This window comes from Cupriavidus sp. OTU4054, assembly GCF_038440175.1.
Classification (GTDB): domain Bacteria; phylum Pseudomonadota; class Gammaproteobacteria; order Burkholderiales; family Burkholderiaceae; genus Cupriavidus; species Cupriavidus pauculus_D.
In genome coordinates, this window is record NZ_JASATF010000004.1 from 171,770 (window position 1) to 228,762 (window position 56,993).

49 protein-coding genes and 1 riboswitch (2 of these 50 running past the window's edge) are annotated in these 56,993 nt (G+C 67.3%); of the genes, 19 read left to right on the top strand and 30 right to left on the bottom strand.

What is annotated here, in order from left to right; all coding sequences use genetic code 11:
* The 3 genes in view from AAHB16_RS07250 to AAHB16_RS07260 are tightly spaced (at most 51 nt apart) and all read right to left on the bottom strand, a layout consistent with a single transcriptional unit that may run on beyond the window.
* Positions 1-303 carry the 5' portion of a 6-pyruvoyl trahydropterin synthase family protein gene (locus tag AAHB16_RS07250; RefSeq protein WP_342050488.1) on the bottom strand. The gene continues 174 nt to the left of window position 1, outside the view, so the window shows 303 of its 477 coding nt (coding positions 1-303); its start codon is at positions 301-303; the stop codon falls past the left edge of the window.
* A 3-nt stretch (positions 304-306) separates the two neighbouring features.
* Positions 307-951: a 7-carboxy-7-deazaguanine synthase gene (gene queE / locus AAHB16_RS07255; protein ID WP_342050489.1), complete on the bottom strand. Its 645-nt coding sequence runs from the start codon at positions 949-951 to the stop codon at positions 307-309.
* Between the two features lie 51 nt (positions 952-1,002).
* Positions 1,003-1,926, bottom strand: coding sequence for a LysR substrate-binding domain-containing protein (locus AAHB16_RS07260; RefSeq protein WP_150371629.1), 924 nt, complete (start codon positions 1,924-1,926; stop codon positions 1,003-1,005).
* A gap of 138 nt (positions 1,927-2,064) precedes the next feature.
* Here AAHB16_RS07260 and dkgB point away from each other — a divergent pair, with 138 nt between their 5' ends.
* Positions 2,065-2,868: a 2,5-didehydrogluconate reductase DkgB gene (gene dkgB / locus AAHB16_RS07265; RefSeq protein WP_342050490.1), complete on the top strand. Its 804-nt coding sequence runs from the start codon at positions 2,065-2,067 to the stop codon at positions 2,866-2,868.
* A gap of 12 nt (positions 2,869-2,880) precedes the next feature.
* Here the strand turns inward: dkgB and AAHB16_RS07270 are convergent, their stop codons facing one another.
* Positions 2,881-3,402 (bottom strand): DUF3016 domain-containing protein, encoded by a 522-nt coding sequence (locus AAHB16_RS07270; protein ID WP_342050491.1) that lies wholly within the window; start codon positions 3,400-3,402, stop codon positions 2,881-2,883.
* 51 nt (positions 3,403-3,453) lie between these two features.
* The gene (locus tag AAHB16_RS07275; protein WP_342050492.1) at positions 3,454-3,897 is read right to left on the bottom strand and encodes a MarR family winged helix-turn-helix transcriptional regulator; all 444 of its coding nucleotides are present in this window, start codon (positions 3,895-3,897) and stop codon (positions 3,454-3,456) included.
* A gap of 129 nt (positions 3,898-4,026) precedes the next feature.
* Here AAHB16_RS07275 and AAHB16_RS07280 point away from each other — a divergent pair, with 129 nt between their 5' ends.
* Entirely contained in the window at positions 4,027-4,266 is a 240-nt protein-coding gene (locus AAHB16_RS07280; RefSeq protein ID WP_150371625.1) for an FmdB family zinc ribbon protein, read from the top strand.
* 8 nt (positions 4,267-4,274) lie between these two features.
* On the opposite strand, the gene AAHB16_RS07285 is transcribed toward AAHB16_RS07280, so the two are convergent.
* Together AAHB16_RS07285 and AAHB16_RS07290 are read right to left on the bottom strand one after the other, a co-directional pair.
* On the bottom strand, positions 4,275-5,135 hold the full coding sequence (locus AAHB16_RS07285; protein WP_342050493.1) for a response regulator transcription factor: 861 nt from the start codon (positions 5,133-5,135) through the stop codon (positions 4,275-4,277).
* Entirely contained in the window at positions 5,119-8,622 is a 3,504-nt protein-coding gene (locus tag AAHB16_RS07290; protein WP_150371624.1) for a hybrid sensor histidine kinase/response regulator, read from the bottom strand. The genes AAHB16_RS07285 and AAHB16_RS07290 overlap by 17 nt, the downstream gene beginning before the upstream one ends.
* Positions 8,623-8,833: 211 nt before the next feature.
* Between AAHB16_RS07290 and urtA the strand changes: the two genes are divergently transcribed.
* From urtA to AAHB16_RS07325, 7 genes are read left to right on the top strand one after another with little or no spacing between them, the layout of a single operon-like run.
* Entirely contained in the window at positions 8,834-10,123 is a 1,290-nt protein-coding gene (urtA, locus tag AAHB16_RS07295; RefSeq protein WP_150371623.1) for an urea ABC transporter substrate-binding protein, read from the top strand.
* Between the two features lie 29 nt (positions 10,124-10,152).
* Positions 10,153-11,067: an urea ABC transporter permease subunit UrtB gene (gene urtB, locus AAHB16_RS07300; protein ID WP_342050494.1), complete on the top strand. Its 915-nt coding sequence runs from the start codon at positions 10,153-10,155 to the stop codon at positions 11,065-11,067.
* Between the two features lie 34 nt (positions 11,068-11,101).
* Positions 11,102-12,235 carry an urea ABC transporter permease subunit UrtC gene (gene urtC, locus AAHB16_RS07305; RefSeq protein WP_150371621.1) on the top strand — a complete coding sequence of 378 codons (1,134 nt, stop codon included), beginning with the start codon at positions 11,102-11,104 and terminating at the stop codon, positions 12,233-12,235.
* Positions 12,236-12,260: 25 nt separating this feature from the next.
* The gene (urtD, locus tag AAHB16_RS07310; protein WP_150371620.1) at positions 12,261-13,004 is read left to right on the top strand and encodes an urea ABC transporter ATP-binding protein UrtD; all 744 of its coding nucleotides are present in this window, start codon (positions 12,261-12,263) and stop codon (positions 13,002-13,004) included.
* Between the two features lie 19 nt (positions 13,005-13,023).
* The gene (gene urtE, locus AAHB16_RS07315; RefSeq protein WP_109580987.1) at positions 13,024-13,713 is read left to right on the top strand and encodes an urea ABC transporter ATP-binding subunit UrtE; all 690 of its coding nucleotides are present in this window, start codon (positions 13,024-13,026) and stop codon (positions 13,711-13,713) included.
* Between the two features lie 34 nt (positions 13,714-13,747).
* Positions 13,748-14,977 carry a formamidase gene (gene fmdA, locus AAHB16_RS07320; protein ID WP_150371619.1) on the top strand — a complete coding sequence of 410 codons (1,230 nt, stop codon included), beginning with the start codon at positions 13,748-13,750 and terminating at the stop codon, positions 14,975-14,977.
* Positions 14,978-14,994: 17 nt separating this feature from the next.
* The gene (locus AAHB16_RS07325) at positions 14,995-15,324 is read left to right on the top strand and encodes an FmdB family zinc ribbon protein (protein WP_150371618.1); all 330 of its coding nucleotides are present in this window, start codon (positions 14,995-14,997) and stop codon (positions 15,322-15,324) included.
* Between the two features lie 135 nt (positions 15,325-15,459).
* Here AAHB16_RS07325 and AAHB16_RS07330 read toward each other — a convergent pair whose 3' ends face one another.
* The 6 genes from AAHB16_RS07330 to AAHB16_RS07355 all read right to left on the bottom strand — a co-directional run bounded on the left by AAHB16_RS07330 (position 15,460) and on the right by AAHB16_RS07355 (position 22,276).
* Positions 15,460-16,260 carry an IclR family transcriptional regulator gene (locus AAHB16_RS07330; protein WP_342050495.1) on the bottom strand — a complete coding sequence of 267 codons (801 nt, stop codon included), beginning with the start codon at positions 16,258-16,260 and terminating at the stop codon, positions 15,460-15,462.
* 12 nt (positions 16,261-16,272) lie between these two features.
* Positions 16,273-17,199: an alpha/beta fold hydrolase gene (locus tag AAHB16_RS07335; protein WP_223851425.1), complete on the bottom strand. Its 927-nt coding sequence runs from the start codon at positions 17,197-17,199 to the stop codon at positions 16,273-16,275.
* 12 nt (positions 17,200-17,211) lie between these two features.
* The gene (locus AAHB16_RS07340) at positions 17,212-19,314 is read right to left on the bottom strand and encodes an acetate--CoA ligase family protein (protein WP_342050496.1); all 2,103 of its coding nucleotides are present in this window, start codon (positions 19,312-19,314) and stop codon (positions 17,212-17,214) included.
* Between the two features lie 4 nt (positions 19,315-19,318).
* Positions 19,319-20,128 carry an enoyl-CoA hydratase/isomerase family protein gene (locus AAHB16_RS07345; RefSeq protein WP_342050497.1) on the bottom strand — a complete coding sequence of 270 codons (810 nt, stop codon included), beginning with the start codon at positions 20,126-20,128 and terminating at the stop codon, positions 19,319-19,321.
* 19 nt (positions 20,129-20,147) lie between these two features.
* Positions 20,148-21,086: a tripartite tricarboxylate transporter substrate binding protein gene (locus AAHB16_RS07350; RefSeq protein ID WP_223851481.1), complete on the bottom strand. Its 939-nt coding sequence runs from the start codon at positions 21,084-21,086 to the stop codon at positions 20,148-20,150.
* 212 nt (positions 21,087-21,298) lie between these two features.
* Positions 21,299-22,276: a D-2-hydroxyacid dehydrogenase family protein gene (locus AAHB16_RS07355; protein WP_150371613.1), complete on the bottom strand. Its 978-nt coding sequence runs from the start codon at positions 22,274-22,276 to the stop codon at positions 21,299-21,301.
* 200 nt (positions 22,277-22,476) lie between these two features.
* On the opposite strand from AAHB16_RS07355, the gene AAHB16_RS07360 reads away from it, so the two are divergent.
* The 3 genes from AAHB16_RS07360 to AAHB16_RS07370 all read left to right on the top strand — a co-directional run bounded on the left by AAHB16_RS07360 (position 22,477) and on the right by AAHB16_RS07370 (position 26,740).
* A complete protein-coding gene (locus AAHB16_RS07360) occupies positions 22,477-22,944 on the top strand; it encodes a (2Fe-2S)-binding protein (protein WP_342050498.1) in 468 nt (155 codons plus the stop codon).
* A 1-nt stretch (position 22,945) separates the two neighbouring features.
* Entirely contained in the window at positions 22,946-25,192 is a 2,247-nt protein-coding gene (locus tag AAHB16_RS07365; protein ID WP_342050499.1) for a xanthine dehydrogenase family protein molybdopterin-binding subunit, read from the top strand.
* A 189-nt stretch (positions 25,193-25,381) separates the two neighbouring features.
* Positions 25,382-26,740 (top strand): Nramp family divalent metal transporter, encoded by a 1,359-nt coding sequence (locus tag AAHB16_RS07370; protein ID WP_446718072.1) that lies wholly within the window; start codon positions 25,382-25,384, stop codon positions 26,738-26,740.
* Between the two features lie 23 nt (positions 26,741-26,763).
* On the opposite strand, the gene AAHB16_RS07375 is transcribed toward AAHB16_RS07370, so the two are convergent.
* From AAHB16_RS07375 to AAHB16_RS07390, 4 genes are all read right to left on the bottom strand, one after another.
* On the bottom strand, positions 26,764-28,380 hold the full coding sequence (locus tag AAHB16_RS07375; protein WP_342050500.1) for an EAL domain-containing protein: 1,617 nt from the start codon (positions 28,378-28,380) through the stop codon (positions 26,764-26,766).
* 121 nt (positions 28,381-28,501) lie between these two features.
* Positions 28,502-29,374, bottom strand: a complete 873-nt coding sequence (locus AAHB16_RS07380; protein WP_342050501.1) for a tetratricopeptide repeat protein — start codon at positions 29,372-29,374, stop codon at positions 28,502-28,504.
* 78 nt (positions 29,375-29,452) lie between these two features.
* Entirely contained in the window at positions 29,453-30,385 is a 933-nt protein-coding gene (gene ku / locus AAHB16_RS07385) for a non-homologous end joining protein Ku (RefSeq protein ID WP_342050502.1), read from the bottom strand.
* A 125-nt stretch (positions 30,386-30,510) separates the two neighbouring features.
* Positions 30,511-31,485: an AraC family transcriptional regulator gene (locus AAHB16_RS07390; protein ID WP_342050503.1), complete on the bottom strand. Its 975-nt coding sequence runs from the start codon at positions 31,483-31,485 to the stop codon at positions 30,511-30,513.
* A gap of 143 nt (positions 31,486-31,628) precedes the next feature.
* Between AAHB16_RS07390 and AAHB16_RS07395 the strand changes: the two genes are divergently transcribed.
* From AAHB16_RS07395 to AAHB16_RS07410, 4 genes are all read left to right on the top strand, one after another.
* Entirely contained in the window at positions 31,629-32,171 is a 543-nt protein-coding gene (locus AAHB16_RS07395; protein ID WP_191002196.1) for a carboxymuconolactone decarboxylase family protein, read from the top strand.
* 397 nt (positions 32,172-32,568) lie between these two features.
* The gene (locus tag AAHB16_RS07400; protein ID WP_342050504.1) at positions 32,569-33,012 is read left to right on the top strand and encodes a MarR family winged helix-turn-helix transcriptional regulator; all 444 of its coding nucleotides are present in this window, start codon (positions 32,569-32,571) and stop codon (positions 33,010-33,012) included.
* Positions 33,013-33,131: 119 nt separating this feature from the next.
* A riboswitch (cobalamin riboswitch) is annotated at positions 33,132-33,399 on the top strand.
* Positions 33,400-33,485: 86 nt separating this feature from the next.
* Positions 33,486-35,654, top strand: a complete 2,169-nt coding sequence (locus tag AAHB16_RS07405; protein WP_342050505.1) for a TonB-dependent receptor — start codon at positions 33,486-33,488, stop codon at positions 35,652-35,654.
* 3 nt (positions 35,655-35,657) lie between these two features.
* Entirely contained in the window at positions 35,658-37,130 is a 1,473-nt protein-coding gene (locus tag AAHB16_RS07410; RefSeq protein ID WP_342050506.1) for a PepSY-associated TM helix domain-containing protein, read from the top strand.
* Positions 37,131-37,146: 16 nt separating this feature from the next.
* Here AAHB16_RS07410 and AAHB16_RS07415 read toward each other — a convergent pair whose 3' ends face one another.
* The 4 genes from AAHB16_RS07415 to AAHB16_RS07430 all read right to left on the bottom strand — a co-directional run bounded on the left by AAHB16_RS07415 (position 37,147) and on the right by AAHB16_RS07430 (position 47,247).
* On the bottom strand, positions 37,147-39,015 hold the full coding sequence (locus AAHB16_RS07415) for an NAD(P)-binding protein (protein WP_342050507.1): 1,869 nt from the start codon (positions 39,013-39,015) through the stop codon (positions 37,147-37,149).
* Positions 39,016-39,059: 44 nt separating this feature from the next.
* Entirely contained in the window at positions 39,060-40,382 is a 1,323-nt protein-coding gene (locus AAHB16_RS07420; RefSeq protein WP_150371600.1) for a cytochrome c, read from the bottom strand.
* 132 nt (positions 40,383-40,514) lie between these two features.
* Complete coding sequence (locus AAHB16_RS07425) at positions 40,515-42,005, bottom strand: glycine betaine ABC transporter substrate-binding protein (protein WP_446718074.1); 1,491 nt, start codon at positions 42,003-42,005, stop codon at positions 40,515-40,517.
* Positions 42,006-42,045: 40 nt separating this feature from the next.
* Positions 42,046-47,247 (bottom strand): DNA translocase FtsK, encoded by a 5,202-nt coding sequence (locus AAHB16_RS07430; RefSeq protein ID WP_342050508.1) that lies wholly within the window; start codon positions 47,245-47,247, stop codon positions 42,046-42,048.
* 180 nt (positions 47,248-47,427) lie between these two features.
* Between AAHB16_RS07430 and AAHB16_RS07435 the strand changes: the two genes are divergently transcribed.
* Positions 47,428-48,675 carry an EAL domain-containing response regulator gene (locus tag AAHB16_RS07435; protein ID WP_342050509.1) on the top strand — a complete coding sequence of 416 codons (1,248 nt, stop codon included), beginning with the start codon at positions 47,428-47,430 and terminating at the stop codon, positions 48,673-48,675.
* A gap of 6 nt (positions 48,676-48,681) precedes the next feature.
* Here the strand turns inward: AAHB16_RS07435 and AAHB16_RS07440 are convergent, their stop codons facing one another.
* The 3 genes from AAHB16_RS07440 to AAHB16_RS07450 form a co-directional block, all read right to left on the bottom strand.
* Entirely contained in the window at positions 48,682-49,251 is a 570-nt protein-coding gene (locus AAHB16_RS07440; RefSeq protein WP_342050510.1) for a DUF4136 domain-containing protein, read from the bottom strand.
* A gap of 37 nt (positions 49,252-49,288) precedes the next feature.
* On the bottom strand, positions 49,289-49,702 hold the full coding sequence (locus AAHB16_RS07445) for a DoxX family protein (RefSeq protein WP_150371595.1): 414 nt from the start codon (positions 49,700-49,702) through the stop codon (positions 49,289-49,291).
* 132 nt (positions 49,703-49,834) lie between these two features.
* Positions 49,835-50,821, bottom strand: coding sequence for a LysR substrate-binding domain-containing protein (locus AAHB16_RS07450; RefSeq protein ID WP_342050511.1), 987 nt, complete (start codon positions 50,819-50,821; stop codon positions 49,835-49,837).
* Positions 50,822-50,954: 133 nt separating this feature from the next.
* Between AAHB16_RS07450 and AAHB16_RS07455 the strand changes: the two genes are divergently transcribed.
* Both AAHB16_RS07455 and egtB read left to right on the top strand, forming a co-directional pair.
* Complete coding sequence (locus tag AAHB16_RS07455) at positions 50,955-51,575, top strand: FMN-dependent NADH-azoreductase (protein WP_150373754.1); 621 nt, start codon at positions 50,955-50,957, stop codon at positions 51,573-51,575.
* 155 nt (positions 51,576-51,730) lie between these two features.
* Positions 51,731-53,044, top strand: a complete 1,314-nt coding sequence (egtB, locus tag AAHB16_RS07460; RefSeq protein WP_342050512.1) for an ergothioneine biosynthesis protein EgtB — start codon at positions 51,731-51,733, stop codon at positions 53,042-53,044.
* A gap of 9 nt (positions 53,045-53,053) precedes the next feature.
* On the opposite strand, the gene AAHB16_RS07465 is transcribed toward egtB, so the two are convergent.
* The 6 genes from AAHB16_RS07465 to tmk all read right to left on the bottom strand — a co-directional run.
* Positions 53,054-53,764, bottom strand: a complete 711-nt coding sequence (locus AAHB16_RS07465; protein WP_150371592.1) for an ankyrin repeat domain-containing protein — start codon at positions 53,762-53,764, stop codon at positions 53,054-53,056.
* Positions 53,757-54,551: a TatD family hydrolase gene (locus AAHB16_RS07470; RefSeq protein ID WP_342050513.1), complete on the bottom strand. Its 795-nt coding sequence runs from the start codon at positions 54,549-54,551 to the stop codon at positions 53,757-53,759. Before AAHB16_RS07470 ends, AAHB16_RS07465 begins: the two co-directional genes overlap by 8 nt.
* A gap of 10 nt (positions 54,552-54,561) precedes the next feature.
* Positions 54,562-55,080, bottom strand: a complete 519-nt coding sequence (locus tag AAHB16_RS07475) for a GNAT family N-acetyltransferase (RefSeq protein ID WP_150371590.1) — start codon at positions 55,078-55,080, stop codon at positions 54,562-54,564.
* A 49-nt stretch (positions 55,081-55,129) separates the two neighbouring features.
* The gene (locus AAHB16_RS07480) at positions 55,130-55,561 is read right to left on the bottom strand and encodes a PilZ domain-containing protein (RefSeq protein ID WP_150371589.1); all 432 of its coding nucleotides are present in this window, start codon (positions 55,559-55,561) and stop codon (positions 55,130-55,132) included.
* 52 nt (positions 55,562-55,613) lie between these two features.
* Positions 55,614-56,633 carry a DNA polymerase III subunit delta' gene (locus AAHB16_RS07485; protein WP_150371588.1) on the bottom strand — a complete coding sequence of 340 codons (1,020 nt, stop codon included), beginning with the start codon at positions 56,631-56,633 and terminating at the stop codon, positions 55,614-55,616.
* A gap of 86 nt (positions 56,634-56,719) precedes the next feature.
* Positions 56,720-56,993, bottom strand: partial view of a dTMP kinase gene (gene tmk / locus AAHB16_RS07490; protein WP_342050514.1) — the 3' portion only. The gene runs 368 nt beyond the window's last position; only the last 274 of its 642 coding nucleotides appear in the window; its start codon lies off the right edge, out of view; its stop codon occupies positions 56,720-56,722.

Genomic DNA, 56,993 nt, shown 5'->3' on the forward strand with positions numbered 1-56,993 from the left:
CACGACGGTCTTGTGGTTGTCCATCGTCTGCAGGAAATTCAGCAGCGCGGTGTCGCCGCGATAGATCAGGAACGCGTGGTCCCACTTGTTGACCAGATGCTCGTTCGCCAGCGCCTTGATGTCGCCGAAGTCGAGGATCATGCCGTCGTCCGGCGCGCCCTCCAGATGCAGCACCTCGCCGGACAGCGTCAGGTCCAGGCGATAGCGATGGCCATGGATATTGCGGCACTGGCCGCCATGGCTCGGAATGCGGTGGCCGGCATCGAACTCGAGACGGCGGGTAATGGAGACTTGTTTCGTCATGGATCAGCGAATGCCCAGCAGCTTGTGGGTCTGCAGCGACAGGCGCCAGCGCGGATGGCGCTGGCAGAAATCGACCGCGGCAGCCGTATTCTGCCGTGCCAGCGGGCCATCCATGGCCTGCACCATGAAATAGCGGAAATCGAGCTGCTCGTATGCCGCGAAGTCCTGGCCGTCCTGCGGAATGACCACCTTGAGCTCGTCGCCCTTCGTGACGACGAGTTCCGCCCCCATCTTCGGGCTGACGCAGATCCAGTCGATGCCGTCGGGGACCGCGATGGTGCCGTTGGTCTCGATCGCGATCTCGAAGCCGCGCGCATGGAGCGCGGCAATCAGCGGCGCATCGAGTTGCAGCAGCGGTTCGCCGCCGGTGCACACCACGAGCGGCTTGCCACCGGCGGCCTCGGCGCCCTGCGGCCATTCGGAGGCGACCACGTCGGCCAGTTCGTCGGCCGTGCGGTATTTGCCGCCGCGCGTGCCGTCGGTGCCGACGAAGTCGGTATCGCAGAACTGGCACACGGCCCGCGCACGGTCTTCCTCGCGGCCGGTCCAGAGGTTGCAGCCCGCAAAGCGGCAGAACACCGCCGCGCGGCCCGCATTCGCGCCCTCGCCCTGCAACGTGTAGAAGATTTCCTTTACGGCGTAAGTCATGAAGTGTGCGTCGGTCCCGGGGGGTCTGAAATATCGCGGAAAAACCGAAAATTATACCAGTCGCTCAGGGTTTACGCTTGGGACGTAGTCGCTCCCGAGGTGTCGCGACAGGAAGTCGAGGAATACGGAGATCCGGGCCGACAACTGCGTATTGAGATAGTAGACCGCGTGGATGGACTGCCGCACCTCGACGGTCTCGCGCATCAGCACCTGCACGAGGTTGCCCGCGCGGCGGTCGGTCTCGGTCATAAAGTCGGACAGGCAGGCCATGCCCTGGCCGGCCAGCGCGAGGTGGCGCACGGTTTCGCCGCTGGATGCCGAAATATGTGGCGTGATCTGCACCCCATCGCCATCTTCGCTGCGTAGCGGCCATCGGTTCAGATGATCGGGCTGGTTGAACCCGAGCAGCGTATGGCTCGCCAGATCCGCCACGGATTTGGGCCGGCCGTGCTGCTTGAGGTAGGCCGGACTCGCGAGCACGCGGATCTGGCTCGTGCCCAGTGCGCGCGCATGCAGCGTGGAATCGCGCAGCACGCCGATGCGGATGGCCACGTCGGTGCGGTGCTCGAGCAGATCGATGATCTGGTCGTTGGTATTGAGTTCGAGCTCGATATCGGGATAGCACGCGCGGAATGCGCCGACCAGCGGCACGATCACATGGATCATGAACGGCGATGCCGCGTTCACGCGCAACCGGCCGGCCGGCTTCTGGCGCCGCAGGGCCATCTGCTCTTCGGCCAGCTCGGTCGCGGCGAGGATCTCGCGCGCGTGGGCGAGCATCGCCTGCCCTTCCTCCGTCAGTTCCAGCCGGCGCGTGGTCCGGCGCAGCAGCGTGGTTTCCAGTTTTTCCTCGAGCCGCGACAGTGCGCGGCTGATGCCGGATACCGTCTGGTCGAGCGAGTCGGCGGCGGCCGTGATCGACCCGCGATCGACGACGGTCACGAATGCGGCGAGTTCTTCGAGCGTGAGTTTCATGCGGAGGGCGGCGTTATTCTTGAATAATAGTCAAATATCTTATTCGAATCACATGCTTTTTCCGCGAAACGATTGCGAGGACAGTGACGGCAACGCTGTGATTTCCGCCGCTATCCCCTTTCCTTCCCGGAGCCTCTCATGCAAATGCCCCAGTTCGGTCTTGGCACTTTCCGCCTCAAGGACCAGCAAGTCATCGATTCGGTCCTGACCGGCCTCGAGGTCGGCTATCGCCATATCGATACCGCGCAGATCTACGGCAACGAAGCCGAAGTCGGCAAGGCGATTGCCGAGAGCGCCGTGCCGCGCGAAGACATTTACGTGACCACCAAGATCTGGACCGAGAACCTCGGCCGCGATGCGCTGCGCGCGAGCCTCGAGACCAGCCTCGAAAAGCTGCGCACCGACAAGGTCGATCTGACCCTGATCCACTGGCCGTCGCCGAAGCAGGCCGTGCCGCTGCCCGAATATATGGAAGCGCTGTTGGCCGCCCGCGAAGCGGGCCTGACGCGCGAGATCGGCGTGTCCAACTTCCCGACCCGGCTGCTGAAACAGGCGATCGACGTGGTCGGCAAGGATGCCATCGCCACCAATCAGGTGGAGGTGCATCCGTTCCTGCAGAACCGTACGCTGGCCGCGTTCATGCGCGAGCAGGGTATCCATCTGACCGCCTATATGCCGCTGGCCTATGGCAAGGTCATGGACGACATCGTGCTCAAGCGCATTGCCGCCGATCATCAGGCGTCGCCGGCGCAGGTGGCGCTCGCCTGGCTGATGCAGCAGGGCTATGCGGTCATTCCGTCGTCCACCAAACGCGCGAACCTCGAAGCGAACCTCGCGGCGGCGCGGCTGAAGCTGTCGGATGCGGAGATGGATGCGATCGCCACGCTCGATCGCGGCGAGCGGCTGGCCAACCCGGAAAGCCTGAATCCGGGCTGGGACTGATCGACGCAACGGTCAACGCACCAGCACCGCGCGCGCGAACCATTCGTCGAGCATGGCCTTTTCGTACCGGAGCGGATCGTTGTAGCCGTAGATGTTCACGCCCCACGCGAAGTTCATGCTGTTGATGCGCTGGGCGTTCGCGCTGGCCACCACGTCGTCGCCATGCCGCAGCACGTAGCTGAGCGTCATGCGTGGCCACGTGGCGTCGCGGATCACGCGGATATTGCCGCTGGCGTAGCGCCAGTCGATATAGCCCGCGAGATCCACGTCGAGCACGTCGATCGCGAGCGTGTATCCGGGCGGCAGCTGCCGGGCCGCGAGCTTTTCCAGATGCCGGCGGATATCGTCGAGCACGTGCGGATCGCTGCCGTAGTTCTCGGTGCGCGACGCATCCGTATAGGCTTCCGGATGGACGAACGTGACGGTCAGCGCACCGGGGTTGCTGCTCTCGGTCGCCGCCGTGGCGGAGGTTGCCGCCGCGAACGTCAGTGTTGCGATGGTCGCGATGGCGGTCAGGGACAGGATCTTGGGCATGGCATGCCTTTGATGCAGACGAGGCGTCTTGCATCTTAGCCCAGCCACCTTTCAACTCTCCACGATCCCGACGAGATTGCCGCGTACGCGTTGCAGCATCGCAATCAGCTGGTCCGACTCCTGAGGGGTGAAGCCGCGCAGCGCTTCGGCCGCGATCACGTCGCCGACGCGGCGGGCCTGGTCGAGCGCCTGCGCGGCCTTGTCCGTCATGCGCACCATGCGTTCGCGCCGATCGGCGGGGTTGGGCCGCCGGGCGATCCAGTCGCCCTCTTCCATGCGGTCCAGCAGGCGGCCGGCCGAGATCGGCGCCACTTCCATCAGTTCGGCCAGCCTGACCTGATTGACCTCCCCGTAATGCGAGAGGTAGGCCAGCGCGCGGCATTGCGCGCGGGTGAGGTCCAGCGATGAGCGCGCGAGGTCGTCGAACCGCTTGCCGGTCAACCGCCCGACATCGGCCACGAGGAAGCCAAAGCGCTTTTCGAGGTTCGTCTCCATGGCGGCGATTATAGGAGGCTGCCGCGCATGGCCGGTTTCATCGTGTCTTTCCGAAATTGCCATGGCGAAATCGACAAGACGGGGGCGGACTGCTTTAAGCTAGTGGCCTGTTCCCCCGACGGACGCGCAATGCCCACTTACGACTACCGCTGCGCCGAATGCGGCGACTTCGCGCGCATGCGGCGCATTTCGGAACGCGATGAACCGTGCGACTGCCCGGTCTGCGGCGCGGCGTCGCCCCGCGCGCTGGTCGCGGCGCCGTCGCTGGCGGGCACCACGGCGGGATCGCTCGATGGCGGGGGCGCGCATATGCATAGCGCGACCTGCGGATGCGGGTCGGGGGGCGTGAAACTGGCCGGGCGGTCGTAGGCGCTGCGTCAGCTCACCGGCAGGCACCGCTGCGCGGCCGCCACCGCCGCGGTGCGCGTCTCCACGCCAAGCTTTTCGTACACATGCTCCAGATGCTTGTTCACGGTCCGTGGGCTCATGCCGAGGATTTCGGCCACGTCCCGGTTGGTTTTGCCGCGGGCAACCCATAGCATGACTTCCGCCTCGCGCGGCGTCAGGGACGATGCCTCGGTCACGCGCGTGGGCAGGTCCGCGCGGGCCAGTTCCACCACCACCACGTCGGCCGTCTCGGCCGTCAGCGGCCGTAGCCGCAAGCCATGCCATGGCGCCCCCGGCTCCGCGAGCGCGGAGGCCAGCCCCGCGGGCAGCGGGTCGTTGGCCTTGCATGGCGGCCAGCCCACCGCTTCCAGCAATGCCACCGCGCTCGCGTTGACCCACGCGATGCGCCCGCCGGCCGCCGCGAGCATCGGCACCGTGCTGCCGAATACCGCCTCCCGCGCGCTGCGGGCCAGTCTTGCCTTGCTCGCATGCGAGCGGACCCTTGCCACGACCTCGGCGATTTCCACGGGCTTGGTCACGTAGTCGCACGCGCCCACCTCGAAGCCCCGCACGATATGGCCCGTGTCGCCGAGCCCCGTCATGAAGATCACGGCGAGGTCGCCATGCCGGTCCATGATCGCCTCGCAGGTGGCAAAGCCGTCCATGCCGGGCATATCGACATCGAGCAGCACCGCGTCGGGCGCGAAATGCGCGAGCGCGTCGAGCGCGGCATTGCCGCTCGCGGCGGTATGCACGAGCATTGCCTCGCTGCCGAGCGCGCGCGTGAGGAAGCCGCGCGCGTCGGCGTTGTCGTCCACAACCAGGACACGGGTTTCAGGATCGGGTCGCATGGAGAGCCTCGCCTAGGGAAACGTTGAGGGCATGGCCGTCGGTCCGCGCGAGCGCGAGCATACGGGATGCCCACGCCGCGAGGGCGCCGCCACTCTCGGCCAGTTCGGTCAATTGGGCTTCGAGCGCGCGCAGGCGGCCGGTGGCGCCCATCTGCAGCAACTCGCGGACGAGCTCGGCGTCCGGCGTGCCGTCGGGCATTGCCGCCAGCGCGGCATCGAGACTGCCCGTCCGCGCGACGCCCGGCTTACCCGGCTCGTCAGCGCGCCCGCTCGCTGGCCCGCGCACCGCCGCGCCGCCGGGCATCGCGGCGGGAGCGCCCGCTCGCGCGGACGGGCGATGGGGGCTCGCGCCCTGCGTGGCGACGGTGATCGCCGTGGTCAACGCCCGCCGCACGGTATCGAGCAACTCCGCCTCCCGCACAGGCTTGCTGACAAAGCCAAAATACCCATGCGTGGCACGCGCCTCCTCGGTATTCTCGTGCGCATTCGCCGAAACGATCACCACGCGCGGCGCGTCGGGCAGCGCGCGCAGATGCCGGCACAAGTCCCACCCCGACGCATCGGGCAAATTCAGATCGAGCAACACCAGATGCGGCCGCACGCGCCGTACCGCGGGCAGGACCTCGGCCCCGACGCCGACCTCGTGCACCGTCAGCCCCAGCGGCCCGAGAAAGCCCCGCAATACCGCCCGATGCGCGGCGCGGTCATCGACCACGAGCACGCGCGCATCGTCGGGCAACGGCACCCGCTGTACCGCGGACGGCTTGGGCGCGGTGGCCGACACCACCGGCAGATACAGCCGCACCGAAAACTCGCTGCCCTCTCCCGGCGCGCTGCGTACCCGGATCTCGCCCCCCATCAGATCCGCGAGCAACCGCACGATGGCCAGCCCAAGCCCGATGCCTTCCCGATCGTCGTGCGGCGTCCCGCGCTCGAACGGATCGAAGATGCGCGCCTGATCCTCGGCCGAGATCCCCGGCCCCGTGTCCTCCACGGAAATCGTCGCAAGCTCGCGCTGGTGCCGCACGCTCAGCGTGACCGCGCCCTGCTCCGTGAACTTGATGGCATTGCTGACCAGGTTGATCACGATCTGCCGCAGCCGCTTGGAATCGCCATGCACGTGCGCGGGCAATGTGCCACTGACCCGATAGTGAAAGGCCAACCCGCGCGCGGCGGCCAGTGGCCGAAACATCCGTACGAGATCGTCGAACAGGCCTTCGAGCCCCACCGCCTCCTGCTCGAGCCGTAGCTTTCCTGCTTCGATCCGCGACAACTCGAGCAACCCATCGACGAGGCTCGACAGATGCTCGCCCGCGCGCCCGATCGTGCGAACGTCCTCGCGGCACACGGGCGGCAGCGTCGGCGCCCGAAGCAACAACTGCGAGTAGCCGAGAATCGAGTTCAATCCCGCCCGCATCTCGTGGCTCATGCCCGTGATAAAGCGGCTCTTGGCCTGATTGGCCTTTTCCGCGACCTCCTTGGCGCTCTGCAGCAGCGCATCGGTCTGCCTGTGCGCGTCGATTTCCTTCTGCAGCAGCATGTTCTGCCGCTCCGATTCTTCCTGCGCGACCGAACGGCTCTCGTTGGCCAGCACGAGCCACCACGCCGCCACGGCCGAGAACAGCATGAGCCCCGCGCCGATCTTGATGAACAGCCCGCCGCGCGGCAACGCGGCGACGAGCGGGCTCGACAGCTGCTCCTGCGTATAGAGCAGCCATAGCAGCGTGCCGAACGCGAACACCATGCCGAGCAGCACCAGACAGAACTGCCCGAGCCGCCGCGCCATGACGGGCGGCGTGCCGGCCGGCAGTACGCGCGTCAGCGCGGTGGCAATCTGCTCGGGCGCGCTGGCGCCGGGCTTGCAGCGGTCCCCACAGCGCGCGTCGAGCGTGCAGCACAGCGAGCAGATCGGGCCGCGATAGGCGGGGCACGCGGCCACATCCTCGCGCTCGAACGGATTGCGGCAGATCGCACAGCGGATGACCGCATGGCGCGCGCCGAAGTCCACGGGCGTGCGCGCGATGAAGTAGCGGCTCTGCGTGGCCCACGCGATCAGCGGCGGCAGCACGATGGCCAGCACGAGTCCCACCGCGACCGATGCGGGCCGCAGCGTATCGCCGAACGCGCCCAGATGCACGAGCATCGACAGCGCGGACGCGATCATCATCGCGCCGAAGCCGGACGGGTTGATATCGAACAGATAGGCGCGGCGGAACTCGATATCGCGCGGCGACAGACCGAGCGGCTTGCTCAGGACGAGGTCGCCGCAGATCGCGCCGACCCATGCCACGGCCAGGTGCGCATAGAGCGCTAGCACCTGCTCCAATGCCTCGAACACGCCCATCGCCATCAGCATCACGGCAATCAGCACGTTGAACGCGAGCCAGACCACACGCCCCGGATGGCTATGCGTGAGGCGCGCGAACACGTTCGACCACGCGAGCGAACCCGCGTAGGCGTTGGTGATATTGATCTTGGTCTGCGAGACCAGCACGAACACGCCGGTCAGCACCACGGCAAGCCAGACCGGCGAGCCCGCACCCAATGCCCGGGCAAAGCCCACCAGATACATCTGCGTGGGCTCCAGCGCGTGGGCCAGCGGCAGTTCGGCCTGCAGCACGACGAACGCGAGGAACGCGCCGCCGGCCATCTTGGCCGCGCCGAGGATGATCCAGCCCGGACCCGCCATGATCAGCGCGCTCCACCAGCGTACGCGGTTGCGCCTGGTCAGCGGCGGCATGAAGCGCAGGAAGTCCACCTGCTCCCCGATCTGCGCGATCAGCGCGGCCGCCACCGTGGCCGCCGCGCCGAACGCGTGCCACGAGAAGCCGTCGCCGTCGGCCAGCCGGCCGTTCAGCGACAGGAACTCTCCATAGAGATGCGGCTCGCGCCAGAGAATCAGCGCGTACGGCAACACCAGCAACACGAGCCACACCGGTTGCGTCCAGACCTGGATGCGCGACAGCAGCGTCACGCCGTGCATGACCAGCGGAATGACCACGATGGCGGACAGCAGGTAGCCGATCGGCCTTGGCATGCCGAACAGGAGCTCGAACGCCTGCGCCATGATCGCCGCTTCCAGCGCGAAGAAGATGAACGTGAAGCTGGCGTAGATCAGCGAGGTGATGGTCGAGCCGAGGTACCCGAAGCCCGCGCCGCGCGCGAGCAGGTCCATGTCGAGGCCGTGGCGGGCCGCGTAGTACGAGATGGGCAGGCCGGTCAGGAAGATGACCAGGCTGACGACGCCGATGGCCCACATCGCGTTCGTGAAACCGTAGCTCAGCGTGATGGCGGCGCCGATCGCCTCCAGCGCCAGGAATGCGACTGCACCAAAAGCGGTATTCGAGACCCGGAACGCGCTCCATTTGCGGAACGACCTTGGTGCAAACCGCAGCGCGTAGTCCTCGAGCGTTTCGTCGGCAACCCAGCGGTTGTAGTCGCGCCGGATCTTGCTGATGCGCTGTACGGGCTGGGTGGCGCTCGACATGTGGGCTCTGGGCAGAGAGTGGACGGGGGCGTGATGCAAGTTGTGTGCCTTGGACAGCGGCCCCCGCTCCATGCACGGTCGCACCGTACGCATCCGTACGTTGAATGACGTATAGGCGTGCGCATATGCCGCACCGCATCATCCGCCCCATCACAACCGCAGTACCTGACACCGTTCCATCCAACACCTCGCTTCCAAGGAGCGTTCGATCATGCGTGACAAAGAACATACCGGGTCCCCTTCCCTCGCCGATGGCGATGCGGTTTCGCTGCAGCGGCGGCGGCTGATGCAGGGCATGGCGTCCCTGCCCATCGCCGGGATGGCTGGCATGGCCGGGATGGCTCACGGTGCCAACATCCCGACCGCCACCGCCAACACGACCAAGCTCGCCGTGACCGATACCGAGGTGACGGTGGGTCAGCTGCACTCGGCCACGGGCACGATGGCGATCTCGGAGACCGGCTCGATCCAGGCCGAGCAGCTCGCGATCGACCAGATCAATGCCGCCGGCGGCGTGCTGGGCCGCAAGATCAAGGTGATCAAGGAAGACGGCGCCTCCGACTGGCCGACCTTCGCGGAAAAGTCGAAGAAGCTGCTGGTCAACGACCGCGTGGCCGCCGTGTTCGGCTGCTGGACCTCGGCCTCGCGCAAGGCCGTGCTGCCGGTGTTCGAGAAAGAGAACGGCCTGCTCTACTACCCGACGTTCTATGAAGGCCTCGAGCAGTCGAAGAACGTCATCTACACGGGCCAGGAAGCCACGCAGCAGATCATCTGGGGCCTGGACTGGGCCGCCAAGCAGAAGAACGCCAAGAGCTTCTTCCTGATCGGCTCCGACTACATCTGGCCGCGCACGTCGAACAAGATCGCGCGCAAGCACATCGAGAACTTCCAGAAGAACAAGGTGGTGGGCGAGGAGTACTACCCGCTGGGCCACACCAACTTCAACTCGCTGATCAACAAGATCAAGGTGGCCAAGCCCGACTGCATCTACGCGATCGTCGTCGGCGGCTCCAACGTGGCGTTCTACAAGCAGCTGAAGGCGGCCGGCATTACCGCCGACAAGCAGTTCCTGCTGACGATCTCGGTGACCGAGGACGAAGTGCTCGGCATCGGCGGCGAAAACATCGCGGGCTTCTACGCGGCCATGAAGTACTTCCAGTCGCTCGATAACGCCAACAACAAGAAGTTCGTCGAGGCGTTCAAGGCCAAGTACGGCGCCAAGTCCGTGATCGGCGACGTCACGCAGGCCGGCTACCTGGGCCCGTGGCTGTGGAAGGCCGCGGTCGAGAAGGCCGGCAGCTTCGACGTGGACAAGGTCGTGGCCGCCTCGCCGGGCCTCGAGCTCAAGACCGCGCCGGAAGGCTACGTCAAGGTCGATCCGAACCATCACCTGTGGAGCAAGACGCGCGTGGGCCTGGCCCAGCTCGACGGGCAGTTCAAGGTGGTGGCCGAGTCGCCGGAACTGATTCCGCCGAACCCGTTCCCGAAGGGTTACCAGTAATTTCCCCCCCCACGCGCAGAGGTAACGTCATGAACTTGTCGGATATGCTCAATATCGGGCTCATGCAGGGCTTTGCCGGCCTGAGCCTGTTCTCGGTCCTGCTGCTGATGGCCCTCGGCCTGGCGATCATCTTCGGCCAGATGGGCGTCATCAACATGGCCCACGGCGAGTTCATGACGATCGGCGCCTATACGATCTTCCTCGCATCCACGCTCACGGAGCGGCTCGCGCCGTCGTGGATGCCCTACTACTTTCCGCTCGCGATCGCCGTCGCGTTCGTGCTCGCCTTCCTTGCCGGATGGCTCGCCGAATGGGCGCTGATCCGGCATCTCTACAAGCGTCCGCTGGACACGCTGCTGGCCACGTGGGGCCTCTCCCTCGGCATGCAGCAGGTGTTCCGCTCGACGTTCGGCCCGAAGGAAGTCAGCCCCACCCTGCCTGACTGGCTCATGGGTTCGTGGGCACCGGCCGAAGGGCTCGACATTCCGATCAACGGCCTCTTCGTGATGGCGCTCACGCTCGGCGTGGCGGGGCTGGTCTGGCTCGCGCTCTACCGCTCGCGCTGGGGGCTGCGCGTCCGCGCCACCACGCTCAACCGCGCCATGGCCAATGCCGCGGGCATCAATACCAGGCGCACGGACCGCGTGACGTTCGCCATCGGCTGCGGCATCGCCGGCGTGGCGGGCGCCGCGTTCACGACGATCGGCTCCACGGGCCCCACCAGCGGCGCGTTGTACATCGTCGATTCGTTCCTCGTGGTCACGTTCGGCGGCGCGGCCAGCCTTGCGGGGACCGTGGCATCGGCCTTCGGCATCGCGCAAACGCAGTCCATTACCGAGTTCTTCATGACCGGGTCGATGGCGCGGGTCACGACGCTGCTGCTGATCGTGACGATCCTGATGATTCGTCCGCAAGGGTTGTTCGCGCCCGCCGTCCGTCGCTGAAACTCACGCCGATTTGCCTTTACCGGAGCCATTCATGTCCACCTCGTCCACCCTGCCCGGCCGCGTGAGAACGATCATTTCATCGTCGTGGAGCGGCTACGCGCTGCTGGCGCTCGTGCTGCTGGTCGTCATGCCGCTTTCGCTGGACATCTTCCGGCTCAACCTCGTCGGCAAGTACCTGAGCTATGCGTTCGTGGCCGTCGGCCTCGTCATGCTCTGGGGCTATGGCGGTGTGCTGAGCCTCGGCCAGGGCGTGTTCTTCGGCCTGGGCGGCTACGCCATGGCGATGTTCCTCAAGCTCGAGGCCTCCGATGCCAAGAGCACGGCCATCCAATCGACGCCGGGCATTCCCGACTTCATGGACTGGAACCAGCTCACCGCGCTGCCCTGGTGGTGGGAGCCGTTCCGCCATCTGCCGGTGGCGCTCATCGGCGTGATCCTCGTGCCGGTCGCCCTCGCCTTTGTCGTCTCGTTCGCGATGTTCCGGCGCCGCGTGGGCGGCGTGTACTTCGCGATCATCACGCAGGCCATCGCGCTGATTCTCTCGGTGCTGATCATCGGCCAGCAGGGCTACACGGGCGGCGTCAACGGGATTACCGACCTCAAGACCATGCTCGGCTGGGATATCCGCACCGACAGCGCGCGCATGATCCTCTACTTCGCCAACGTCGTCCTGCTGTTCGCGGCCATCGCGCTGTGCCGGTGGATCCAGCGCACGAAACTCGGCGTGCTGCTGCTGGCCATGCGCGACAAGGAAGACCGCGTGCGCTTCTCCGGCTACGACGTGGCGATGTTCAAGGTGTTCGTGTTCTGCCTGGCCGCCGCGCTGGCGGGCATCGGCGGCGCGATGTTCGCGTTGCAGGTCGGCTTCATGTCGCCGTCGTTCGTCGGCATCGTGCCCTCCATCGAGATGGTGATCTTCGCCGCGGTGGGTGGCCGCATGAGCCTGGTCGGCGCGATCTGGGGCACGCTGCTCGTCAACGCGGGCAAGACCTATTTCTCCGAGAGCTTTCCGGATCTGTGGCTGTTCCTGATGGCGGCGCTGTTTATCGGCGTGGTGGTTGCCTTCCCCGATGGGCTGGCGGGTCTCTATAGCAAGTACGTGCGACGCAAGCCGGCCGAGGATGCGGCAACGCCGGCCGAGGGCGTGCCCGGCAAGACCGCCTGATACGCGCTAACGGACAGGAGCGACCATGAGCAACACCGACTTCATGCTGGCCGTGGAAGACCTCACGGTCTCCTTCGACGGCTTCAAGGCCATCGACAACCTCACGCTGTATGTCGATCGCGACGAGCTGCGCGTGATCATCGGCCCCAACGGCGCCGGCAAGACCACGCTGCTCGACCTGGTCTGCGGCAAGACGCGCGCCACCGGCGGCAGCATCAAGTTCGTCAATCGCGAGATGACGGGCCTGCCCGAATACCAGATCGTGCGCGCCGGCATCGGCCGCAAGTTCCAGACGCCCTCGATCTACGAGAACCTCAGCGTGTTCCAGAACCTGGCGGTGTCGTTTCCGCGCGGCCGCGGCGTGTTTGGCGCGCTGGCGTTCAAGACCGACGCGGAGGTCCGACAGCGCGTCGCCGACGTGGCCGCCGAGATCGGCCTGTCCGATGCGCTCGACCGCGAGGCCGCGCAACTCTCGCACGGCCAGAAGCAGTGGCTCGAGATCGGCATGCTGCTGATGCAGGAGCCGCAACTGCTGATGCTCGACGAACCGATCGCGGGCATGAGCGTGCGCGAGCGCGAACAGACCGCGGAACTGCTCAAGCGCATCAGCCGCGGCCGCGCCGTCATCGTCATCGAGCACGACATGGATTTCGTGCGCGAGATCGCCGACAAGGTCACCGTCATGCATCAGGGAAAGATCCTCGCCGAGGGGTCGATGGACCAGGTGCAGAACGACCCGCGCGTGATCGATGTGTATTTGGGCCACTGAGCCGAGCCGAGGAGAAATCATGCTGAGCGTCGACAACGTTGTCGTCAACTACGGACAGAGCGAGGCGCTGCACGGCATCTCGTTCGCCGCCGCGCAGGGCGAGACGGTCGCCATCATGGGCCGCAACGGCATGGGCAAGACCACGCTGTTCAAGGCGATGATCGGCATGCTGCCCGTGCGCTCGGGCCAGGTCTGCGTCGATGGCCGCGACGTCGCGCACGACGAGAGCTATCGCCGCGTGCGCGCGGGCCTCGGCTACGTGCCGCAGGGTCGCATGATCTTTTCGCACCTGACCGTCGAGGAGAACATCCTCACCGGCATGGAACAAGGCACGAGCCGCCGCATTCCCGACGAGATCTTCGCCATGTTCCCGGTGCTGTTCGAGATGCGCCGCCGCAAGGGCGGCAACCTGTCCGGCGGCCAGCAGCAGCAGCTGGCCATCGCCCGCGCGCTGGTCTCGAACCCCAAGGTGCTGCTGCTCGACGAGCCCACCGAAGGCATCCAGCCGTCGATCATCAAGGACATCGCGCGCGCGCTCAACGAGATTCGCCGCACGCGCGACATCACGATCGTGTTCTCCGAGCAGGTGCTCAGCTTCGCGCTCGACGTGGCGGACCGCCTGTTCGTCATCGAGGGCGGCCGCTTCGTGCACGAGACGCAGCGCAACGGCACCGACCACGACCACATCCGGCAGCTGCTGTCGGTCTGAACTACTTTTCCTTATCTTTCACAGGAGGCATGTCATGACGGATACCCTGATCAAGGTCGATCTGGCCGAGTCGCCGTACGAGAACCCCAACGTCCACAACCGCTGGCACCCCGATATCCCGATGGCCACCTGGGTCAAGCCGGGCGACGACTTCATCCTCGAGACCTACGACTGGACCGGCGGCTACATCAAGAACAACGACTCGGCCGACGACGTGCGCGACGTCGACCTCAGCACCGTGCACTTTCTCTCGGGCCCCGTGGGCGTGGAAGGCGCGGAGCCCGGCGATCTGCTCGTCGTGGACCTGCTCGACATCGGCGCCAAGCCCGACAGCCTCTGGGGCTTCAACGGGTTCTTCTCCAAGAAGAACGGCGGCGGCTTCCTGACCGACCACTTTCCGCAGGCCCAGAAGTCGATCTGGGACTTCCATGGCATGTTTACCTCGTCGCGCCATATCCCCGGCGTGAACTTCGCGGGCCTGATCCACCCGGGCCTGATCGGCTGCCTGCCGGACAAGGCCATGCTCGAGACGTGGAACAAGCGCGAGATGGACTTTATCGCGACCGAGCCGGACCGCGTGCCGCCGCTGGCCAATCCGCCGTTCGCGGCCACCGCGCACATGGGCAAGCTGCAGGGCGAGGCCCGCGACGCGGCCGCGGCCACGGGCGCGCGCACGGTGCCGCCGCGCGAGCATGGCGGCAACTGCGATATCAAGGACCTGTCGCGCGGCGCCAAGGTCTACTTCCCGGTGTACGTCGATGGTGCGGGCCTGTCCGTCGGCGACCTGCACTTCTCGCAGGGCGATGGCGAAATCACGTTCTGCGGCGCGATCGAGATGGCGGGCTGGGTCCATATGCGCGTGTCGCTGATCAAGGGCGGCATGGCCAAGTACGGCATCAAGAACCCGATCTTCAAGCCGAGCCCGATCACGCCGCAGTACAACGACTACCTGATCTTCGAGGGCATCTCGGTCGATGAGGCCGGCAAGCAGCATTACCTCGACGTGCACGTCGCATATCGCCAGGCCTGCCTGAACGCCATCGAGTACATGACCAAGTTCGGCTACTCGAAGGCACAGGCGTACTCGATTCTCGGCACGGCGCCGGTGCAGGGGCATATCAGCGGCGTGGTCGATATCCCGAACGCGTGCGCCACGCTGTGGCTGCCCACGCAGATCTTCGACTTCGATATCCGGCCGAGCGCGTCGGGGCCGACGAAGATGATCACGGGCGGTATCGACCTGCCGCTGTCGCCCGATCTGTAACCCGCCGCGGAGCCGCCATGCCTACCTACGACTATCGCTGCGCCGAGTGCGGAGATTTTTCGGTGCTGCGTTCCATCTCGCGCCGCGACGATCCCTGCACGTGTCCGTCGTGCGGAGCCGCCGCGCCCCGCGCGCTGGTCGCCGCCCCGGCGTTCGCGAGCATGCCCGCCGCGTCCCGCGCCGCGCATGCCACCAACGAACGCAGCGCGCACGCGCCGCGCGAGTCGCGCAACCACGGCGCGGGCTGCGGGTGCTGTTCGTCGCCGGTCAAGCTGGCGGGCAATGCGGCGCGCGCGGATGCAGTCAAGGGCAACGCGGCCGGGCGGCCGTGGATGATCAGCCACTGACGCCGGCAACGCGCCAGATACAACGAGGAGGATAAGGAGGAGGGGTCAGTCGTATGTGGTACCCCGGCCCTGCCCCGCGGTTCGCCTTCCCAGGAGGTGCGCCGCGGGGACAGGCCCCCGGGCTTGCACAACGGGCTACGCTTGCTGACTCGCGAACGCGGCGTCGATATCGCTGGCCAGCCGCATGAGATGCGGCGCCAGTTCCTTCGCCGCATCGTCCATCGACGCCTTCGTCGACAGGCTCACATTGAGCACATGCACGGGATAGTGGCCCAGGCGCATCGGCGTCGATATCGCCATGACTTCCGGCTGCCAGCTCGCGATACACCAGCCATGCGCGCGCACCTGCGCGATCGACGCATCGATCTCCGACGCCAGCGCGTTCCAGTGCGTGGCAAACCGCCGCGCGAACTGCCGCATCAGCCCCTCGCGCTCGTCGTCGGGTGCCGCCGCCAGCCACGCGCGGCCGAGCGAGGTCAATGCCATGGGCACCCGCTGCCCCGCCGCGACATTGCGCAGCGAGGTGCGCCGGCCGTAGCGAATCGACTCCAGATAGACCATCTCGTCGCGATCGGCCAGCGCGAGACCGACGTTCAGGTGCTCGGCCTGCGCGAGGTCGCGCATCAGCGGCGCCGCAACCTGCAGGAGCGTGGAGCCCGTGCGCATCGCATGGGCAAGGCTGAGCACGGGCGCGCCCAGCCGGTAGGCGCGCAGCGTGGTGTCGTACTGCAGGAAACCGGTGTCAACGAGGCTTTGCGTCAGCCGGCTGACCGTCGAACGCGCGAGGCCCGTGCGTTCCGAGAGCTCGCCATTGCCGAGGATCTCGGATCCGGGACGGAATGCGCGAAGAATCTCGATGCCGCGTTCGAGCGACCGATTGGCCTGCGTGCTCGCGGGGCGCCCCCGGGCACGGATGCGCGCTTCCTGCGAATCCACGTGCAACCTCCATCAATGCTCGAACCAGTCCAGCAGTATGGCATTGATTGACGCATAGGATTCGTACATGACCCAATGGCCGGCTTCCGGCACGATCACGCCCTCGCGGCGCGGACGGCCGTCGGTCAGCTTCGCCAGCGCGATATCGGGATCCGCCGTCACGTCGTTCTCGCCCCAGGCCAGCAGCGTGGGGCCGCGGAACCGGTCCAGCGCCTCGGCGAGGCCGCCCGCGCGCGAGATATGCTTGCTGCGGAAGCGTGCATGGCGGCACGAGTCCGTATAGGCGAGCAACGCCAGCGCATCGATCGCTTCGGGGTTCGAGATCATGAACGCCTCGACGTTATGGCGCATCGCGGCGGCCAGCGCCTCCGCATCGGGTGCCGCGCGCCAGTCGAGCAGCGCGCGCTGCTGCCGGCGCGGGCCCGCGTGACCGCCGGGGCCGAGCAGCGCGAGCCGGCGCACGCGCGGCAGCACGGTGGCCAGGTGCGCGGCGGTCAGCCCGCCGAACGAGAAGCCGACCACGTCGATATCGCCGGGATCGGGCAATTGCGCGTAACCGGCTGCAATCGCTTCGACCAGTTGCGATAACTCCGCACCGGGCGGATCGCCCGATTCGCCGTAGCCCGGCATATCGGGCACCCATACCGTGTGGTGCGCGGCCAGTGCCTCGATATTGCGCACCCAGTGCAGCCAGCTGCCATGGCCGCCGTGCACGAGCAGCACCGACGGGCCTTCGCCAAAGCGGCGCCAGACCATCTGCGTACCGTCGGCGTCGGTCAGGAAATACCTGGCCTGCGAGGCGAGCCGATCCACCACGGCCGCCGCTTCGGCACCGCCGGAGATCGCGCGCCCCTCTTCCGCGATATTCGCGCGGACCGTCGAACTCCTGTCCGCCTGCGCTTCCGCCCGCTTTGCTGCCTCGTCCGAGGACACTCCCATGCTTCCGCTCCGCTATTCACCCATCACCACGACACCGTCCGCCGCGCGCACGCCCTGACCCGCGGGCAGCACGAACACCGGATTGATCTCCGCTTCGACGAGGCGCGCGCCCAGCGACGCCGCCATGTTCGAGAACGCGACAATAGCATCCGCCAGCGCATCGATGTCGGCTTTTGGCCGGCCGCGATAGCCATCGAGCAGCGGCCACGTCTTCAGTTCGCGGATCATCGACGCCGCCGTATCGTGTGACAAGCCCCCCGCGTCGGGCAACAGCCGCATCGTGGTGTCCTGAAAGAGTTCCGCCGTCACACCGCCCATGCCGAGCAAAATGGCCGTGCCCAGTGCATCGCGATGCGTGCCGAGAATCAGCTCGACGCCGCCCTGCACCATCTCCTGCACCAGATAGCGCTCGGGCGCGCTGCCCGTATGCGCGCGCACCTCGTCGGCCATGCGGGCCATGCGTGCGGGCAGCGCATCGGGCGCGATGCCGACCGCCACGCCGCCGACATCGCTCTTGTGCGTGATCGTCGAGGACAGCATCTTGAGCACCACGCGGTCCCCGAACGGCCGTGCCGCGACCACTGCCTCGTCCGCGCCGGCCACCACGGCCTCGCGCACGACGGGCACGCCGAAGCGCGCGAACAGCTGCTTGGCCGCGACCTCGTCGAGCGAGCCCGACGGGATATCGTGCGTATCGACGTTGGGCAACGCTCCCGCGGGCGTATCGCGCACGGTACTCAGCCGGCTCGCGGCAAGCATGGCCTCGAATGCCACCGCGCAACTCTCGGGCGCGCTGAAGGCCGGCACGCCGCGCTGATTCAAGACTGCGGCCACATGCGGCGCATGGGGGCTCACGTAGGCCAGCACGGGCTTGTCGCTTTCGGGCAGGCAATCGTGGATCGCATCGGCCATCAGTTCCGGCATGGCCAGCGCCGACGAGCCGACGATGATCGTCACGGCGTCGTAGCTCGGGCTTGCGAGCAGCGCGCGGATGGCGCCCCGCAGAAGATCGGGCTGCAGTCCGGCCAACGTGACGTCGATCGGATTGCGGTCGAGCGCCGCATGGTCGCCCTTCTGCAGCGCGCGCAGGCGCGCCGCGGTTTCCGCATCGGGCGCGGGGGTCTCGAAGCCCGAGACGCCGAGCGCATCGGACACCAGCGTGCCCGCGCCGCCCGTCGAGGTCAGCACGGCCACGCGATTGCCGCGCAGCGTGCGCGCCGTGGCCAGCGCGGCCGGAATGTCGATCAGATCCGCAAACGTCTGCGCGCGAATCACGCCCACCTGCCGGAACAGCGCGTCGTACATGCGGTCGGCACCGGCCATGGCGCCGGTATGCGACACGGCCGCGCGCGCCCCGGCTTCCGAGCGCCCGATCTTGAACGCCACCACGGGCTTGCCGGCCGCCGCGGCCTTGAGCGCCGCGGCGCGGAATTTCTCGGGATGCCGCACGCTCTCGACATACAGCGCGATGACCTGCGTCGCGGGGTCGTCGGCCAGGTAGTCAACGAAGTCCGCAAGATCGAGGTCCACCTCGTTACTCGTCGACACGAGCTTGGACAGGCCGATACCGCGCGCGGCCGCGCGCGACAGCAGCGCACCGAGAATGCCGCCGCTCTGCGACACCACGCCGATATTGCCGGCCGGGAAATTCTCCATCTCCAGCGCGCCACTGGCCGACAGCGGAATGCGGTCCGTCACGTTGACGAGCCCGATGGTGTTCGGCCCAAGCAGCCGCATGCTGCCCGCGGCCTCGAGCAGTTCCGCCTGACGACGCGCGCCCACCTCGCCCGTTTCCGTATAACCGCTGGCCAGCACGATCGCGGCACCGGTGCCGCGTTGCGCGAGCTCGCGCACGGCGATATGCGCGCGTTCGGCGCCCAGCAGCACGATGCCCACGTCGGGCACCTCGGGCAGCGAACCGATATCGGCATAGCAGCGCAGTCCGCCGATGGTCTCGACCTTCGGATTGACCGGGTAGATCGCGCCAGCGAAGCCATGGCGCGTGAGATACGAGACTGGACGGCCCGCGGTCTTGGCGGGGTCCGCCGAGGCGCCGATCACGGCAACGCTGCGCGGCCGGACGAGACGGGCAATCTGATGGGAATTCGCCGACATCGTCTTACCCCTTTGCCGCCGCCGCGGCAGCCGCCTTGGCGAGGAATGCTTCCACCGACGCGCGGTGCTCCGCGCTCGTATAGCAGATGCCCTGCGCCTGACTGCCCTGCGCAAAGACCTGATCGGCCGTCAGCTCGAACGTCTGGTTCAGGATCGTCTTGCCGAGCGCGAGCGCCGTGGCGGAACCCTGCGAGAGCTCGGCGGCCCACGCCACCGCTTCCGCGACGAGCGTCTCCGCCGAGGTGCTGAGGCGGTCGGCGATACCCAGTTGCAGCGCCTCGGCGGCATCGACCTTGCGGCCGCTGAAGATCAGGCCCTTGGCCGTCGAGAGCCCCGTTCGGCGCGGCAGGAAGTACATGCCGCCGCCATCGGGAATCAGGCCGCGATGGATATAGGACCAGGTAAAGCTGGCCGCGTCGGACGCGATGACGAAGTCGCACGCCATCGCCATATCGGCGCCGAGGCCATTGGCGCCGCCGTTGACGGCCGCGATCACGGGCTTCGGCATGTTGTGCAGCAACCCGACCGAATGATGCACGCGCTGCTGGCGCGTCCAGCCATTGAAGCCCACCTCTCCCGGCGGTGCATCCATGCGCTTCTGCATGCCGGCCACATCGCCGCCCGCGCAGAAACCCTTGCCGCTGCCCGTCAGCACCAGCGCGCGGATCTTGCGGTCGGCCGTCACGCGCTCGAGCGCGTGGATCAGCTCGGTGCGCATGCCGTCGCTGATCGCATTGCGCTTGTCGGGGCGGTTGAGGGTGAGGACGGCGATGCCGTCGCGTACGTCGAGTTGAATCAGGGTGTAGTCGCTCATGACAGTTCGTTTGGTGTGTTCAATTCAAAGAGATATGCGCGTCCTTCACGACCTTGCTCCAGCGTCCCTCTTCCGCGCGCACGTAACGCGCGAAGTCTTCGGGCGTGCCCGTCGCGATGGTCAGGCCCTCGGCCTCGGCGCGCTTGCGAAACGCTTCGGAATTGGCCGCCTTCGTCGCGGCCGCGTTGAGCCGCGCGATAACGGGCGCGGGCGTACCGGCGGGCACGAACAGCCCGTACCAGCTCTCGGCCACGTAACCGGGCACGCCGCTCTCCGCGATGGTCGGCACGCGCGCGAGGTCCGCGCTCGTCGAACGCTGCGCGGTGGTCACGCCGAGCGCGCGCAGCTTGCCGCCTTCGAGCAGATTGCCGACCGCCGACGCGGTGGCGAACATCAGGTCCACCTGCCCGCCGAGCAGGTCCGTGATCGCCGGGCCCGCGCCCTTGTACGGGATATGCGTGAGGTCGACCCTGGCCAGGCTCTTGAACAGTTCGCCGGCCAGATGCGCGGACGTGCCCGGCCCCTGCGACGCGAACGAGATCTTGCCGGGCTGCTTCTTCGCGGCCTGAATCACGTCCTGCACGGTCTTGTACGGGCTGTCCGCGCGCACGACCAGCACGTTCGGCGAGCGGCCCAGCAGCACCACCGGCGCGAACGCCTTGTCGGTGTCGTACGGCAGCTTGGGCTGGAGGCTCGGATTGACCGCATGCGCGAACGTCGCGATCACGAGCGTATAGCCGTCCGGCGCGCTCTTGGCCACGTTGTCCGTGCCGATGATGGTGCCGCCGCCGGGCCGGTTGTCGACGACCACGGGCTGGCCGAGCTCCTGCGCCATGCCGATGCCCACGGCGCGCGCCACGAGGTCCGTGCCGCCGCCGGGCGAGAACGGTACGACGAGGCGCAGCGGTTTGTCGGGGAACGTGCCGTTGGCCGCCTGTGAAAGCGGCGCTAGGCACATCAGGAATACCGCTGCCAGCGCGGCGCGGAAGGAAATCTGTTGCATCGGGATGTCTCCTGTCGTTATGCGATCAGGGTAAGCAAACCGACCTTTTCCCACACCCCTTCAATTCCAACCCATGGAATCAGGAAACGAACGCGAACCAAAAAAATAGGGACGTCCGCGCGGTTCGCGCACGGACGTCCCAAGGAGTGTTCGGACGAAAAAAAGGCTTAGCGCCGCAGTCGCGACAGCACCTCCGGATTCGCAAGATTGGCGGGCATCCCCGCGAAGAAGCTGTTGATGTTCTCGAACGCGCCGCCGTAATACGCCTCGTAGTTGTCGCGCTCGACAAAGCCGATATGCGGCGTGCACAGGGCGTTGTCGAGCTTCAGCAGCGGATCGTCCGCGCCGAGAATGGGCTCGCGCTCGAACGCGTCCACCGCGGCAAAGCCGGGCCGGCCCGCGCGCAACGCGGCAACCAGCGCGCCCGGCGCAACGAGCTCGGCGCGGCTCGTGTTCACGAGCAGCGCGGTGGGTTTCATGCGCGCGAGATCGGTCGCATCGACGATGCCCTCGGTCTCGCGGTTGAGCCGGATATGCAGGCTGACGATATCGCTCTCGGCAAAGAACGCCTCGCGCGAGGGCGCCGCTTCGAATCCGTCCTTGCGCGCATCGGCGATCGAGCCTTCCCGGCCCCAGACCCACACCTTCATGCCAAAGGCCTTGCCGAAGCCCGCCACCTGCTTGCCGATACGGCCATAGCTCCAGACGCCGAGCCGCTGGCCACGCAATTGCTGGCCCAGATATCCCTGCCACTGGCCGCCGCGCAGGCGATTGACCTCGCTGACCAGATGGCGCCGGCTTGCGAGCATGAGCGCCCAGGTCAGTTCGGCCGTCGCCGCGCCGGAGCCGCTGCCTTCCGCCACGGCGATCCCGCGTTCCGTACACGCGCGCAGATCGACGTGCCCGGCCACCTTGCCCGTCTGGCTGATCAGCCGCAGGCGCGGCAGCCGGTCCAGCAGCGCCGCCGTGACGACCGTGCGCTCGCGCGTCAGCACGATCGCGTCGGCATCGGCAAACCGGGCCGCCAGCGCGTCGATCTCCTTGACGTTGTCATGGAAGACGGTGACGTCGTGGTCGGCCAGACGCGCATAGCAGTCGAGGCCGCGGACGCAGTCCTGATAATCGTCGGGAATCGCAATACGCATGAAGAAAGACCAGCCCGCTGTTGTCGAGTGCGCACAGTGTAGGAAGAAAATCCCGTGCGAATGCGGCTGTATTTCCGATAAACGGAATTGAAACCGCTTGTACCCCTTCATTTCGCTGTTCGACGCGCGCGCGCTGCCCTAGATTCGACACTGCGCCCTCCCGCGCGCCATAACAACGACAACAACAACAGGAGCACCCCATGCCTACCTACCAGCTACAGGTCAACGGCAAGTTGCAGACCGTCGACGCCGATAGCGATACGCCCCTGCTTTATGCACTCCGCGACAACCTCGGCCTCCACGGTCCCAAGTTCGGCTGCGGGCTCGGCCAGTGCGGTGCCTGCACCGTGCTGTTCAACGGCACGGCCACGCGCTCGTGCGTACTGCCGGTGTCCTCGGTCGGCGACGCGCGCATCACGACGCTCGAAGGCCTCGGCACGCCGGAGCAGCCGCACCCCGTGCAAAAGGCGTTTATCGACGAACAGGCCGTGCAGTGCGGCTACTGTATCAACGGCATGGTCATGACGTCCGTGGGCCTGCTTGCGCAGAACCCCAAGCCGTCCGAGACGCAGATTCGCGACGCGCTGGCCGGCAATCTGTGCCGCTGTGGCACGCATGCGCGCATCGTCCGCGCGGTCAAGCGTGCCGCCGGCACGAAGGAGGCCTGACATGGACCGTCGTGCCTTCCTCAAGCAGTCCGGCGGCCTGCTGGTCTCGTTCTCGCTGCCCGCGACGCTCGTTGCCACCGCCACGCCGGCGCTCGCGCAATCCGTGAGTGCCGTCGATGCGGCCGGCCAGACCGTCACACGTCCTTCCGCCGCCAAGGGCGACGTCGATGCGTGGCTCGCCATCGCCCCCAACGGCCGCGTCACGGTGTTCAGCGGCAAGGTCGACCTCGGCACCGGCGCCCGCACGGCGCTCGCGCAGATGGTCGCGGAAGAACTCGATGTCGCGTTCACGCAGGTCGATCTCGTCATGGGCGATACGCTGCTGACGCTCGACCAGGGCCAGACCGCGGGCAGCCTGACGATCCAGGACGGCGGCGGCACGCTGCGCCGCGCGGCCGCCAGCGCGCGCCGCGCACTGGTCTCGCGCGCCGCCGCGCAGTGGGAAGTGGAACCCGCCACCCTGACGGTCCGCGACGGCGTGATTGCCACGCCCGACAATGCGCATCGCATCGGCTACGGCGAACTGCTCGCGGGCAAGCCCATCGAAGTCGCGCTCGACCCCAAGGTCCCGCTCAAGGATCCCGCAAAGCATGCGCTCGTCGGCAAGAGCGTCGCGCGTGTCGATATTCCCGGCAAGGTCACGGGCCAGTTCACCTATATGCAGGACTTTCGCGTGCCGGGCATGCTCCATGCGCGCGTGATCCGTCCCGCCGGTCCGGGCGCGAAGCTCGTGAGCGTGGACGAGTCGTCGGTCGCCGGCATGACGGGCGTGCGCGTGGTCCGCAAGCAGGACTTCCTCGCGGTACTGAGCCCCACCGAATGGGGCGCCATCAAGGCCGCCCGGACGCTCAAGGTGCAATGGGACGACCCGCCCCACTTTCCGGAGCAGGCCGATCTGTATCGCTACTGGCGCGCGTTGCCCGTGGCCAGCGTCGAAACGCCGGCCAACAAGGGCGATGCCGCGGGCGCACTGGCGACCGCGAGCAAGCGCGTGGAAGCCACCTACGAGTTTCCGCCGAACACGCACGGTTCGATCGGCCCGGCCTGCGCGGTCGCCGACTTCCGCGACGGCCAGTGCACGATCTGGTCGGCCGCGCAGTCGACGCACTCGCTTCAGGGCGAGATCGCGCTGACGCTCGGCGTGGACAAGGCAAAGGTCCGCCTGATCTACCTCGACGGCGCGGGCTGCTATGGCCGTAACGGCCACGAGGATTGCTCGGCCGACGCCGCGCTGGTATCGCAGCTCGCGGGCGCGCCGGTGCGCGTGCAGTGGATGCGCGCGGACGAGCATGGCTGGGATCCCAAGAGCCCCCCCACCGTCATCGACCTCAAGGGCGGCCTCGATGCGCAGAAGCGCCCCGTGGCGTGGCAGTCCGAGTTCTATGCGGCCGCGCAGAAAGGCTCGATCGCCGAGTTTCCGCTGCTGGCCACGGTCACGTCCGGCATCAAGCGCCCCGCCTACGTCACCGGCAATATCTCGAAGAACGCGGACATCCTCTATACGCTGCCGAACGTCAGCACGAAGGTCAATCGCATGACCGACAGCGCGTTTCGCACCGCGCATCTGCGCTCGCCCGGCCGGCTGCAGAACGCGTTCGCGAACGAGGCCTTCTTCGACGAGCTGGCCATGGCGGCCGGCGCCGATCCGCTGCAATGGCGGCTCGACTACCTGCCCGACCCGCGCGCCCGCGCGGTGCTCGAGGACGTGGCGCGCCTGTCGAACTGGAATGTCCGTACCAGCAAGGCCATCCGTCGCAAGGGGGACCCCCGTGACGTCGTGCGTGGACGCGGGTTGGCGTTCGTGCGCTACGACAACGATCGCACGTATGTGGCCACGGTGCTTGAGCTGGCGGTTAATCGCAAAACCGGCCAGATCCGCGTCACCGACATCTGGTGCAGCCACGACTGCGGCCAGATCATCAATCCGGACGGCACGCGCAACCAGATCGAGGGCGGCATCATCCAGACCGTCAGCCGCGTGCTGATGGAAGAGCTGAAGTTCGACAGGCAGAAGATCACCTCGGTCGATTGGAACACCTATCCGATCCTCCGCTTCCCCGATGTGCCCAACATCCACATCAGCCTGATCGACCGCCCCGAAGCCCCGCCCTGGGGCGCTGGCGAGATGGCGCCCGCCACGATTCCCGCCGCCATTTCCAACGCCGTGTTCGCCGCCACGGGCGCACGGCTCCGGTCGGTACCGTTCCTTCCCGAAAAAACGCTCGCCGCAATGAAGCGGCAGGCGTAGTCTGAGGCATACGCTCCCAGTGCCGCCTTCTCCCCCCGGGGAGAAGGCGGCAAAACATGCCTGATGAGGCGCTTCCGATAGTCAAATAATAATGATTATCAATTGCATCATTAGGGATAACCAATTGGCCTTTCGGCCAGCGGGTGTACAGAATGTCATCAACCGCACACCCGCGAACCGGATCCGCACATGCCGCCGCCCCTCGACACCGCCACCATGCCGCCACGCCAGCCCGCGCAGCTTCGTATCGGGCAACCGCGTTCGCGGCTTGCCTTTCTGGGCGCGGGCGCACTGGTGGCCGTCGGCTACATGGATCCGGGCAACTGGGCCACGGCCATTGCCGGCGGCGCCAGCTACGGCTACCAGCTTCTCTTCGTCATTGCCACCTCGAGCATCGTGGCGATGCTGCTGCAATGGATCGCCGCGCGCATCGGCGTGGTCACCGGCCGCGACCTCGCGCAACTGAGCCGCGAGCGCTTCTCGCGCCGGACCAGCATCGTGCTGTGGATCGCGAGCGAGATCGCGATCATCGCCTGTGACGTCGCCGAGATCGTCGGCAGTGCCGTGGCCCTGCAACTGCTGCTTGGCGTCAATCTCTGGGTCGGCGTGCTCATGGCCGCCGTGGCTACCGTGGCGATCATGGCCGTGCAGCGCGAAGGCCGGCGCACGCTCGAAGGCCTCGTGGCCGCGCTGATCCTGATCGTCGCGCTCTGCTTCGTCGCGCAGCTTGCCCTTGCCCAGCCCGAATGGCGCGATGTCATCGGCGGGCTCAAGCCCTCGACCGAACTCGTGCGCAATGCCGGCATGCTCTGGCTTGCCGCCGGCATCGTCGGCGCGACCGTGATGCCGCACAACCTCTATCTGCACTCCGCGCTCGTGCGCCGCTTTGCGCCAGCCGCCGAACCCGGCGATGCGTCGCCGGGGCTCACGACCGAGATGCGCGCCGAGTACAGCGCCATCCGGAAGACGGAAATGCTCGAAGTGCTGCGCGGCGTGAACCTCGACACGTTCGGCTCGCTCGGCTTCGCGTTCCTGATCAATGCGGCGCTGCTGATCGTCGCCGCCGCGGTGTTCCATGCCAACGGCATGACCCAGGTCAGCGATCTGGCCGACGCGCACCGCCTGCTCGATCCGCTGCTCCACTCGGACCTCGCGAGCCTGCTGTTCGCCGTGGCCCTGCTGGCCTGCGGGTTGAATTCGACGGTGACGGGCACGCTGGCCGGCCAGGCCGTGATGGAAGGCTTTCTGAACCTGCGCATGTCGCGCCTGCGCCGTGCCCTGCTCACGCGCGCCGTGGCCATCGTGCCGGCACTCGCGGCGGTGGGGGTGTTCGGCGAGCATGGCTCGGCGGAACTGCTCGTGGCGAGCCAGGTCGTGTTGAGCCTCTCGCTGCCGCTTGCGGTGATTCCGCTCGTGACGTTCGGTGCCAGCCGCGAACTGATGGGCGAGTGGCGCGTGCGGGGTGTCGCATTGGCCGCCGCGTGGTCTGCCGCCGGGGCCATCGTGCTGCTCAACGTCGTGTTGCTCGCGCAAAGCGCCATGGCCTGAACCTCGGGACGTCGAGCCCCGGATCAGCGAATTTCGGCCATCTCCTCGGGCGCCGAAGCCTCCTCGCCGTCCGCGCCGAGCACAACCTCGGCGCTGGCCGGACGCTGATACAGGTAACCCTGCGCGCAATCGACGCCGATCTCGGCAAGCAGCGCATGCTGGGCCTCGGTCTCGATGCCCTCCGCCACCACCACGAGCCGGAAATGATGGGCCATCGCCACGATGCTCGCGAGCAGCGCCTTGGCATCCGCGTCCACCGACTGCGTGAACTGGCTGTCGATCTTCAGGTAATCGAACGGAAAGCTGCGAATGAGGTCGAGGTTGCTGTTGCGCGTGCCGAAGTCGTCGACCGATAGCCGGATCCCCGCGCGCCGCAGGCGCTCGAATGCCTCCATGGCCTGGCCGCGATCGGCCAGCAGGTGCCGCTCGGTAATCTCGAGCACGAGCGCGGCGCCGTCGGGCATGCGCGCCTGCAGCGCGACGGCTTCGGCCTCGAAACCGCGGCGCCGCAAATTGAGCGGCGGCACGTTGACCGCGATATGCATCGGCATGGCGGGCCGGTAGCGCTCCACATCCTCGACCACGCGCCGCATGACGAAGCGCGTGATGTCGGCGATCAGCGGCGTCGATTCCACGGTCTCGATATACGACCCCGGCGGGATCATGCCCCAGCGCGGATGCCGCCAGCGCAGCAGCGCCTCCACGCCCACGCGCTCGCGCGTGCGCACCGCGACGATGGGCTGGTAGACCACGAAGAACTGGTCGCGCCGCAGCCCCTGCCTCACGGCCTGCAACAGCAGCCGGCGCGGCGCGGCCACCATCAGGAACATCGTCACGAGGAGCAATCCGGCCAGCAGGCCGATCGCGCCGAACATCAGCGCGTACTTGCGCGAAGTGGTGGCCACGAACTCGGGCGCCGCCACTACGGCGACTGTCAGCGGATACTGCGGCGACGTCACGCGCGTGATGGAACCGAGCGGACCGGGCGCGTCGCGAAACGTGCCATCCTGATAGATCGACGCGCCGCCCACGGTGACCGCAACGACGCCGGCGCCGAAGCCCTGCCCATGCGCGAGCGCGTCCACCACGTAGACGCCATCGACCAGATACAGCATGCCGCGGCGCGCGTCCTGCGCGGCCGAGGGCTCGAACAGCACGAGCGTCGGCGCGGACTCGCGAAACGGCGTGTGACCCACGAGCGCGATGCGGCGCCCGCCTGCCGCGCTGCCGCCCTTCTCGAAGTTCTTGCCGAAGTACCAGCTCAACGGCACGCGAATGCTGCCCCGAGTGGAAGAACAGTAGGCCACGCCATCGGTAACGGTCGCGGCCGAGCGCACATAGGGGATATAGCTCTGGCGCTCGTTCAGGGCATCGCTGATGGCCGGGCATGACCGGCCGATCAGCGTATCGAGCCGGGATCTTCCGTGCGTTTCCACCGACGCCATCATCCGTGCGATGGCCCCCACCACATCGGACGCGATCGCGCGTTCACGGCTGGCGATCACGTCGTCCGTGTAGCGCGCGCCAATCCACAGCGCCACCGACGTCGAGACCGCGCAAACCGCGAGCCACAGCAGCAGCGTGGCGGGCGAAGGCGTCCACCCGCCGCCGATGAAGTCCCTCCATGTCCTGAACAACAATCGCCCCCTCCCTCCAGGTCTGCTCGCCCCCGAGTCGATTGTGGGCATGCGGGCGCGCCTCCGATGTCCGCTGGCGTCCTACAACGCAACAAATTGGCAAATATGCGCGAAACGCGTCATATCACGCGGTAGGTTCGAGCTTGCGGTACTGGTTGTAGTGGCGAATCGCGCGGTGGGGATCGCCTAGGGCCTCATGCAGGCGAGCCGCGTTGTAATGGGCATCGGCAAAGTCCGGCGCGAGGTCGATGCAGGCGTGATAGCTCGCAAGTGCCTCGCGCTGCGCGCCGGCGTCCTCGAGGGCCACGCCGAGGTTGAAGTGCAGCACGGGATGATCGGGCAGCCGATGCAGCGCGGCGCGATAGAGCAGGATTGCTTCTTCGAAGCAGCCGCCGTCGCAGAGCAGGCAACCGAGGTTGAGGTAGGCGTCGAGGAACGCCGGATCCGCGGCGATCGCGCGGGCATACGCCACGCGCGCCGCATCGGGCGCGTGGGCCTCGAGATCGACGCCACGTGCGAATTCGGTCGCGGCGTCGAGCCCGTCCGCGCCCTCGAGATCCACTGCGTCCGTCGGTGCGCAGGCGCCCGGCCCGGCCGAGCGCTGCATCACCAGCACCTTGCCCTCGCCCGCCGCCGCCCGCTCCTGCCGCGCATCGAAGTCGAGCACAAACTGCCCGGTGTCCACCTGCCACTGGCCCTGCCGGTCGCGCACGGTCACGTCCCGCCCCGCGGCCGCCACGCGCAGGCCCGTTGGCGGACGCCCCTGCTGCCCGAGTTCCTGCAGGCGGCGCAGCGAACGCGTGATATGGCGCGTGGGCACATGCGACGCGCGCAGCGACTGCGCGGTGCGCAACAGCACCACGTCCTGGAACGTAAAGCGATACTCGCGCCGCGGCCCGCGCCGCGGGGCCACCACGCCAGCCGCGATCAACGCCGTGACGACCGTGCGCGAAATGCCGAGCAGCGCCTGGACGTCGCGCATCGTGTAGGCATCCATTGCCGGGTCAGTTCTCCCTCATCGTTGGCGTTTGCGCGTTGGTGCGTGGGCGCGTTGGCGTGGGCATTCGACGTTCGCCTACTTGCGCGCGGCGCGCTTCGGCGCGGCCGCCGGTGCCGGCGCCACCGCGCGCTTCGCGGTCTTGCGCGGCGCCGCGGTCTTCTCCACGGCATCGCCCTTCTCCGCCTTGCCGCCCGCCGCCTTGCCGCCCAGACTCGCCGCGGGCTGCCGCTTGTTGGCGCCGATACTCTTGCGCAGCGCCTCCATCAGGTCGATCACCTCGCCACCGGCCGCGGGAGGCGCCTCGGCCGCCACGGTAATCTTCTTGCCCGCGATCTTCTTGTCGATCTGTTCCAGGATGCGCTGCTTCTCCTCGTCGACATAGGCCGACGCATCGTAGCCCTCGACCGAGTTCTGTTCGATCAGCTGCTGCGCGAGCGCGAGCTCGGCGGGTTGCACATCGGTGCGCTCGACATGCAGGTCCGCCATGGACCGCACCTCGTCCGCATAGAGCAGCTGCTGCAGGATCAGGCCGTCCTCGCCCACGCGAATCTGCACCATGTACTGCTTGCCCTTCCACGACCACTTGGCCAGTGCGCAGGTGCCGCTCTCGCGCATGGCCTCCGCCAGCAGGTTGTACGGTTTGGCGCCGCGCTTGTCGGGGCCGAGGTAGTAGGCCTTGTCGAAGTAGATCGGGTCGATCGCATCGATCGGCATGAATGCGACGATGTCGATGGTCTGCTGGGCCGCCTCTTCGAGCGCGTCGAGCTCCTCGGGCGTAAACGTGACATAGCGGTCTTTCTCGAACTCGTACCCCTTGACCATGTCCGCGCGGTCGACGACCACGCCTTCCTTCAGGCAGATGTACTGCTGCCGCAGCCGCGAGCCGCAGCCCTTGTGCAGCAGATTGAAGCCGATGGCCGACTTGCTTTCCGTGGCCGAATAGACCTTCACCGGAATCGACACGAGACCGAAGCTGATGGACAGCGATGCAATGGAACGGGCCGCCATGGGTATCTCCTCCAATGACGCAAGACCACGAAACGACATGTTCCTGAAGGTTAGTCCGCGCCACGCGAGCCCGCCAGCGGACGTACGCTGACAAGGCAAGTGCCTCCGGCACCGCCTGCCTACGTTCAGCCCCCCGCTGCCGCCACCGCGCGGCGATCGCGTTCGGCACGCCGGAACGCGCCCGGCGCCACCCCGAAGTGCTGCGCGAACAGCCTGCCGAACGCGGCCTGCGAGGCATAGCCGCACTGCTCCGCGACCGCGGCCGCCGACAGGTTGCCCTCGCGCAACAGCCGCGCCGCGCGGTCCATGCGCAGCGTCGTCACGAGTTCGAGCGGGGTCACGCCCCCCACCTGCGTGAAATGGCGCGCGAGCGTGGCACGCGACATATTGCAGACGGCGGCGATACCCTCGAGCGTCCACGCCTGTTCCGGCGCGCGCACGATCGCCTCGATGGCGGGCGCGAGCCGCGCATCGGCCAGCAGCGCAAACAGCGTGTGGGCCACGCTACCGCGCGACATGATCGTGCGCATGAGTACCGTGAACAGCGCCGTCGAGAGATCGGCCACGATCGCGGCGCTGCCGGGGCGCGGCATGCTGGCTTCGGCATGCATCATGCCGATCAGCCCGCGGAGCCAGCCACTATCCCCCGCATTGGCACCCGCATTGGCACCCCCATTGCCTCCATTGGCCGACGCGGTCGGCACATGCAGGTACTCGGGCAACGTGCGCAGCAGCAGCGTGGACGACGGACTGAGGATAAACGTGCCGCACAGGATGTTGAGCGGTTCCGCGGCGCCCTCTACCAGAACCTCCGTCACCACTCCATTGAAGCTCAGCGTCGGCGCCTGCCGCGCGCCACGGTGCATCGCGCGCAACGTATGCGCGGCGCCGTGCGGAAACAGCAATACGTCGCCGGCCACGAGCCGCACGACCTCCCGGCCCACCGCGAGTTCGGCATTGCCATCGAGAATCACGTGATAAGGCACGTGCCCCGGCGCCGCCTGCTCGTTGTGCGCGGACCAGGCACCGGCCACGCGGCACTGCAGATCGACCGTGCCGGATGGGGACAACAAACGAACGAAGTCGCTGAGCGAATCCATGAGACAAGGCGTCGGTGAGACGATCGAGCAAAAAGTTGCGCCGATTCTAACTCATTCGCTTCGACTGGGGGCCTACTATTGAGTCCAAGGAAGCGCCGCACACCAACCAAGCGCGCAACCCAACGCAACCAGGAGAATTCATCATGTCCCGTCTTCAAACGATCGCCGTTACCGAAGCCACCGGCCAGACCGCCGAACTGTTCACCGCCATCAAGAAGGCCGTCGGCAAGGTGCCGAACGCCTATGCCACCATCGGCACCAATGCTCCCGCCGTACTGGCCAATGCGCTGGGCACCGGCCAGGTGCTCAAGCAAGGCACGCTGTCCGCCCGTGAACTCGAGGCCATCAACCTGTCCGTCAGCGAAGTCAGCGAATGTGATTATTGCCTGGCCGCCCATACGCTGACCGGCAAGATGTCCGGCTATACGGTCGAGCAGACCCAGCAACTGCGCCGGGGCAGCTTCCCGGACGACGCCAGGATCGACGCATTGGTGCATTTCGCGGTGGAAATCGTCAGCACGCGTGGCACGGTGCCGGCGGCAACGGTCGAGCGCGTCAAGGCGGCCGGTTACGATGACCGCCAGATTGTGGAAGCGATTCAGGCCATCAGCGCGATCCTGTTCACGAATATGATCAATCGCGTCAACGACACCACGCTGGACTTCCCGGCCGCGCCGGCGATTTGATCCAGGTGTGAGCGACCCGCGCCCCGCATATTTCGTACCCCGGAATGGCGGGCGCGGGTTTTCCCGAATCATCTGGCAAACGGCACAGATAAGATATTCTCATTATGTCCAAACATTAAATTTCGATTATTCACCCATTCGGGGGGAATGCACTTAAGTCAACAAAATCGCCAGTTAAATTGTATCTAATACGTATCACAATAAAATTTAATTCACTTTTCTTAAAGTCACGATCAAAATAGTCGTGACGATGCTGTCGCGGATGCCATCGTCAAGCGTGACAACGTCTGGCGGTCCGCCGTCCAAACCGTTTGGTCACAATCTGATATAGCGGCCCGGTTCATCAATTCGAGGTCGATCAGAAGAAAATCCGCCTTTGACCTCAGGGGATGACGCCGTGAAACACTACAACAGGGATAACTTTCTGCTCACACAGAGCATTGGCTTTCACTTAAACAAGGCCCGAAATTGCCTGCTGATGGAAATGGACTGCGCATTGCGTCCGCTCGACATCAATGGCCAGCAAATGGGCATTCTCATGACGCTGATGCGGGGGGCCGCCTCCACCCCGTTCGAAATCAGCAAGATGCTCGGCATCGACAGCGGCCTGATGACGCGGATGCTGGACAAGCTCGAAGAGAAAGGTCTCCTCGCCCGCAGCCGCAGTATCGACGATCGCCGTGTGGTCAATCTGGAACTGACCGACAAGGGAAGAGCCGTGGCCGAGCAGATTCCCGAGATTGCGCCGGAAGTGCTCAATGAACGGTTAAAGGCGTTCTCCGATACCGAATTCGCGGAATTCGGGCGCCTGCTGCAGAAATTCGCGACGCGGCATCAATGACCTCGTAGGACCCGGCGCCCGCCTGCTCTTTTGCCCCCACGGCGCGGCGCCTCAATAATTCCCACGCAAAACGTCTGCATCCCAGTACAATGCGCGCCAATCGCGCGCTAATGCACCGCACGCGATCAGCGATTGCAGGTGCCCATGCCGTTTTTGCATGGGTTAAACGGGAAACAGGTGAACCGTCTTTGCCCTCAGGCCAAACGGTAATGCCTGTGCTGCCCCCGCAACGGTAAGCAGGATCAGGATATCGCCACGCTGGCCGCGTCGATCGCGGACGGCAGTCACTGTACGGCAAATCACCGCGCGGGAAGGCGGCGATTATCCCGGGACCCACATGGGACCCAGCCTGCAAGCCCGGATACCGGCCTGTGGTCATCATCGTTCCAGACCGCACGGGCGGGGTCGCCCGGCATTCGATGAAACGCCACGCCATTCACGCCGTTCAGGCAATAGGCCGCCCGCGCGCGGCCATGCCCACCTGCCGGGATCCCCGCAGGTACCCATTCGCCGCGCAGCCACGCGGGCTCGCCGTCTCCACGCTGTCGCTGGGCGTCATTGCCGCGCTGCAGCTTCCGCAGAACGCCGCGGCGCAGGATGCGGCATTGCCCGCGGTCGTGGTCAGCGAGTCCGCCTATCCCGGCCTCGCGCTGACGACGCCGGAAACCACCGGCAGCCGCCTGGGCCTCACACCGATGGAAACGCCCGCCAGCGTCGAAGTACTGACCGGCGAAACCATTCGCGAGCGCGGCGACCAGACCGTGCGCGAGGCCGTGACGCGCGCCACCGGCATTACGGCCAACCCGGCGCCGGGCAACGGCGGCACCGCCCTCGCCGCGCGCGGCTTTGCCGGCCAGGGCTCGGTCATGCAGCTCTACGACGGCACACGGCTCTATGTGGGCGCGGGCACGGTCACGTTCCCGTTCGACACCTGGTCGGCCGACCGTATCGAGATCCTGCGCGGCCCGGCCTCCGTGATGTACGGCGAAGGCGCGATCGGGGGCGTGATCAACGTCGTACCCAAGAAGCCGTTCTCGGGTCCCATCCAGAACGAGCTCCAGATTACCGGCGGCTCGCAGAAGACCGCGCGCGTGGCCTTCGACAGCGGCGGCACGGTCAACGAGAACCTGTCCTACCGCTTTGCCACCGCGTATAACCGCTCGGCCGGCTGGGTCGATCGCGGCGACTCGCGCAACCTCATGGTCTCCGCGGCTGTCCGCCTGGACGTCTCGCGCGATTTCAACCTGACGCTCTCGTACGACGATGGCAGCCAGCATCCGATGGAGTACCTCGGTACGCCGCTCGTCAATGGCAGCCTCGATCGCTCGCTGCGCAAGAAGAACTACAACGTCGCCGATGCCGATATCACGTACCGCGACCGCTGGACGCGGCTGGCCGCCGAATGGACGCCCAACGAGCGTGTCACGGTGCGCAACCAGTTCTACTACCTGACGAGCCAGCGTCACTGGCGCGACAGCGAGACCTACACCTATCTGCCCGCGACGGGACAGGTGCGCCGCACCGACTACCTCGAGATCCTGCACGACCAGGAACAGGTGGGCGACCGCGCGGACCTGACCATTAAGAGCCGGCTGTTCGGTCTCGACAATACGACGACGGTCGGCTTCGACGTCAACCGCATCAACTTCACGCACACGAACAACTCGCCGTATGGCGGGTCGTCGGTCGTCGATGCGTACAACTTCAACCCCGGCATATTCTTCAGCCCGCCGGGCGTGTTCACCACGCCGCGTTACCGCACGCACACCACGCAGTACGCGCTGTTCGGCGAGCATCGCATTGCGCTGACGAAGCAATGGTCGATCATCGGCGGCGTGCGCTTCGACCATGCCGACTTCACGCGTAACGATCTGATCGCCGGCACGGGCTGGGACAAGACCTTCGCCAACACCACATGGCGCGCGGGCACGGTGTACCAGTTCACGCCGGACCTTGCCGTGTACGCGCAGTACGCGACGGCAACCGATCCGCTCGGCGCGCTGGTCACCACGTCCGATGCGCAGCGCAATTTCGATCTCGCCACGGGCAGGCAGGCCGAGGTGGGCGTCAAGCAGTCGTTCTGGAACAAGCGCGGCGAATGGACGTTCGCGGCGTACGAGATCCGCAAGAACGACCTGCTCTCGCGCGATCCGCTGAACCCCACGATCGTGCAGCAGGTCGGCGAGCAGTCGTCGCGCGGGCTGGAAGCGTCGGCAAGCATCGAGGTGGTGCGTGGACTGCGGCTCGACGTCAACGGCACGGTGCTGCGCGCGCGGTACGAGGACTTCAACGAATCGGTCGGCGGCCGACTGGTCTCGCGCGCGGGCAACGTCCCGACGAGCGCCCCCCAGCAGGCGGCCAATGCATGGCTGACGTGGGCGTTCCTGCCGCGGTGGCAATTCGGCGCGGGCCTGCGCTATGTCGGCGGCCGCTACGCCGACAATGCGAACACGGTGCGCGTGCCGAGCTATACCGTCGTGGATTCGGTGCTGTCGTGGCGCGTGACGAAGCAGGCCGCGCTCTCGCTGCGCGTGTACAACCTGTTCAATCGCGACTATGCCGAGGCGGTGGCCAACGGGGGCCAGCAATGGCTGCTTGGCCGGCCGCGCTCGGCGGAGCTGTCGGCCAACTTCTACTTCTGACGCATGTGGCATACCTTGCGCCGCTGGCTCTATCTGATCCATCGGTGGATGGGCATTGCCGGCTGCGTGCTGATCGCGATGTGGTTCGTGTCGGGCGTCGTCATGATGTACGTCGCGTTTCCGTCGCTGACGGACGGTGAACGCATGGCCGGGTTGCCGCCGCTTGGCATGGCCGCGCCGCCCTCCGTTACGCCAAACGCCGCATTGCTGACGGCCGGCATCGGCACGTTTCCCCGCAGCCTGCGCCTCGAGATGGCTGGCGACCGCGCGGTCTATCGCATCGTGGACCGCCAGGGGCGGCCGCATACGGTCGACGCGACGGATGGCACGCGGATCGAGCGCGTCGATGCGGAAACCGCGCGCGCGATCGCGGCGCGATTTGCCGATGTGCCCGATGCTTCGTCGCGGTGGATAGAGACCGCCGAGCGCGACCAGTGGACCGTGCCGAACGGCCTCAACGCATGGCGGCCGCTGCATCGCATCGCCATCGACGATGGCCTCGGTACCGAACTCTATGTTTCCGCGCGGACCGGCGAGGTCATGCGCGATACGCATCGCGCCGAGCGCTTCTGGAACTGGCTCGGGTCCGTGCCGCATTGGCTGTACTTCACGCCCATCCGCAAGGATCCGCCGCTGTGGCGGCAGGTCGTGCTGTGGACCTCGGGGCCGTGCGTGGTGGTAGCGCTGACGGGAATCTGGATCGGCATTCTGCGGCTGCGCGTGCGGCGCCGCTTTGCGCATGGGAACGTGGGCGGCGTGTCGCCCTATCACGGATGGATGGCGTGGCACCACGTGGCCGGACTGGCCGGTGCGCTGTTCCTCGTGTTCTGGCTCGTGAGCGGCTGGCTGTCGGTCAATCCGAACCAGTGGTTCAACGCGCGGGCGTTCGACGAGGCCGCGCAGCAGCGCTATGCGGGCCATGGCGCGGCGAGCTTTCCGGAACCCGCATGGCGCGAGATCGCGGCCCGCGTGCCCGATGCGCGCGAGCTCCGCATGATATGGGTCGCCGGACGTGCGCAGGTGCTGGCTGGCGACAGCCTTGGCCGCACGCATACGCTGGACGCGACCACGGGCGCGCCCGTGACGTGGCCGCTGGGCGAACTGGTACGCGCGGCGGCAATGCTGGTGCCCGACGCTCACGTCGTGGACGGCACGCTCCAGCACGAGGACGATCTGTACTGGTACCGCCATCACGCGCCGCGCGCGCTGCCGGTACTGCGCGTACGGTTCGACGATGCGGCGCGCACATGGGCCTATATCGACCCGTCCACGGGCCTCGTGGCCGGCCGCTCGGACAACAACCGGCGGCTCTACCGATGGCTGTTTCATGCGGCGCACAGCTGGGATTTCAATGCGCTATTGCGCTACCGGCCCGCGTGGGACGTGGTGATGTGGATCTTGTCGCTGATCGGCGCGGCGATGTCGGTCAGCGGCATCGTAGTGGGCTACCGACGGTTGAAACGGAAGGTCAGCTAGTCAGGTAGGCGATCGGTCAGCCGACCGCGACCAATCCGTCTACCGCGCGCCACCCCTGTTCCACGGCCGCGGTCAGCGATGGGCTCCCCGCGCTGTCGCTATTGGCAATCCGCACGTTGCCGATGCCCTTGCCCGCCTGCGCCAACGCGGTCTGCAGCGCGGCATCGTCGGGCGACAGCGTGCCCGGCATATAGCTGTAGCCATGTGCCCACCGATTGACCGTGATCCCCCGCACCACATCGCGCGACGCAAAGCCGCCCGCGCCGAGCATGCGGTCGAGTTGCGCGCGGATGCCGCGCTCGAGTTCGTCGTACGGCGTGCCGAGCAGCAACGCGCGGCCCGCGCGGAACCGCTCGCGCACGCTCATGCCGCTGTCGGGCACGGTCGGCACATAGAGCATATGCAGCACCGCCGGATCGTCGGGCGTCGCGACCGCCGACGCGCTGGCAGCCACCGGCGGTTCCAGCCACAGGTCCGTGTACGCCATCGCCGGCGCATGAATCCGCCACGCCTTGAGCGCGGCAAACGCACGCCAGTGGTCGAGCGCCACCTTCGTATAGATCAACGGCGCCTTGACCTCCGCGCGCAACGCATCCTTCTGCGCCGCCGGCAGTGTCGGCAGGATGAATGGAATCATCATGTTGTAGCCCGCGAGCACCACATGCTGCGCTTCCACGCGATGCAGATTGCCGCGCCAGCCATAGGTGACCCGTGTGATGCGCGTATCGGGCTCCACGGCGATCGCCGTGGCCTCCAGCCGCACGCGCACCGCGTTGCCCTCGCGATCGAGGCGGCCATAGTCGAACGCCGCGCGTCCGATGTCCTCGGCCTTGCCAGCAGACGCCACGCCGGGCACGAGATCGCGCACGAGCAGCCGCGCGAGCGACGCATTGCCGTCGGGAAACCACAGCCGCGACGCCGGCGACTTGCCAAGACGCGGGTCGAGCGCCGGCGCGGGCATGCCGGCCCCGGCCGGCAGACCGATCGAAATCGCCTCGCCAACCGAGATACCGTCGGCGTCGAGCGCATAGGCATCGTTGCTGCGGCTGCGCAGAAAACGCAGGCCGCCAAGACCGAGGCCCGCCCGTTCGCGCAGGAACGTCGCATACCGCGTTTGCGCGAGATAGGCCGTACGGTCGCCGGCTGCCATACCGGCCAGATAATCGACACCGCCGTCCGCCAGCCTGCGCAACGCGGCGCGATCCTGCACGCTCAACGGGGCGGCATCCAGATGCTTCTGCCATGCATCGGGCATGGGCGGCTGCCCTCCACCCGCACGCGCGCCGATCAGGTCCGCAAACGGATCGCCCGCGACGAGGCGGTCCTGCCCGAAATGGTCGGCATCGAAATACACCGCGCGGCCCATGCCGAGCGCACCGAACGGCGTTTGCGGCTGCGCCGGCGCGCGCGCGGCATCGAGCCCGACCCCGGCCAGCAGCGCGCGCACCGCGGCATTGCCCGCCGCGCTCGCCGGCATGTCGGCGCTGCCGCCATACGTCACGAGCTTGCGTCCGCGCACCGTGAATTCGTTTCGCTTGGCATGGCCGCCGAAATCGTCGTGATTGTCGAGAATCAGGATGCGCGCCTTCGGGCCGAACTTGCGGCGATAGAACCAGGCCGCCGCGAGCCCGCTGAGCCCGCCGCCCACGACCACGAGGTCATACGCTTCCTGCGCCAGCACGGCGGGATAGGTCGCGCCTTCGCGCGCGAGGCTATGGGCGAGCGTGAACGTGCCCGCATGATTGCCGCGCAGGCCGGTCAGCGCCGGCGGATACGACGCCTGGGCCGCGCCGGCTTCGGCCGCGCGCAGCAGCGCGGACGGCGCGAGGCCGGCCGCGATCGTCAGCGCGGTGCCATTGAGAAAATCCCTGCGGGTGATGGTCATGACGCGGTGTGTCTCTCGTTGTCGCGGTGTGTCTCTCGGTGTGGTTATCGCGCGTGCGCCGCCGTGGCCGCCCGCATCCCCATCGCGGACCGTCGCGCCGCCACCGCGGCCTCCGGCACTGGCGCGGCGGCATTGCCCCAGCTGCCGCGGATAAAGGTCAGCACATTGGCCAGTTCCTGGTCATCCATGGTCCAGCCATAGCCAGGCATGTGATAGTCGGTCGGCGCCGTGCTGACGCGCGCGGTCACCGCGCCATCGAGCAACAGGTTCACCAGCGAAGACGGATCGGGATCCACCACGGTCGGATTGCCGGCCAGGGGCGGAAACACCCGCGCAAAGCCCTTGCCGCCCGCGCCATGGCAAGGCATGCAGAACTGCGCATACTGCCGCGCGCCGGTCCGGTCGAAGCGCCCCTGTTCCAGTTCGGCAGCCACCGCGGGGTCATAGCGGAACGGCGTCTTCTCGCCGCGCACGCCGGGCAGCGACTTGAGGTAGGTGGCCACCGCATCGAGATCGGCATCGGCCATGTACTGCGTGGAGGTCGCGATGACCGTCGACATCGGCCCGAACGACGTGGCGTGCGCATTGCGGCCGGTTCGCAGATACTCGGCCAGCTCGGCCTTCGACCATGCGCCGAGTCCGGTCAGCTGGTCCCCGGTCAGGTTCGTGGCGGACCAGCCCTCGACGATCGCGCCCGACAGAAAATGCCGGCTGCGCTCGTCGTCGCCCTTCTCGCCATAGAGCATGCCGCGCGGCGTGTGGCACGCGCTGCAATGGGCCACCGCGCGCACGAGATACGCGCCGCGATTCCATGCCACGCCCTTCGCGGCATCCTCGCGCACGGGCTTGTCGTCGAGATACAGCCAGTTCCATACGACCATCAGCCACCGCTGGCTATACGGAAAGCGCATCTGCGCAGGCGTATCGGCCTGTCGCACAGGCTTGACCTCCGCGCGCAGGTACGCATACAGCGCGGCCACATCGTCCTGCGTCATGCGCGCGTACGACGTGTAGGGCATGGCCGGGTACAGCCGCTTGCCGTCACGCGCGACACCATGCCGCACGGCGCGGTCGAACTCCTGCAGCGAATATCGCCCGATGCCGGTCTCGGCGTCCGGCGTGATATTCGTGGAATAGACGGTGCCCGCCCCCGTGCGCAGCGGCAAACCACCGGCCAGCGGTGCGCCACCGTTACCGGTATGGCACGCCGCGCAATTGGCGATCCGCGCGAGATACCGGCCGCGTTCGATCTGGTCGGCGGGCGTGGCAGCCCGCGCCAGTTCGGCAAAGGCGAGCACGATCAGCAGGGCGAGGATGGTGGAGAACAGCCATCGGGCGGCAGCGCCCAAGAGCGTTGTATGGATCATGTATGGACGAATATGTAGCTAACCTGCGGATAACGTCTCGGTATTGCTTTTATCGCGCCTTTATCGCACTTCGATCGCGCATAGTTCGTGAGCTTATCCCGGGACGAGGAATTTCGCCACCATGATGCGCGGCTATCGACGCACCATCCGCCGCAGCCGTCGATACTCGACCACGCTGAATCCCCATTCGATGACGAGCGCCATGACCGCCGCCGGAATGGCGCCGGCCAGCAGCTGCACGTGGTCGTTGAGCGCGAGCCCCGTGGCGATGCGTTCGCCGTAACCGCCCGCGCCAACGAAGGCCGCGATGGTCGCGGTGCCCACGCTGATGACCGCGGCGGTCTTCACACCCGCGAGAATGACGGGCATCGCCAGTGGCAGCTCCACATACCGCAGCGTCTGCAACGGGCGAAAGCCCAGCGCGCTGGCGGCCGCGCGCATGCCCGGCGATACCTGCTCGAGGCCCGTGCAGGTATTGCGCACGATCGGCAGCAGCGCGTAGAGGAACAGCGCGACCATGGCGGGCCAGACGCCGATACGGCCCAGCAGCGGAATCAATATCGCAAGCAGCGCCAGCGAGGGAATGGTCTGCAGCACGCTGACGAGCGCCAGCACGCCCTTGCCGATATGGCGCCGGCGGTCGGCCACGATGCCCAGCGGTACGCCGATGGCGATGGCCGCGCCCACGGCGCCAAACACGAGCGCCAGATGGCGCTGCGTCAGCCGCCACGTGTCGGCGCCGAACAGCGTGCGCGCGAGGTCGCCGCGCATGTCGCCGGCGCGCGGGGCCGGCGTGGCGAGCGTATTGCCGATGCGGCCCGCGAGAAATTCGCGCGCCACCGCGGCAAACGATTCGCCCTCGATCTCGGCCGCCGCGTTCATGTCGATCATCTGGTCGACATGGATCTTGCCGGCCAGCCCTTCGAGCGCGCGCCACATCGCCGGATAGCGGCGCGGCACGTCTAGCCGGTACACGACGAGCGCGTCGTACGGCGGAAAGAAATGCAGCGGATCCGTGAGCACGCGCAGGTGGTACTTGTGGATCTTGGCGTCGGTCGAGTAAATGTCGATGGCATCGACCTGCCCCTGCGCCAGCGCTTCGTACGCGACGCCGTGATCGAGGCCGATCGGCCTTTGCGGCAGATCGTAGCGGCGCGCGAGGCCGGGCCAGCCGTCGGCGCGGCCGAGGAATTCGTGCGAGAGGCCGAGGCGCAGGCCGGGCTCGCGGGCGAGGTCGGATAGCGTGCGCACGCGGGCGTTCGTCTTGTCCGAGACCGCGATCGCGTAGGTGTTCTGGAAACCGAAGAGAATGGCCGCGCCGAGGCCCATGGGCGCCAGCGCGGCGTTGATCGCATCGACATCCGCGCCCGGGGGTAATCGCAGCAGTTCGTTGGCGAGCGTGCCCGTGTAGTCGGGATACAGGTCGATGCTGCCGGCCTTGAGCGCCTCGAACACGATGGCGGTGTTGCCGAGGCCCGGCAGGTGCCGCGCCTCGCCCTGCGTGCGCGCGGTCTGCGTCAGGACCTCGCCGAGGATATACGACTCCGTGAACCGCTTCGATCCGACGCGTAGCGTGCCGGCGTCGGTGGGCTGTGCCCAGGCGCCACGCACGGTCAGGCCAATCACGGCAATCACGAGCAGCAGCGCCAGGCGTCGCACGATCCTAGTCTCCCCCGCCTGGCGCGAGGACCTCGCGCGCGCCGTTGCGGCCCATCGGCGAGACCAGTCCCGCCACCTCCATCTGCTCGAGCAGGCGGGCCGAGCGGTTGTAGCCGATGCGCAGCTGGCGCTGCACCGCCGAGATGGACGCGCGGCGCGAAGTCACGACGAACGATACGGCTTCGTCGTAGAGCGGATCGGACTCGGTATCGCCGCCGCCATCGCCGAACATATCCGCGGCGCTGCCATCGGGGGTATCGCCCGCGAGGATCGCCTCGTCGTAGTCGGGCTCGCCGAACTGCTTCCAGTGCTCGACCACGCGGTGCACTTCCTCGTCCGCGACGAACGCGCCGTGCACGCGTTGCGGATAGCCGGTGCCCGGCGGCAGGAACAGCATGTCGCCCTGCCCCAGCAGGCTTTCCGCGCCCATCTGGTCGAGGATGGTGCGCGAGTCGATCTTCGACGAGACCTGGAAGGCGACGCGCGTCGGGATGTTGGCCTTGATCAGGCCCGTGATCACATCGACCGATGGGCGTTGCGTGGCGAGAATCAGGTGGATGCCGGCCGCGCGCGCCTTCTGCGCGAGGCGCGCGATCAGTTCTTCGATCTTCTTGCCGGCGACCATCATCAGGTCGGCCAGTTCGTCGATGACCACCACGATCAATGGCAGCGTGGATAGCGGTTCCGGGGCGTCCGGCGTCAGCGAGAACGGATTCGGTACCTTGCGGCCGGCGGCGTGCGCGGCGCGGATCTTCTGGTTGTAGCCGGCGAGGTTGCGGACGCCGAGCGCGGACATCAGGCGGTAGCGCTTTTCCATTTCGCCGACGCACCAGTTGAGCGCGTGGGCGGCCTGCTTCATGTCGGTGACCACGGGGGCGAGCAGATGCGGAATGCCTTCGTAGACCGACAGTTCGAGCATCTTCGGGTCGATCATGATCAGGCGCACGTCTTCGGGCGTGGCCTTGTACAGCATCGACAGGATCATGGCGTTCACCGCCACGGATTTGCCCGAGCCGGTGGTGCCGGCCACCAGCAGGTGGGGGGCGCGGGCGAGGTCGGTGACCACCGGGTTGCCGGTGATGTCCTTGCCCATCGCGAGCACGAGATGCGAGGGGTGCTCGCGGAAGGCGTCGCCGTTGACGATCTCGGAGATGCGGATCATCTGGCGTTTGGCGTTCGGCAGCTCGAGGCCCATGCAGGTCTTGCCGGGGATGGTCTCGACGACACGGATCGAGGTCACGCCGAGGGCACGGGCGAGGTCCTTCATGAGGCCGACGACCTGGGCGCCGCGGACGCCGACGGCGGGGTCCACTTCAAAACGCGTGATGACGGGGCCGGCGCTGGCGCCCACGACGGACACGGGTACCTTGAATTCGGAGAGGCGCTGGGCGATGAGCTCGCTGGTCTGCTGAAGATCGGCATCGGAGACTTGCTGCGTATCTTCGCTCGCGGGTTCGAGGATGCCGTCGCCGGGGAGGCGGTAGTCCACGGGGGGGCGGGGGGCAGGAGGGGGACTCGATAATTGCACCCCTTCCAGCCCTTGCACGCCTTCCAGCCCTTGCACGCCTTGCAGCCCTTGCACGCCTTGCACTTGCTGCTCGGATCGCAGTCCCTGCTGGGATAGTCCCTGCTGGGATAGCCCCTGCTGGGATAGCCCCTGCTGGGATAGCCCCTGCTGGGACAGCCCCTGCTGGGATAGCCCCTGCTGGGATAGCCCCTGCTGGGATAGCCCTTGCTGGGATAGCCCTTGCTGGGATAGCCCCTGCTGGGATAGCCCCGGCTGGGATAGCCCTTGCTGGGATAGCCCTTGCTGGGATAGCCCTTGCTGGGATAGCCCCGGCTGGGATAGCCCCGGCTGGGATTGCCCTTGCTCGGACGGCTGCGGCCGAGAGGCAGCCTGCCAGCCGGGCTGCCCCGGCGGCGCCAGCGACACGGTCTTGCCAACCACGGCCGGCAGCACGATCCGCGGCTTGGCAGCCACGGCCGCTGCCTCGACGAGCGCATTGGCATCCAACGGCGCACCATCGTCAGCGCCGACGGACTCCACCACAGCCGGCCTGCCGCCAAGGCCACCCGCCACACCAGACTCGGCCGCAGCCGTCCCGGCAACAGCCAGCCCAACCGCAGTCGGCGCCACGCCAACAGACTGGCCCGCGCGCGGCGAGGCAACGTCCAGCGCCACCGCACCGGGCTCGACCAGGCCCGCCTCGGCGACAACGGGCTCAACCGCGCTCCGCTCGGCCAAGGCCGCCTCAGCGACAGCCCGCTCAACCGCACCCGTCTCGACCGAGCCTGTTTCAGCAACAACCGGCGCGACCTCACTCGCCTCGACCAAGGCTGCCTCGGCTACCGCCCTCTCAACCGCACCCGGCTCGGCCAAGCCCGCCTCAGCAACAACCGCCTCGCCCGCGCTCCGCTCGACCAAGGCCGCCTCAGCGACAGCCCGCTCAACCGCGCCCGAGCCTGTTTCAGCAACAACCGGCGCGACCGCACTCGCCTCGACCAAGGCCGCCTCGGCAACAACGGGCCCGACCGCGCCCGGCTGAACCAAGCCCGCCTCAGCAACAACCGCCTCGACCGCACTCCGCTCGACCAAGGCCGACTCGGCTACAGCCCTCTTAACCGCACCCGGCTCGACCAAGTCTGTCTCAGCGACAACCGGCCCGACCGCGCCCGGCTGGACCAAGCCCACCTCGGCAACAACCGCCTCGACCGCACTCCGCTCGACCAATGCCGACTCGGCTACAGCCCTCTTAACCGCACCCGGCTCGGCCAAACCTGTCTCAGCGACAACCGGCCCGACCGCGCCCGGCTGGACCAAGCCCGCCTCGGCAACAACCGCCTCGACCGCACTCCGCTCGGCCAAGGCCGCCTCAGCGACAGCCCGCTCGACCGCACCCGGCTGGGCCAAACCTGTCTCAGCGACAACCGGCTCGACCGCGCCCGGCTGGACCAAGCCTACCTCGGCAACAACCGGCGCGACGGCATCCGACTCGGCCAAGGCCGCCTCAGCTACAGCCATCCCGACCGCGCTCGACGCGACCAAGGCCGTCTCGGTTACCGCCGGCTCGACCGCGCCTGCCTCGGCCAAGGCGGTCGCAGCGATGGCCGGCGGCACCATGGGCGCCTCGGCCAAGGCGGCCTCAGCTACAGGCCACTTGATCGCGTTCGACTCGACCCACGCCGTCTCGGCCAGGCCCGCCTGAGCGACAACCGGCTCGACCGTATTCGACTCGACCGAGGCCGTCACGGCCACGGCCGGCTGGGCCGTGCCCGGCTCGGCCACAGGCTGCTCTGCCGCAACCGATGCGGCCACTGCGGGCATCGCAATCTGCCGCGCGCCAGCGCGAGCCGCGAGTTCTTGCAACTCGGTCAGCAACTCGAGCGCCTCCCGACGAATTGCCTCGAGCGCCATGGCGTCCTCGCCGCGCGCGGCGTCCGCCGATGCGGACTCTGCCCGCGCCGCAAGATCAGCGTCAGCAATGGCCGAGCCACCGGCCATCGTGCCCGCCGGTGCGGCAATTTCATTCGTCCCGGCATACGCGCCGTCGGCCCGAACGGCAACCCCGCCCTCGGCCCGCGCGGCAACAGCGACGTCAGCAACGGCCGAGCCACCGGCCTCGCGCATCGCGCCCGCCGGTGCGGTAATCTCGTTTGTCGTGGCAACCGCGCCATCGGCTCGCGCCGCAATGGCGACGTCAGCAACGGCCGAGCCGCCGGCCTCGCGCATCGCGCCTGCCGGTGCGGCAATCTCGTTTGTCGGGGCAGCCGCGCGATCGGCCCGAGCGGCAACCGCGCCATCGGCCCGCGCCGCGACGGCGACGTCGGCAACGGCCGAGCCGCCGGCCTCGCCCATCGCGCCGGCCCGTGCGGCAATCTCATTTGTCGTGGCAACCGCGCCATCGGCCCGAGGGACAGCCGCGCCATCGGCTCGCGCCGCAATGGCGACGTCAGCAACGGCCGAGCCGCCGGCCTCGCCCATCGCGCCTGCCTGAGCGGCAATCTCATTTGCCTTCGTATCCGCTCCGTCGGCCCAGGTCGCAACCGCGCCATCAGCCCGCGCGGCAATAGCGGCGTCGGCAGCCCCAGAGCCGCCAGCCTCGGCCGGCATCGCAGGAGGCGTCATAGCGCCTGGCCGTGCCCCCGGCGGTGTCGTCACGCGTGCCTGTGCCCCCGGCAGCGTCGTAATGCGCGCCGGCATCCCGACCTGCGGATTCCGGAACGGGCTGCTGATCACCGTACCGCGCGCCGCCGCAGCGGCAGCCGATGCCGCTGCGCCAGCCGACGTCGTGGCGCCAGCCGGCGCGGCAGCGCCGCCCCGTGCTACCGGCACACCAACGCCACTCGTACGAGACGACGCCGCGCGCGTCGCAGGCGCCCCCGCCCCAACAGCCGCCGCCACCGGCTGCGCCGAAGCTTTCGCCCGCACGGCCTCCGCCGGCCCCGCATGCTGAATCCAGATCTCGCCCGGCTGCGGCGGCGACTGCCGCGTCCGCGGCGGTGGCTGCCATGCCGGCTGCTTGCGCGCCGAGATCGCCTCGATACCTTTGTGTCGCGTGGCCCCGCCGGCCACATCCGGCGTCCACCCCGACAGCGACGACAGCGCGCCGCCTACCGTGTGCGAAGACGCGCCCCCCTCCGCCGCATGCGAACCGGAAGTCCCCGACGATTTCGCCACAGCCCGGGCAACCGCCTGCGCAACCGTCTGCGCAGCCGTCTGCGTGTCCCGCCCGTCCGGACGCACCTTCCGCCCCGCCTTCTCCCGCGCCTCATGCCGCGCGCTGCGATACATATCGGTCCGCTCGCCAGCATCGGCATCGTCATCGCCCGCCACACGCGGCTTGCGCAACAGCAGCAGGCTGCCCCAGGTCTCGCCAAACACCATCGGCGCCGCCAGCACCAGCACCGCCAGCATCATCAGCAGCGATGCCGTCCATCCAAGGAGGTTCGTCGCCAGCCCCGCCGCCGCATGACCGAAGCTGCCACCCGCAAGCGCACCTTCACCATCGCCTCCGGTCAGCGCTTCCAGCGCGCTGCTGACGCCCAGCACGAGCACCGTACCAAGCCAGACACGCAGCATGCCGCGACCGAAAGGCGCGCGAAAAAACGGACGCTCGCGCGCAATCACGCGCAACGCCAGTCGCCAGACAAGCGGCGCGATCCACAAGGTCGACAATCCGAACCAGCCCAAACCCATGTTCGCCATTTACGTTAAAACTACGGGCAGCGATTGTAGCGGTTAAGTGCCCCGCAAGCCCGCGTTGATTGCGATGAGTTTGCAACCAAAATGCACCGGCACATCGCAGAGACCACTATCTGCGGCCTCTGACCGATGGGCGTAAATCCATGGAGTACTATCGAAAGCAGCCCCCCTCCCCTGCCGCCCATGCCACCTGTCGCCGCCGAACTGCGCATCCTCGTGGTCGATGACGATCCGTTCCAGCGAACGGTCGCCGCCGACCTGCTGCGCGGACTCGGCATCGTACATCTGCATTTTGCCGGCAACGGCCTCGAGGCCGCCGAACGCCTTGCCGCGACGGCCTTCGACGCGGTGCTCTGCGATATCGAGATGCCCGTGGCCAACGGTCCCGAGCTCATCGCCGAACTGGGCCGCCGCGGCACCGGCGCACTGGCCGGCCCGCCGCCCGTCTGGGCATGGCTCACGGCGCTCGCCGACGATATTCTCGATTCGCATCGCGACCTCGTGCATGCCATCGGCTTTTCCCGCGTGCACGCATTGCACAAGCCGCTGCAACGCGAGGCCCTCGTTGCCGTCATCGACGACGCCTTGGTCCGCCATCAGGATCCGCCCGCCGCGGGCGCACCGCCCAAAGCCGCCGCACCCGACGATGCCGCGATCCTCGCCGCCGTGCTGTCCCTGCGCGTGGCGGACAGCCAGCCCGCCAACCCCAGTGCCGGCCATTTCGACATCGAGTGGCAGCCGCAGTTCGACATCGCAACGAACCGCATCGCGGGCGCCGAAGCACTCTGCCGCTGGCACCATCCAACGCTCGGCCGGATTGCGCCGGACCTGTTTATCCCCCGGCTCGAAGCGCTGGACGCCGCCGACCCCATCCTGTTCCTCGCCACCGAACGCTGCCTCGCCGTGCAGCATCGGCTCCTGGCGGCAGGCATGGAGATTCCGCTGGGCGTGAATGCCTCCGCCCAGACGCTATGCCGGCCCGGCGTGCTCGACCGCTTCGAACGGATGGTCGCCACCGCGGGCCTGCCGCGCCGACTGCTGACCGTGGAACTGACGGAGGGATTCCCGGTCGCGGACACGGTCGCGCTATCCGTCGCGCTGAACCGCCTGCGCGTGATGGGATATGGGGTGGCCATCGACGATTTCGGCGTGGGCATCGCCACGCTCAAGCTGCTGGCGGACCTGCCCTTTACGCAGATCAAGCTGGACCGCTCGTTCGTCTCGAGCGTGAATGGGGACAGCCAGCGCGCCGTGATCTGCCGCAATATCATCCGGCTCGCGCTGGACCTCGGTCTCGAATGCATCGCCGAGGGCATCGAGACGGAAGACCAGCGCGCCGCGCTGCAGGCGCTCGGCTGCCATCTCGGCCAGGGCTACCTGTGGTCGCGCCCGCTCCCGCTCGAGGCCTTCGTGGCAAGCGCGCTCGCGTAGCCGCGGTTATTGCCCCGCGCGGAACGGGTATTTCGCAAAGATCTGCGCCACCACCTTGTCGATCCCCTGCGGATTGGCCTGCGGATCGGCCTCTTCCGCCGCGCCCCGCGCGATGCCCTCCCAGACGAGCTGGTTCTTCCGCGCATCGACGAGGTCGATATTCAGCGTACCCTCGGTATACGTGTAGGTATCGCTATAGAAGCCATACCCCGGCCACGGCCCGTACAACCCGCCCCGATATCCGTAATAGCCGATATACCCCGGCGGCGGCAGCGGCGCCGGATCGCTCACGATGCGCTGGCGCAGCCGCGCGTTGAAGTTGACGAGCAGATCGGGTGACTGCTGCGTGTACTGATACCCGCGCTCGGTCATCTGGCGCTGCACCGCCACCTTCAGGTATTGCGTGGTCAGGCTCTCGTAGCCCTGCCGGTCGGTGCCCGGGTGCGCGACAAACCCGAACGTGCGATACGCGGAGAAGTTGGTGGCGGGATTGAAGTCCGTGCGGATATCGGGCCCGGTGGCACAGGCCCCCAGCATCAGGGACAAGGTGAGGCAGGCGAGCAGTCGCGCAAGCATGATGGCACTCCAGTCAGCGCAGGTGGATGGGAAACCTTCAATTCCATTTGCCGTCGATGCCGCCGATGCTGAAACGCCCTGCGCCGAGCAACGCCACCGCGAGGGCGGCCGCCAGGTACATGCCCTGCAGCTCGAGCGCCCATCCGCCCGTATCGGCCATCTGGCCAAGCTGCTTCGCATGCACGAGCGCGAGCGCGAACAGCATGTTGACCGCGACGATCAGCCCCGCCAGCCGCGTCCACAGTCCGACGATCAGCAACAGCGGCGCGAGGACTTCGCCAATGTAGACCAGATAGGCCACGAACTCCGGCAAGCCTGCCTGCGTGACCACCTGCACCACGAATCCCGGTCCCGCCATCAGCTTGGAGATCCCGTGCAGCAGGATCAAAATGCCAAGCACGACGCGCAGGATGAACTTGCCCAGATCCTGACTGCCTTGCGTACGAGCCATCGTCATTCCCCTCTTGTGCATGTCGTGCCGCGTGAAAGAAGACTGCCGGTGCGAGAAGACTGCCGGTGCGCCATCGCCCACTTGGACGCCTCGCACAAGTACCTTAGTGCGCGGCAGCGTGAAGGTAAAGGCTCAATCTGGCGGCGCGTTCCATTCCGCGGGCCCGGCGGTCACGGCGCGATGCATGCCCGGCGACGGCGGCACGCTGAACATGCCGAACCGCTCGGCGTTCTCGGGCAGGATCTCTCCGAGAAAGTCGAGGAACAGCCGCAGCGCATGCGTGACCCCCTTGCGCGACGGAAACACCGCGTGCAGGACCCCCATCGGCAAATCGTATTCGGGCAGCAGCACCTCGAGATCTCCGCGCGCGATCTCGTCCCGGCAGTACATGCGCGGCAGCATCGCCACGCCCATGCCGGCCAGGCAAGCCTCCCGCAGCAGCGCGAACTCGTCGCTGATCAGCTTCGGTTCGTAGGCCACGTGCACCGACTGCCCGCCTTTGCCGAACAGCGTCCACTCGTGCCGCCCCTCGTGGGGCTTCTGCCCGATGCCCGGCATGCCCTCCAGCGCCTGCGGCGTGCGCGGCCGCCCGATGCTGTCGAGCAACGCCGGCGCGGCCACGAGCATCAGCTGGCTCTTGCCGAACGTGCGCACGGCCAGGCTCGAGTCCTCGAGCACGTCGCGCACGCGCAGCGCGAGGTCGATGTTCTCGCCGATCACGTCCACGCGCCGGTTGGTCGCCTCGATCTCGAGCGTAATGCCGGGGTTCGCCTGCATAAAGCCGCCGATGGCCGGGGCAAGGATCACCTGCGCGATCACCACGGGGCAGGTCACATGCAGCCGGCCGCAGGGCTGCTCCCGGGCCAGCGCCACGATCTCGCGCGCCGCCTCGGCTTCGGCGAGCATGGCGCGGCAGCGTTCGAAGAACGCTTCGCCGAGTGGCGTCACGCGCACCTGACGCGTGGTCCGGCGCAATAACTGGACGCCGAGGTCCTTCTCCAGCTGCGCGATGCGCCGGCTCAGGCGCGACTTTGGCACCCCGGTGGCCCGGCTTGCGCCGGAAAAGCTGCCGTGCTGCACCACCTGGGCAAACAGGTAGAGGTCGTTGAGATCTTGCATGGGGGCGGATCGGAATGGCTGTTGCACTGGTGGAACGATAATTTCCATTTTGCCTCACTACCGCTACCAATGGGCAATGGCTATCTTTCGTGCATCCAACCTATTGATGTGGAGCCGCAAAATGACCACCCCGCTGAACATCCTGCAAATCGATTCGAGCGTCCTTGGCGACAATTCCGTTTCCCGTGGCCTGACCGCCAGCGTGGTGGCCGACCTCGTGGCCAAGAACCCCGGCGCGACCGTGACCGTGCGTGACCTGGACCAGGACGCCCCGGCCCACCTGACGCACCATCTGCTGCCCGTGCTCGGCGGCCCGAAGGATGGCCTGACCGACGCCCAGCAAGCCGAACTCGAACGCACGGAAGCGTGGCTGGCCGAATTCCTGGCCGCCGACGTGATCGTGATCGGCGCGCCGCAATACAACTTCGGCATCCCGAGCCAGCTGAAGGCCTGGATCGACCGCGTGGCGCAGGCTGGCCGCACGTTCCGCTACACCGAAACCGGTCCCGTGGGCCTGGCCAAGGCCAAGCGCGCGATCGTCGTGTCGTCGCGCGGCGGTGTGCGTCAGGACCCGAACGCACTCGACCTGCACGAAATCACGCTGGATACGGTGCTGCGCTTCCTCGGCGTGCCCGAAGTGACCGTCGTGCGCGCCCACGGCCTGGCCATGGGTAACGAAGCCCGCGAGGCCGGCCTGAATGCCGCCCGCACCGCGATCGCCGCGCTCAACGACGCCACCCGCGCCGCGGCCTGATCCGCGCCCCCGGCCCTCTCCCCCGCGAGGGGGCCGAGACCCATCCCCTCCGCGTCAGCATCCTCCTACAGCCATAGCCGGATCCCCGCCGCTCGCCGCAGCGCGCGTTCGAGACTATGATGGTTCGGAATCCAGTCCGAAACCCGGGAGCCTGCATGACCTCAGCCCTGCTGCCTGCCGCGGCCGAACACCCTCATCGCAATCCCCTGCACCACCCGCCTCAGGAACCCGCGCTGCCCGCGCAGTATCGCCATGTGCGCGCCGCCACGGAGGCCCTCGTCGCCGATCTGTCGGATGCCGATGCCACGGTGCAGTCCATGGACGACGCCAGCCCCGCCAAATGGCATCTGGCCCATACGACCTGGTTCTTCGAGGAATTCGTGCTGGCCGCGCGCATCCCGGACTATGAACCCGTGGATCCGCAGTACCGCTTTCTATTCAATTCGTATTACGAGGCCGTGGGCGCGCGCCACCCGCGCCCGAAGCGCGGCCTGCTGACGCGGCCGTCGCTCGACGAGATCCTCGCCTACCGCGAGGCCGTCGATGAGGCCATGCTGGCGCTGCTCGCCGACGCCCAGACCGACGAGGAAGCCGCGCTCGTCACGCTCGGGCTCCATCACGAGCAGCAGCATCAGGAATTGCTGCTGACGGACATCCTCCATCTGTTCGCGCAGAACCCGCTGCGTCCCGCGTACGCGGCGGCCGTACCGGCCCCGGTCATCGCCGACCCGCGTCCCGCCCCCGAGTGGATCCGCTTTACGGGCGGCGTGGTGGCCATCGGCCATGGCGGCGACGGCTTTGCGTTCGATTGCGAAGGCCCGCGCCACAACGTGCTGCTGCAGCCGTACCAGCTGAGCTCGCATCCGGTCAGCAACCGCCAGTGGTTCGAGTTTATCGAGGACGGCGGCTACCAGAGCGCCGGGCTATGGCTGTCCGATGGCTGGCGCTGGGTCTGCGACCACGGCATCCAGGGGCCCGCGTACTGGGAAGAACGGGAAGGCACGTGGTGGCAGATGACGCTGCATGGGATGCAGCCCGTCGATCCCGACAGCCCCGTCACGCATGTGAGCTTCTTCGAGGCCGATGCGTTCGCGCGCTGGGCGGAACGCCGCCTGCCGACCGAGGCCGAATGGGAGCACGCGGTACGCAACCTGCCGCCGACCGGCAATTTCGTCGAAGGCCACGCGCTGCGGCCGCTGCCGGACCGCCAGAACACGTCGGGCGTGCTGCGCCAGATGTTCGGCGACGTATGGGAATGGACGGCCAGCGCCTACCTGCCGTATCCGGGCTTCCGTCCGAGCGCCGGCGCGGTCGGCGAGTACAACGGCAAGTTCATGAGCAGCCAGATGGTGCTGCGCGGCGGGTCGTGCGTCACGCCCGAGTCCCATATCCGCGCGACCTATCGCAACTTTTTCTACCCCCACCAGCGCTGGCAATTTACCGGTGTCCGGCTGGCGGACGATATCTGAGCCGCAGGCTTACTGCCTGGGCGGCGCGGGCTTGACCGGCGCCGGAGGCTCGGTGTTGTAGAGCTTGACCCACCGCGACCGCAGGCCGTCCGCGATTTCCTTCTGGTTGTATAGCAGCGCGAAGTCGATCACGTTCATCCCCTGCTGGTTCTTGAGGCGCATGTCCGCGCCCTCGTCCAGCAGCAGCTTGACCGTCTCGATATGGCCGCCGCGCGCCGCCATCATCAGCGGCGTGGACCCGTTCGGGCTCTCCGCATCGATATAGGCCGCATGGTCGACAAGGTATTTCACCACGTCGTTATGGCCGTTCGTCGCCGCATAGTGCAGCGGCGCCCAGCCCTTCTTGTTGATCTCGGCTTCCTGCCCATCGACCATCAGCTTGATCGAGTCGAGGTCCCCCTGCAGCGCGGCCATCATCAGCGCGTTCTCGCCAGCCGGATTGGTCTTGTCGAAATCGATGTTCTTCGCCTTGATCAGCGCCGCGGCCGCCTTCTTCGACTTCTCCCGCAGCGCCACCACGAGCATCGGATTGCCGCGATCGTCGACGAGGTTCGGATCCACGCCGCGCGAAATGAGCTTTTGCACGGTGTTCGCGTCGTCGAATTCCACGGCCTTGCGCATGTCGGACGCGGGCGTGGCCACGGCGCAGCCGGCCAGCGTCAGCGCGGCGACGGCCACACTGGCACCGGCGGCGTGGCGAATAAACTTCACATCAAACATGAGCTTTCCTGTCTATATGCTTGAACAGATTGAAAAAATTCTCCGTCGTCTGTTCGGCTACCTGCTCGACGGGAATGCCGCGCAGTTTGGCGATAAATTCGCCCACGTGGCGTACCCAGGCGGGCTCGTTGGTCTTGCCGCGGTACGGCACGGGCGCCAGATACGGCGAATCGGTCTCGATCAGCATGCGTTCGAGCGGCACCTTGCGCGCGGTTTCCTGCAGATCGGCCGCGCTCTTGAACGTGACGATGCCCGAGAACGAGATATGGAATCCTTCGTCGAGCGACTGGCGCGCGATCTCCCAGGTCTCGGTAAAGCAGTGCATCACACCGCCGACCTCGCCGGCATTCTCTTCGCGCATCACGCGCAGCGTGTCGTCGGCCGAGGAACGCGTATGGATGATCAGCGGCTTGCGCGTCTGGCGCGCGGCGCGGATATGGGTGCGAAACCGCTCCCGCTGCCATTCCATGTCCGCGATCGTCCGGCCATTCAGGCGGTAGTAGTCGAGCCCGGTCTCGCCGGTACCGACCACGCGCGGATGGTTCGACAGCGTGACCAGGCGGTCCAGCGTCGGATCCTCGCCCTCCTCGTGATCGGGATGGACGCCGACCGATGCATACAGGTTCGGATGCTGCTCCGCGAGCGCGAGCACGCGCGGAAAGTCTTCCAGCGTCACCGAGATGCACAGCGCATGCGTGACCTGATTGGCGCGCATGTTCTCGAGCAGCTGCGGCAGCCGGTCGGCGAAGTCGGGAAAATCGATATGGCAGTGGGAATCGACGAACATGGAATTGTCCTCAGCCCTGTTCGTTGAGCCGGCGGCCCACGATGATCAGATCGCGATCGACCCCATCGAGCACGGCCACGCGCGGCAGCGCGCCCCAGCGCTCGAAGCCGTAGCGCGCGAACAGCCGCAGGCTCGGTTCGTTGTGGCCGAAGATAAACCCCAGCAGCGTGCTGACGCCGAGCTGCGGCGCGTGGGCAATCGCGGCCTCGAGCAGATAGCGGCCCAGCCCGTGCCCGCGCTGCGTCTCATCGAGGTAGATCGAGACTTCCGCGGTGCCGCCGTACGCGGGGCGCCCATAGAAGTCGGAGAAGCTGATCCAGCCGGCCATGCGGCCCTCGGCGTCCTCGCACACCCATAGCGGGCGGCGTTCGGGCAGATGGGCGTCGAACCACGCCTCGCGCGAAGCCACCGACACCGGTTCGGTATCGGCGGTCACCATGCGCGACGGCACCGTGCTGTTGTAGATGGCAACGATGCCGGGCAGATCCCCGCGCTGCGCAAGCCGCAGCGTAAATCCTGGAATGCTCATAAAAAACAGAAATCTATCGATCGAACTTGATGTTACGTCTCAGCATGCCTCACAAGGTCTGCGTCGGTCGCCCGGACTCGATGGCCTTGCCGAGGATCTCCTCGACCGCGCGCTTGAGGTTGCGGCCATTGTCGTCGTCGGGCAGATGCACGCCGACCCCCGGCGTCTTCAACGGCGTGCCGGCCGGCGTGATCCACGCCACCTCACCGGCCACCTGGAATTTCTGGCGATCCAGCAGCGACAGCACGAGGAACACCTGCTCGCCGAGCCGGAACGGCCGGTTCGACGGCACGAAGATGCCGCCGCGCGACAGGAACGGCATATACGCGGCGTACAGGCCCGCCTGATCCTTGATCGACAGCGACAGCACGTTCGGCCGCGATGCGCTGCCGGGCGTGGTGGCCGGCCCTGCGGCGGATGCCGCGGGCGTTGCCGGTGCCGCCGTCGGGCGTGGCTGCGCCCCCGTGACTGCTGTATTCATCTTGACCCCAGGTTATGGCTGGCCGCTTTGTGCGGCCTATATGGATAGACGCCTACCGGAACAGCTGCCGGTAGTCGAGAAACACCGATTCCATCACCAGCCTCGCTGCCAGCGGGTGATTTTCGTTGCGGCGATGGCTCACGAGCCGCGCCGCAAACCCCTGCAGGCGATACGCGTCCGTCGCCTGCGCGCAGCGCGCCAGCGCGGCGCGCTCCTTCGGAAAGTACCGCGCGCCCGGCTTGCCGGCGACATCCAGCTGCGATGCCAGCAGATCGTACGTCCAGCGCTGCAGGATGCCAAGCACGGCGGGCACCGGAAGCTTCTGCAGTTGATCTGCCGCAGACAGCGCATCGAACGCGGCGCCGGCCGCAAGCTGCCCGACCAGCCAGCGCTGCAGCGGCTGTTCCTCGGCCTCGGCGGCGTGCAGCGCGGTCAGCGGGGAGCCGCCGGCCAGCGCAAGTTGCGCCTCGGCATCGGCCACGCCCTGGCTGCCGAGCCAGGCCAGCGCCTGCTCGTGCGTGGGCCGCGTCACGCCGAACTGGCGGCAGCGCGACAGGATCGTCGGCAGCACGCGGTCCAGCCGGTCCGTCACCAGCAGGAACACCGTCGATGGCGGCGGTTCCTCGAGCGTCTTCAGCAGCGCGTTGGCGCCTTCGGTCTGCAAGGCATCGAGCGGATAGACCACGACCACGCGCAGGCCCGCGCGGTGCGTACCGACGCCCACGGCCTCGATCAGCGCGCGCACCTGCTCCATGCGGATGATCTTGCTCGGCGCCTTCTTCTTGCCGCCGCCCTCGGCGTCGCCGTCGCCCTCGGCGCCGCCTTCGAGCGCCTCCGGCCGGACCACCGAGAAATCGGGGTGATTGCCCTGGCTGAACCAGTGGCACGCGCCGCAGGTCCCGCACGGCTGGCCGTCGGCCCGCGGCGTCTCGCAGAGCAGCCCCTGCGCGAAATGCAGCGCGAGGTCACGCTTGCCGATGCCTTGCTGGCCGTGCAGCAGCAACGCATGGGGCAGCCTGTCGCGTAACGCGGCAAGCCGTTGCCAGTCTTCTCGTTGCCAGGGATAAAGCATTGCGGTTCAGTGGGTTAGCGAGGTTTCCTCATGTGTCTTGCCACGGCATGAGGTCAATATCACAACAGCAATATACGCGTTCCAAATCAAGGCGTTGCAATAAATTCCGCAACAATGTTCTCAAGCTCGTCACGAATGGCGTCGATGGTCCGCGTGGCGTCGATCACGCGGAACCGCCCGGGCGACTGCGCGGCGCGGCGCAGATACTCCGCGCGGGTCCGCGCGAAGAACGCGCGCGACTCGGCCTCGAACTTGTCGGGGGCCCGCGCGCCGGCCAGACGCTCGCTGGCGGTTTCCAGCGGCACGTCGAACAGCAGCGTCAGATCGGGCTGCAGGTCGCCCTGCACCCAGTGCTCCAGC

What these genes read in the sequence shown, in the direction of transcription:
- AAHB16_RS07410 (WP_342050506.1), top strand. Translation starts at nt 35,658, where the DNA reads ATGTGGCATACCTTGCGCCGCTGGCTCTATCTGATCCATCGGTGGATG.
- AAHB16_RS07470 (WP_342050513.1), bottom strand. Translation starts at nt 54,551, where the DNA reads ATGTTCGTCGATTCCCACTGCCATATCGATTTTCCCGACTTCGCCGAC.
- queE (WP_342050489.1), bottom strand. Translation starts at nt 951, where the DNA reads ATGACTTACGCCGTAAAGGAAATCTTCTACACGTTGCAGGGCGAGGGC.
- AAHB16_RS07335 (WP_223851425.1), bottom strand. Translation starts at nt 17,199, where the DNA reads ATGGGAGTGTCCTCGGACGAGGCAGCAAAGCGGGCGGAAGCGCAGGCG.
- AAHB16_RS07450 (WP_342050511.1), bottom strand. Translation starts at nt 50,821, where the DNA reads ATGCAAGATCTCAACGACCTCTACCTGTTTGCCCAGGTGGTGCAGCAC.
- AAHB16_RS07465 (WP_150371592.1), bottom strand. Translation starts at nt 53,764, where the DNA reads ATGTTTGATGTGAAGTTTATTCGCCACGCCGCCGGTGCCAGTGTGGCC.
- dkgB (WP_342050490.1), top strand. Translation starts at nt 2,065, where the DNA reads ATGCAAATGCCCCAGTTCGGTCTTGGCACTTTCCGCCTCAAGGACCAG.
- AAHB16_RS07415 (WP_342050507.1), bottom strand. Translation starts at nt 39,015, where the DNA reads ATGACCATCACCCGCAGGGATTTTCTCAATGGCACCGCGCTGACGATC.
- AAHB16_RS07475 (WP_150371590.1), bottom strand. Translation starts at nt 55,080, where the DNA reads ATGAGCATTCCAGGATTTACGCTGCGGCTTGCGCAGCGCGGGGATCTG.
- AAHB16_RS07340 (WP_342050496.1), bottom strand. Translation starts at nt 19,314, where the DNA reads ATGTCGGCGAATTCCCATCAGATTGCCCGTCTCGTCCGGCCGCGCAGC.
- AAHB16_RS07275 (WP_342050492.1), bottom strand. Translation starts at nt 3,897, where the DNA reads ATGGAGACGAACCTCGAAAAGCGCTTTGGCTTCCTCGTGGCCGATGTC.
- urtC (WP_150371621.1), top strand. Translation starts at nt 11,102, where the DNA reads ATGTCCACCTCGTCCACCCTGCCCGGCCGCGTGAGAACGATCATTTCA.
- urtE (WP_109580987.1), top strand. Translation starts at nt 13,024, where the DNA reads ATGCTGAGCGTCGACAACGTTGTCGTCAACTACGGACAGAGCGAGGCG.
- AAHB16_RS07430 (WP_342050508.1), bottom strand. Translation starts at nt 47,247, where the DNA reads ATGGCGAACATGGGTTTGGGCTGGTTCGGATTGTCGACCTTGTGGATC.
- AAHB16_RS07435 (WP_342050509.1), top strand. Translation starts at nt 47,428, where the DNA reads ATGCCACCTGTCGCCGCCGAACTGCGCATCCTCGTGGTCGATGACGAT.
- AAHB16_RS07260 (WP_150371629.1), bottom strand. Translation starts at nt 1,926, where the DNA reads ATGAAACTCACGCTCGAAGAACTCGCCGCATTCGTGACCGTCGTCGAT.
- fmdA (WP_150371619.1), top strand. Translation starts at nt 13,748, where the DNA reads ATGACGGATACCCTGATCAAGGTCGATCTGGCCGAGTCGCCGTACGAG.
- AAHB16_RS07480 (WP_150371589.1), bottom strand. Translation starts at nt 55,561, where the DNA reads ATGAATACAGCAGTCACGGGGGCGCAGCCACGCCCGACGGCGGCACCG.
- AAHB16_RS07280 (WP_150371625.1), top strand. Translation starts at nt 4,027, where the DNA reads ATGCCCACTTACGACTACCGCTGCGCCGAATGCGGCGACTTCGCGCGC.
- AAHB16_RS07290 (WP_150371624.1), bottom strand. Translation starts at nt 8,622, where the DNA reads ATGTCGAGCGCCACCCAGCCCGTACAGCGCATCAGCAAGATCCGGCGC.
- AAHB16_RS07360 (WP_342050498.1), top strand. Translation starts at nt 22,477, where the DNA reads ATGCCTACCTACCAGCTACAGGTCAACGGCAAGTTGCAGACCGTCGAC.
- AAHB16_RS07440 (WP_342050510.1), bottom strand. Translation starts at nt 49,251, where the DNA reads ATGCTTGCGCGACTGCTCGCCTGCCTCACCTTGTCCCTGATGCTGGGG.
- AAHB16_RS07355 (WP_150371613.1), bottom strand. Translation starts at nt 22,276, where the DNA reads ATGCGTATTGCGATTCCCGACGATTATCAGGACTGCGTCCGCGGCCTC.
- urtD (WP_150371620.1), top strand. Translation starts at nt 12,261, where the DNA reads ATGAGCAACACCGACTTCATGCTGGCCGTGGAAGACCTCACGGTCTCC.
- AAHB16_RS07380 (WP_342050501.1), bottom strand. Translation starts at nt 29,374, where the DNA reads ATGGATGCCTACACGATGCGCGACGTCCAGGCGCTGCTCGGCATTTCG.
- AAHB16_RS07420 (WP_150371600.1), bottom strand. Translation starts at nt 40,382, where the DNA reads ATGATCCATACAACGCTCTTGGGCGCTGCCGCCCGATGGCTGTTCTCC.
- AAHB16_RS07395 (WP_191002196.1), top strand. Translation starts at nt 31,629, where the DNA reads ATGTCCCGTCTTCAAACGATCGCCGTTACCGAAGCCACCGGCCAGACC.
- urtA (WP_150371623.1), top strand. Translation starts at nt 8,834, where the DNA reads ATGCGTGACAAAGAACATACCGGGTCCCCTTCCCTCGCCGATGGCGAT.
- AAHB16_RS07390 (WP_342050503.1), bottom strand. Translation starts at nt 31,485, where the DNA reads ATGGATTCGCTCAGCGACTTCGTTCGTTTGTTGTCCCCATCCGGCACG.
- urtB (WP_342050494.1), top strand. Translation starts at nt 10,153, where the DNA reads ATGAACTTGTCGGATATGCTCAATATCGGGCTCATGCAGGGCTTTGCC.
- ku (WP_342050502.1), bottom strand. Translation starts at nt 30,385, where the DNA reads ATGGCGGCCCGTTCCATTGCATCGCTGTCCATCAGCTTCGGTCTCGTG.
- AAHB16_RS07485 (WP_150371588.1), bottom strand. Translation starts at nt 56,633, where the DNA reads ATGCTTTATCCCTGGCAACGAGAAGACTGGCAACGGCTTGCCGCGTTA.
- egtB (WP_342050512.1), top strand. Translation starts at nt 51,731, where the DNA reads ATGACCTCAGCCCTGCTGCCTGCCGCGGCCGAACACCCTCATCGCAAT.
- AAHB16_RS07270 (WP_342050491.1), bottom strand. Translation starts at nt 3,402, where the DNA reads ATGCCCAAGATCCTGTCCCTGACCGCCATCGCGACCATCGCAACACTG.
- AAHB16_RS07365 (WP_342050499.1), top strand. Translation starts at nt 22,946, where the DNA reads ATGGACCGTCGTGCCTTCCTCAAGCAGTCCGGCGGCCTGCTGGTCTCG.
- AAHB16_RS07405 (WP_342050505.1), top strand. Translation starts at nt 33,486, where the DNA reads ATGCCCACCTGCCGGGATCCCCGCAGGTACCCATTCGCCGCGCAGCCA.
- AAHB16_RS07445 (WP_150371595.1), bottom strand. Translation starts at nt 49,702, where the DNA reads ATGGCTCGTACGCAAGGCAGTCAGGATCTGGGCAAGTTCATCCTGCGC.
- AAHB16_RS07325 (WP_150371618.1), top strand. Translation starts at nt 14,995, where the DNA reads ATGCCTACCTACGACTATCGCTGCGCCGAGTGCGGAGATTTTTCGGTG.
- AAHB16_RS07345 (WP_342050497.1), bottom strand. Translation starts at nt 20,128, where the DNA reads ATGAGCGACTACACCCTGATTCAACTCGACGTACGCGACGGCATCGCC.
- AAHB16_RS07350 (WP_223851481.1), bottom strand. Translation starts at nt 21,086, where the DNA reads ATGTGCCTAGCGCCGCTTTCACAGGCGGCCAACGGCACGTTCCCCGAC.
- AAHB16_RS07370 (WP_446718072.1), top strand. Translation starts at nt 25,382, where the DNA reads ATGCCGCCGCCCCTCGACACCGCCACCATGCCGCCACGCCAGCCCGCG.
- AAHB16_RS07285 (WP_342050493.1), bottom strand. Translation starts at nt 5,135, where the DNA reads ATGCGACCCGATCCTGAAACCCGTGTCCTGGTTGTGGACGACAACGCC.